Here is a 57,671-nt window from a genome sequence, read left to right on the forward strand (position 1 = left end):
AACAGTGACCAGTTATCAGTGAACAATAAACTATCCACAATCAACCAGCAACGATTAACAAAAACTGAAGTATTAAATATACCCTCATATCTCAGCGAGATTAAGTTAAGCTATTTTTTTTAAAGCTGCGATCGCATGAAGTTTAACTATTTGTTCTGGATCGGCTGCCAATTCATTTAACATCACAAAAGCCTGATCATTTTTCAATTCTCCTAAAGAAGTAGCCAGCTTTTGTTTAAGTTGATTCGACATTGTTTCTTTACTATTATTTTGCCAAAAATGTAGGAGAATTTTAACAGCTTGCGGTTTTAAACTAGGTTTAGTAATTCTCCCTAAAAGGTTAATAATTTCTACTTGAATTGATTGATTTTCTCTAAATAATGCTTGTTCTAAATACACTAAAGCTAGTTTAGTTTTACTCCAACTCAAAGCTTTAAGTAAATCCAATTTTAAATTTGTTGGTGTAACTTCAGAAATAAGTACTTGATTTAAAGCTTGAATTGCTTGATCGCTTTTCATTCTGGCTAAAGTTGAAGCGGTTTGACGACAAACTTCTAAATTAAAATCGTATAGTAAGGGACTAATGATTTCTACTAAATTCAATTCCTGACATAAATCGGCACGAAATCCCAAACTAATCACCGCTTCTTTTCTGACAGTAGCATTCAGATCTTGTAAAGCTTCGATTAAAACAGGAGGAATGCGTTGATCGTGAAAACTACCAAGAGCTTCAATTGCGATCGCCCGAATAGCTGGTTGTTGATCTTTGACTACTTGAAGTAAAGCAGGAATAGTTTCTGGATGACGAATTTGTGCTAAAGCAGTAACTACTAATAAACGATATTCTGGATGGTTTAATAAATTAGTTAAACTTTCAATGGCAGTTACTCCAATCTGAGCTAAAGCTTCTGTTGCCATCAAAGCTAATTCTTCTTCTGAATTTTGCAGCAATTTAATTAAAGCAAAAATAACTTCAGGACTGTTAAACTCAGCCAAAATTCTACAGGTAAACCAACGTATTTCTAAATCTACGTTTTCATCTTCTAAAACTTTAATCAAAGGCTTAATAACACTAGTTCCGATCACAACAAAAATTTTATTAACTTCCCAACGAAGTTGAAAATCACCGTAAAATAAAACGTTTAAAGCCAAAGCAATAAATTGATCTTCTAACTGTTTTTCTAAACAAACACCTCGATTTTGTCGTAAAAGAAGTTGTTGTAAATAATAATTAACTTGTAACCAATTTTTAGCTTCGGCTGCGAGGTAGGCATTATGAAATAATTGCTCGATTGATAAATTCTGGTTATTACTCATAGTTGTTAAATTAAACAGAAATAATACAATTTTGCTGCTGTTTTGCAGTCGCTTATGCGTTACTCGGATACGAACTTCTTTGAGCGTCGAAGACTAGCCGAGATCGGATAATTGGGGTTAAAAATCTTGGTAAACTATCGTTTGTCTGCAATTGTGACAGTAAAAATAAATTTTTATTTAACTTCTAGTGTTCACGATTATGACTATTTATTGCAAATTAATATGCATTAAACCAATCAAATTTATGTAATACCTACATTTAGATTTAAATATGTCTGAATCACAAACTATCGTCATTAAAATCGGTACATCTAGTTTAACCAAAGCAACAGGACAAATTGCCGTAGCTACTATAGCTTCTTTAGTAGAAACCCTTACCTCTTTACGTTCTGATGGTCATCGAGTTGTATTAGTTTCTTCTGGTGCAGTGGGAGTAGGATGTGCCAGATTAAACCTTAAAGAAAGACCCCGTAAAATAGCAGTTAAACAAGCTGTTGCTGCTGTTGGTCAAGGTCGTTTGATGCGTATTTATGATGATCTTTTTTCCAGTTTACAGCAACCGATTGCTCAAGTTCTTCTAACTCGTCGAGAATTAATGGAAAGAACTTCTTATGTGAATGCTTTTAATACTTTTATTGCTTTATTAGAATTAGGAGTTATTCCAATTGTTAATGAAAACGATACTGTCGCAATAGATGAATTAAAATTTGGCGATAACGATACTTTATCTGCTTTAGTTGCCAGTTTAATTGAAGCTGATTGGTTATTTATTTTAACTGATGTAGACCGCTTATATTCAGCAGATCCCCGTCTGAATCCTGATGCTCAACCGATTGAATTAGTAGGAAGTGCCGAATTTAAACAATTACAAGTAGAAGCAGGAGGCAACGGAAGTCAATGGGGAACTGGTGGTATGGCAACCAAACTCGCTGCTGCACGTATTGCTACATCTTCAGGAGTTAGAACTGTCATTACTCAGGGAAAGCAACCACAAAATATTCTTCAAATTATCCAAGGAGAACCTTTAGGAACACAATTTGAACCCCAATCAAGAGCAGATAACGCTCGCAAGCGTTGGATTAATTATGGTTTAATTCCTATGGGTAAATTGTATCTAGATCGTGGTGCTGTTAAAGCTATTTGTCAACAAGGTAAATCATTATTGCCTGCGGGAATTATCAAAATAGAAGGAGATTTTGTTGCTTCTGATGCAGTGCAACTGTGTGATGGAGAAGGTAGAGAAATTGGCAGAGGCTTAGTTAACTATAGCAGTACAGAAATAACTCAAATTAAAGGACACCATTCCGAAAAAATTGCCCAAATTTTAGGTTATGAAGGAGCAGATACTGTAGTTCATCGCAATAATTTAATCATTAAAGATTAAAAATTAATTTTTAGAACTAGATGATAAGCAGTCATGCAAAATTAAATACACTGATGAAGAAAAAACTAGGAACAGAAAATCGTCATCACTTAGCAGCTATCAAATTAATTTTGAACTATGTACAGACGCGACATATCGAGTCTCTAACTATGAACTATTTTTTTTGTGTAATTGATTCTGCCTATTTACTTATTGCCTCTCTGGTCAAGAGCGATCGCAAATATGCCTTGTCTGAGGCAAAACCGCTTTTAATCTTCTCAATCAATATGATAATTTTGGCGTAAATTTAATTCAGTCTGCTTAAGCTGACGTAATTTTTCTTCTTTTTCTTTAGTCAGAATCGAATTTTGATATTCTAAATAGATAATCTTCTGTTGAATTTTAGCGATTTTTAAAACAATTGTGGCAGTATGAACAATCATTTTTGCTATCTTAGTAATCTATCGCCCTCGACTATAATTCAACTAAAACTAAGCTGCTATGCTTTTAATTTTGGTATCGATCAAAAGATCGAATAATAAAAAAATACTTTTGCTATTTAAAAGCAGTCAATCTTAACAATTATCTTGAATAATTTGACAACATTCTACTACTGAAGCTCTTTGTTCCATCGCCGTTACCAACGCTTGATAGGCATTTTGATGTCGTTCAATAATACTTGTTGCCTGTATTTGCGCCCAACGTTGTTTTTGAGCATAGCCTATTTCTGGTAACCCTGCTAAACTTAAAGCCAAACGTAATTGTTCACAATCTTCTTGTCCGCCTTCTGCATTTCCATAAACTAACTTTTCCGCAGCAATTCCTGCCATCCACACTGTACAAAATCTGTCAAGAGTTAAACGCATCTCCTCAAAGTTAATTGGTTTGGTCGTTAACTCTTGAGTATTAAAAGCTACTCCACCTCTACCTGGTTGTCCTTGTTTTAAAGCTTCCCAAGCAGTCAAACTATAACCAGTTACAGGAATACCCAGAAAATAAGCAGTTAAAAAATGACCTGCTTCATGATGAATAACTCGTTGACGTTGCTGAGGTGTTGAAAAAACGTCTAATAATAAAGTTACTCCGCGATTATTCCAACTAAGAGTGTCTACAGTTGCTAAACCCATAATACCAAGGGTAGCCATAGCAGGAATAGTAGGGGAAATGTTGAGTATAGGCCCAAGTAAACAAGAAAGGGTCATTGTAAATACCCCGATCGCAATTATATTTAAAGCAGTTTGTTGCATCTCTATCAGTAATTATTAAAAAAGTTTGAGCTATGTAAATTAAATATATAAAATCTTAGCTAAATTTTTGTTCTTGAGTCAGAAAGATTTCAATAATCAAGTTTAAATGAAATTAAAACTGGCTCAATCAGCTACGAATAAGTCGCAATTGTGATTAAGCCAGTCGAAAAAATAGTAAAATCTTTAAGGCTTCAAAAGTTCAACTATAAGTTAAATACAACCTTAAAAAAAGAAAAACTATTCAATTATGCTCCAACAGCTTCTTTAGCTGCGTACATTACTTCAAGCGTAATTTCTGCTAACCCTCTTTCACGAGCAAATTTTTCGGTATTTCGCTTCACTTTACCGCGAACAAAACCAGGAACTTTATTTAATTCTGCTTGCGCTTCTTTATTCCAATTTAAATCAGAATCAGCAGAAATACCCTTAGTAATTACTTCTTTGGTATCATGTCCGCCAAAAATTTCTAAGAGATGATCTTCCATTCCCAGAGTAAAAGAATTGTAGACTAAATCAGCAATTTGATTCGTACCTTCGTAACCGAGGTATGGTTTATAACCAATCGGGAAGTTTTGGATATGAATTGGTGCTGCAATGACACCACAGGGGATATTCAGCCTTTTACCCACATGACGTTCCATTTGTGTACCAAAAATCGCAGCAGGTTCGAGACGTGCGATCGCGTCTCCAATTTCTCCATTATCATCACTAATTAATATTTCATCGCAGTATTCACTGACTTGTTCTCTAAACCAATCGGCATCATACTTACAATAAGTACCAGCTAAAACAACGTGAATACCCATTTCCCTCGCCAAAATTTTTGTCATTGCTGCTGCATGGGTATTATCACCAAAAACAACTGCTTTCTTACCAGTTAAATTTTGACAGTCAATCGAACGAGAAAACCAAGCTGCTTGAGAGACATAAAGAGTTTGTTCATTAATATACTCTTCATAATCTACTTCTGCGCCTTGAGCATTAATAATCTGTTGAATTTTCCGCAAACAACGAGCCGTTTCCACTACTCCCATCGGCGTAATATCTACATAGGGCATTCCAAATTCTGCCTCTAAATATTTAGCCGTCATTAAACCCAATTCCCGATAAGGAACCAAATTAAACCAAGCGCGGGGTAAATTTTTCAAATTATGAACCGAAGCACCTTCGGGAATGACTTCATTAACTTCGATCCCCAAATCAGCCATCAGACGTTTTAATTCAGTGCAATCATGCTGGTTGTGAAAACCCAGAGTAGAAATACCGATGATATTAACCGAAGGTTTAGCAGTTTTTCCTGCTGGTAACTCTTGTTTTTTACGAGCTTTATTAAGATAAAATTCTACTACCTGTTGTAAAGTGCGATCAGCTGCTTGCAATTCATTAACCCGATAATGATTAACATCGGCTAACATGACATCGCCTTGAGCATCAATTTGAGCGCGCTCTACAAAATTTTGTAAATCCTCTTGGAGAATACTAGATGTACAGGTAGGAGTAAGAATAATTAAATCAGGATGTTCTTCTCGATCTTTACGAGTAATATTATCAACAACTTTTTCTTGTGAACCTCTAGCTAAAACGTTGCGATCAACAATACTAGCTGTGACAGGAGTAAAATTACGTTCCCGTTCTAACATTGATCGCATCACATTAAAATAATCATCTCCCAAGGGTGCGTGCATGATCGCGTGAACATTTTTAAAAGAGCTAGCAATTCGTAGTGTACCAATGTGAGCGGGTCCTGCATACATCCAGTAGGCTAATTTCATCGATTTCTCCCTTATTTATCTCTGTTTCAATACAAAGGTGTTTAAAACTTTAATTACTTGTCTTTTCTTAAGGACTGCTAACCAATCGAGATTAATTCAAACTGAAGCGCATCAAATACGAAAAAACAATTACATTTCTCTCCTCCGCTCCTTTGCCCCTCTGTTCCTTCATTAAATTTGGTTATCAACTTTCAAGCCCTGGTTATGAATATAGGTCAGCCTGTTACCTCGACCACCACAATCCTGTTTAAGTGCAACAAATATTTATCTATGTTTAACTTTCCTTATCAACAGGTATATCTAAAGATTGATGCTTTTACTATGAAGAGTTTTGATTAGTCAAACAAAAAAAAACGCCCCCCATTTCTGGAGAGCGTTTTTAATTAAAGATTAACGTCGGTCTTAGCCATTGATAGCAGGAGCAGTTAACGCTACAGGAGCGATATCACCACTAGCTAAGTCTAAGGGGAAGTTGTGCGCATTACGTTCGTGCATTACTTCAAAACCGAGGTTAGCACGGTTGAGAATGTCTGCCCAAGTATTGACTACGTGTCCTTGAGAATCCATGATGGATTGGTTGAAGTTGAATCCATTGAGGTTGAATGCCATGGTGGAAATACCCATTGCAGTAAACCAGATTCCGATTACAGGCCATGCACCTAAGAAGAAGTGCAAGGAACGGCTGTTGTTGAAAGAAGCATATTGGAAAATTAATCTTCCAAAGTAACCGTGAGCAGCTACGATGTTGTATGTTTCTTCTTCTTGACCGAATTTGTAACCGTAGTTTTGAGATTCAGTTTCTGTTGTCTCACGAACCAAAGAAGAGGTTACTAAGCTTCCGTGCATGGCGGAGAATAAAGAACCACCGAATACACCTGCTACACCTAACATATGGAAGGGGTGCATTAAGATGTTGTGTTCTGCTTGGAACACGAACATGAAGTTGAATGTGCCACTGATTCCTAAAGGCATTCCATCAGAGAAAGAACCTTGTCCTAATGGATAGATTAAGAATACTGCTGTGGCAGCAGATACTGGTGCGCTGTATGCTACACAAATCCAAGGACGCATTCCTAAGCGGTAGGATAGTTCCCACTGACGACCTAGGTAAGTAAATACTCCAATTAAGAAGTGGAATACTACTAACTGGTAAGGGCCACCGTTGTATAACCACTCATCTAAGGAAGCTGCTTCCCAGATGGGGTAGAAGTGAAGACCAATTGCGTTCGAGGAAGGTACTACTGCACCAGAGATGATGTTGTTTCCGTATAGTAATGAACCTGCTACTGGTTCACGGATGCCATCGATGTCTACTGGAGGCGCAGCGATGAAAGCAATGATGAAACAAGTAGTTGCGGTTAAAAGGGTTGGGATCATCAGGACACCGAACCAACCGATGTAGATACGGTTGTTGGTGCTGGTGATCCACTGACAAAAGCGTTCCCAAGTACCTTGGGCTTGGCTTTGTTGTAGTGTAGTAGTCATGTTGTTTATGATTGCGTTGGTTTTTTATGTATGTGTTTACTTTAAAACAAATGTAACGATCTGTAAAGTAATTTAATATTTTCTTAATATATTCTTGAGATTGACGGAGCCAATACAACACTTTAAATCCAACTCAAAGGGCCTATTTGAGGTAAATAATTGTAAATTTTTATTTTTGCACTTTGTAACGCAAAAATTTTTGCTTCCAGTGCCAACCCAATTTCAGATTGAGAAAGTTAATCAATCATGCTTACACTAAAAAGAGCAGACTTTAGACAAATATTAAAATCTGGTATTGATGACAACTACTTTGGGAAAAACTGGTATTGAAGTTACTGGTTTAGGAATTGGGACTTGGGCTTGGGGAGATAAATTATTTTGGAATTATGGCAAAGATTATGGAGTAGAAGAAGTAGAAGAGGCTTTTAATACAGCCGTGCAAGCAGGGATTACTTTCTTTGATACAGCAGAAGTATATGGTTTGGGGAAGTCAGAATCTTTACTCGGCAAATTTATCAAACAAACCGAACAACCTATTCAGATTGCAACTAAATATGCTCCCTTCCCTTGGCGTTTCAATGGCGAAGCTGTATCTGAAGCACTTATCGAGAGTTTAAGGCGTTTACAATTATCACAAATTACTCTGTATCAAGTTCATTGGCCTTTTAGTTTCTTGCTTAGTCAAACAACTTTGCTTAATACATTAGCTAACGAAGTAGAAAAAGGTCGGATTCAAACAATTGGTGTGAGTAATTATTCTGCAACTCAAATGCGAGAAGCTCATGAAATCTTAGCTAAACGAGGTATCCCTTTAGCAGTTAATCAAGTACAGTATTCCTTACTGTCTCGGAAAATTGAAACTCAAGCTATTTTGTCTACCGCGCGTGAGTTGGGAGTTACAGTTTTAGCTTATAGTCCTTTAGCACAAGGATTACTAACTGGTAAATATACACCAAAAAAAGCAGTGAGCTTGGAGGGTGCGCGTCGTCTTGATCCTCGTTTTAGTTCTCAAGGTTTAGAGAAAATCGTGCCTGTATTAAATCTATTACAAAGTCTGGGCGCAAAATATCAAAAAACTTCCGCACAAATTGCTCTCAATTGGTTGATAGCTCAAAAAAATGTCATACCTATCCCTGGAGCTAAAAATGCTAAACAAGCTCTAGAAAATGCAGGCGCGTTAGGTTGGAGTCTTGAAGATGAAGAAGTACAGCAACTGGAGGAAATATCTCGTCCTTGGCTATAAAATAAGATTTTGAAGCGATTTTTTCCTGAAAATAGAAAGAATTAAAAGTGTTTAAATCCAAAAAATATTTGATCTTTTTGGAGATGCTCAAATAAGCTCAAGTCTGCTTAAAAGGTTGAAGCATAGACACGAATATTTATTTTTTATAACTAGGGGTTAACAAATTTCATACAAATTTTTGTTGTTAGTAAAAAAAATTATAGTAGTTCTTAGTTCTATAAAGTACATCTGTTCGATACTAGTTTTTATTGATAGTGGATTGTTAATGGTTCATTGTTAATAGTTAATTAAAAACTGATAACTGGTCACTGAATAGTGGTTTACCATACAATATGAGAAACGCTATAAATATATTAGTTTAACTGAGTTGTTATTAGCAAAATTAAATTATTTTAGAAAAAATGATTTTTGATATTATATTAATGAACAACTGTTTTTTTACACTCATTTTTAATTGATATAAATTATAGTTTTACTCACTTAATCAATAATCTTCAAGCTTTATTTTATTTAAATAATTAGTTACTAATTATCTACTAGAAACATTAAGATAGAGAACAGTAATATTAAAATAATCAAAATCTAATCAAAAAATGACATCAACTCTGCTGAAAACATCAACAATTAATCAACCTACTATTCATCAACTTACCAATGGCTTAACTATTATTGCCGAACAAATGCCAGTAGAAGCCGTTAATCTTAATGTTTGGCTTAATGTAGGTTCTGTCAGAGAAACTGACGAGATTAATGGCATGGCGCATTTTTTGGAACACATGGTGTTTAAAGGTACGCCTAACCTAGCAATGGGAGAATTTGAATATTTAATTGAAGAAAAAGGAGCAGTTACTAATGCTGCTACGAGTCAGGATTATACACACTATTACATTACTACTGCACCAAAAGATTTTGCCGAGTTAGCTCCATTACAACTAGATGTGGTACTTAATCCCAGTATTCCTGATGATGCTTTTGAGAGAGAAAGATTAGTCGTTTTAGAAGAAATTCGTCGTTCTGAGGATAATCCCCGTCGCCGTACTTTCTATCGGGCAATGGAAAATTGTTTTAATAATTTACCTTATCGTCGTCGTGTTTTGGGACCTGCTGAAGTAATTGAGAATTTACTTCCTCAACAAATGCGAGATTTCCATAGTACTTGGTATCAACCTAGTTCGATGACAGCAGCGGTGGTAGGTAATTTACCTACTGAGCAGTTAATTGAGATTGTGACAGAAGGATTTGAACGACAGTTTCAAGCCTCGGATCATTTATTAAATAATCAAGTAAATCCGCATTTGACTCCAGAATCTCCTTTTAATGAGATAGTTCGTCAAGAATATATTGATGAAACGCTGCAACAAGCGAGATTAGTTATGATGTGGCGTGTACCTGGAATGGTTGAGTTAGAAAAGACTTACGCTTTAGATATTTTGGCAGTAATTTTGGGACAAGGAAAAGTTTCAAGATTGTATCGAGATTTGAGAGAAGAAAGAGGTTTAGTGACTCAAATCAGTGTTAGTAATATGACTCAAACTCATCAAGGTGTATTTTATATTTCTGCTCAATTACCAACAGAAAACCTGGAAGTAGTTGAAGAAGCGATCGCGCAACATCTTAATCAATTACACACTGAACCTATTGCTACCAAGGATTTAGCTCGCATCCGTACTCAAGTAGCTAATCGATTTGTCTTTGCTAATGAACGACCAAGCGATCGCGCTGATCTTTATGGTTATTATTATTCTCAACTACAGGATCTACAACCAGCCTTAAATTATCCTCAACATATTCAAGCCATAGACGTTGCAGATCTACAGTTAGCAGCACAAGAATACCTCTCACCTAATGCTTATGGTGTAGTTGTAATTAAACCAGCTAATCAATAAGTTTTATTTATAAATGAGTCCAAAAATCCCCTGATTGATTTAATTCATCGGATTTTTGATGATAAAAATCATTAATAGTTTGAATTACTTCGGTTAAGTCTCGAAAATCTAGACCATTATCCCTAATTTGCCAATAACATTCGTCTAAACTATGCCAATCCTGACATTGAGCAAGCAACTTGAGACAGTTTTCTTGCCATTTTAACGCCTCCTTTTGCCTAGCTAATTTCAACAATAAACGTGAGGCTTCGGTTTGAAATTGAGGTGATTTTTGCTGCCAAGCTTTCTGTAACTGCGTTAAGCGATCGCCAGAATAGTATTTGGCGTGATATTTTAATTCATAACGCAACATTGCGCCCAACTGTTCAAAGAAAACCACATCTTGACAAGATTCAATCAACAATAAAGCATCTTCAAACCAAAAAGATAAACAACGATAGCTGACAAATTTACTTCCTTTACCCACCAATTTGACCCAAATCTGCTGCACCCAGTAATTAATCGCTTCAATTTCTTCAATCTTTACTCCCAAAAGTGAGGCAATTTCGGTTTTCGCGCGATCGCTTTGCCAATGATCGGGATTAATTGCCCCTCCTTCAATTAAACTGAACTCCTTCAGCATAATTTATGATCCCCCCGTTCGCTGATCTTAGGATAAGGTAAAAAATTAAAGACAACTAAATCTTAATCTAATCAAACAATATGGCAGTTCGTCAGGATACTCTTTGGCAAAAATTTTTACAACCGATTTTTAACCTTTTGATTGAGCGAGAATCTTTACAGCAGTTAGCTGACAGGATTGACTGGCAAACGAGTTGCGATCGCTTAACTAATTCTGATTTAGTTTATCCCCAGTATTATAGTTCGCAAAATTTCCATGGCATTAAAAATGGATATCTGACTTCTGGTGCAGCAGTAACTTACGACCCAGTTACTCAGTATGTTTTACCTCCTAATGAAACTTGGGTTAGACAAGAGTTGATTCAAGTCATTGCTGGACAACCACGCAGGATTTTGGATCTTGGCTGTGGTACGGGTTCAACTACAATTATGCTAAAACAAGCTTTTCCTGATGCTGAAGTGATTGGCTTAGATTTATCTCCTTATATGCTAGTGATGGCAGACTATAAAGCCAAGCAAGCAGGATTAAACATCCAATGGCAACATGGCAAAGCAGAAGCAACCCCTTTCGCCAACCAGCAATTTGATTTAGTTACCGCCTCTTTATTGTTTCACGAAACTCCTCCTGCGATTTCCCAAGCAATTTTGCAAGAATGTTTTCGTCTCTTAGTACCAGGGGGACAAGTAATTATTCTCGATGGCAATCAAAAAACTCTTCGTCATACTGAATGGTTAACTAATATTTTTGAAGAACCATATATTCAAGCTTATGCTGCTAGCAGTGTTGATGCTTGGTTGGGTGCAGCAGGTTTTGTCAACATCCGTACCGAAGAAGTTTGGTTGACAAATCAAGTTAGTTGGGGACAAAAACCAATCCCTAGCAATCATCCAATTCAATTACAATCAATAGATAATGGACAAATGCCATCACCTGCTTGGTAAGTTGGATCGATTCATGGTTAATTGTTAACTAAGTTAGACAAAATATTAACCAATAGCAATTAACCATAATTATTAATTACAAATGACTTTAAAAGCAATTTTATTTGACTTCAACGGCGTAATTATTAATGACGAAGCGATTCATCAAGAACTAATTAATCATATTCTCCTCGGTGAAAATCTACGTCCAGAAGAATCAGAATATCGAGAAATTTGTTTGGGAAGAAGCGATCGCATTTGTCTCAAAAATATTCTCGTTCATCGCGGTAGATTTGTAACAGATGAATATATTGATAAATTAGTAGCCAATAAAAGCCTAGCTTACCAAGAAAAATTAACACAATTAGAAACCTTACCTATTTATCCTGAAATAACAGAATTTCTAGCTCAAATTCAACAAAGAGGATTAATAATTGGTTTAGTTACAGGAGCATTAAAAGCAGAAGTACAATTAGTTCTACAACGTGCCAAGATAGAATCCTATTTTTCTGTCATAGTAGCTGGAGATGACATCAATCAAAGCAAACCCGAACCAGATGGCTATCTACTAGCAGTTCAATTAATTAATCAAAACAATCATAACCTCAATTTACAACCATCCGAATGTTTAGCGATCGAAGATACCTATGCTGGAATTGAAGCTGCCAAAAAAGCTGGTATCCAAGTAGTAGGAATTGCCAACACCCATCCTTTTCATATGTTGCAGCGTAAAGCTAACTGGACAGTAGATTATTTATCTGATCTCGAACTAGATCGAATTAATCAAGTTTGTTTATCTCTCTAAAGCTAACAAGGAATACAAAGGAGGATGTTAAAATACTTTTTAATTGGGGAATTAGCTCAGTTGGTAGAGTGCTGCGATCGCACCGCAGAGGTCAGGGGTTCGACCCCCCTATTCTCCATTGTTTTGTACAGTAGAATACACGGGGATTTTCACACCTAACCTCAGCTTGCTTTAGCACTCATTTACTCATTTCTTACTCACTTAACCTTCAATCTACCCTAATAGAGAGAGTAAAAAAAGAGTTTTCATCAAAAAAACTAGATCAAGCTCTCAAAGCAAGCTGGTAATTTTGACTGGTGTACCGCGTGACCATCTCTATTTTGCGCTCTACTGCTAATTTACAGGCTAAGACATCGTTACAGTGTGTTTTATCATGCGATCAAGGACAAAATCGAAGCTCATATATTGCTTTGTAAAGTTATCAAACGTTAACTTGCTTTAAAAAAGCTTTTTTTTGTAGTATTAGTTACAGAAAATATTTAATTATTAGCTTAAGCATAAGCATTTCACTAACCACTAATTACAAATTAATCTTTGTAGTTGTGATTCAGGTTAGTTGAGAGTGAAATTGTGTCTAGCTAATCTGGTTGGCATTAATAAAACTACTTTCCAGATTGAAAGAGCTTATACTCAAGTTCTTAGAAGATTTTGTTGGTTTTGATGAATTTGATTGATCGACTACAGAGTCTTTAATTGACTAATTTTGCTCAATAACGAGATGCAAGGTGTGATAGACCAAATTTTGTTTCTTTATTCATCATTTCAGCTATGGCAAAACTTGTTGTTCAACCAAAAGATTTTCAACCTCAATGGTGTTTTGTTCCTCTAAAGCAAAGCCATTATGAGAATCGTCAGCTTTATCCTCTCAATACTTGGGTGCGATTATTAGATTTACCCAATTCTTGGTGTGACGATGAAGCTTTACTCTTGTGTCAGCATTCCGATTCCGAATGGGTAGCTTGGATTCCTAATTATGGAGAAATGATTCTTCATCATAGTCAATTTTGTTTTGAGCCTCAATGGTCATCAGCTAGTTGAATTCCGCCACTAGAAAGCTTAGTAACCCACAAACTTAATTCAGGATCGCTTATACTTGCTTCTACTTGTTGTTTGACTTGTTGAGCTTTTTGTTCGGATTCACAAAGGGCAAAAACCGTAGGACCAGAACCAGACATCATTGTTCCTAAAACATCTAATTCAGCAAAAGCTATTTTTACTTGAGCTACTTGAGAATGGTGGGTTAAAACTATTTTTTCTAAGTCGTTGTACAGTAGTTTACCAATTTTTACTCCATTTTGCTCAATAATTGCTTTCACTAAGGGACTAGAATGAACTTCTGCCCTTCGTAATTTAATATCTTCTGGATCGCTAAGATAAGATTGACTATATTGTTGGCGATAGGTTTGATAAGCCCAAGCAGTAGAAACGCTGAGATTGTTATATTTAGCGAGAACAACCCATAAATTATTGAGATTTCTAATTGGGTCTAGTTTTTCTCCTCGACCAGTTGCGATCGCAGTTCCTCCAGATAGACAAAAAGGGATATCTGAACCTAATTGGGCTGCCAAATCTTGTAATTCTGGGTGAGTTAAACCGAGTTGCCACATCAAATTGAGTCCTACTAAAACGGCTGCTGCATTGGTAGAACCTCCTGCCAAACCTGCTGCTACAGGAATATTTTTTTCAATAGTAAGATCAATCCCACCATAGTTGGCATAAACGTCGGGAAAAGTATCGCAAATTAGTTTAGCAGCCCGATAAGCCAAATTAGACTTGTCTTTAGGTACTTGAGGATGATTACAGTGAAGACGAATATCTTCGGCATCGCTTGGTTTGATGTGAATTTTGTCTGCTAGTTCGATGCTTTGCAAAATCATCACTAACTCATGAAATCCATCATAGCGATCGCCAAGTATTTCTAGATAAAGATTAATTTTAGCAGGAGCAATTAAAGAATAAGAATGCATAGTTGCTGTTTAAGAGGAAAAGTAAAACCCAGAAAGATTATTTTACAACTGTGTTTAGTCTTATTTTCTTTAGAATTAAGCATTGCAAATGTTAATCTTGGGCAGAAGCGATCGCTTTACAGGTAAAGTTCTGACTCAACCGACAAATTTTATACCGTCAGTTTGCAGGCAAATTTTTATGCTGCGTGTTCTTTTAACTAATCTATCACCTCATCAACATTTTTATCAGGTGGAAAAACTGGATAGAAGACTTGAAGATCAGATTATTAATTTTTTGGTAAAGCTTATTTTTTGGTTATTTAGCTAAATTCCTGGTAATTACTGAGTTTAATCTCTCAAAAATATAAAAATATTGTCTATTGTAAATAAAATTTAGTTGTAGTGAAGACTATTTATTACTGCGGAGTCTAAAAATATTTAGCAACTATAAAATTATTGATTTATTTAAAATTGAATAACTATTTTTACTAATATACAAAGAATGAAATTCCCGATTTAATAAGATATACAAAGAAAACGTCGATTAGATTTAATCAAGTCAAACTATTATCTAAATTCTCAATTTTTACTTTGAAATAACTTAATGCTCCTTCTCTAAATTTAATTTTTTGCCTATACTGTTCCAGGTATAGGTTTTTTTTTGTTTAAAATTTTCGGAAAGTGACTTCTTTAACTATTTAGATAAGCTTAGATCAGCATAACAGTCTTAAAATTATCGTCAATGCAATATTTTCAATTTATTCCTCGCTGCTTAGACACATTTGCTTTATTTCCTGCACCTATTACCGATCCGGTGGCAGTATTTTTAGTTATTTTGACAATTATGCTGCTAGCACCTTTATTATTTGAACGACTCCGCTTACCAGGAATTGTCGGTTTAATTCTAGCAGGAGTAATAGTTGGTCCTAATGGATTAGGTTTATTAGAAAGAGACAGCAATATTATTTTATTGGGAACAGTTGGCTTACTGTTTCTCATGTTTATGGCAGGATTGGAAACTAGTCTTGACGATCTTAAAGATAACGGTGATAAAGCCCTAATTTTTGGATTAGCAACCTTTATTCTGCCAATGATCATCGGTACTTTGGCGATGCGTCCCCTAGGATACGGTTGGTTAGCAGCGATTTTAGTAGCTTCTTGTTTTGCTTCTCATACCTTACTCGCTTTACCAATTCTCAGTAAACAGGGGATTATGAAAACTCCTGTAGTAACCGCCACGTTGGGGGGTACTTTAATTACTAACGTATTAGCTTTACTTGTTTTAGCTGTAGTAGTTAAGGCACACGGAGGTAATTTAACCCTCAGTTTTTGGTTATTTATCATTCCTGCTTTGGCAATCTATACTTTTGCTACTTTGTGGGGAATCCCCAAACTTGGACGTTGGTTTTTTCTTCGTTTCGGACACAATGAAGAGGCAGAATTTATTTTTGTGTTGGCAACTCTCTTTGTTGCTTCTTATTTAGCAAGTTTGATTGAAATTGAGCCGATTATTGGCGCTTTTTTAGCAGGAATTGCTCTTACTCCTTTGATTCCTCAATTAAGTCCTTTGATGAATCGAATTCAATTTATTGGTAATACTTTGTTTGTTCCCTTCTTTTTAATTTCGGTAGGGATGCTAATTGACCCTTTAATTTTGATTAGAGAACCAAAATCAATTTTAGTTGCAGGGGTGATGATTGGTGCAGAAGTTGTTAGTAAATTTATTGCTGCTTGGGGAACAGCCAGATTTTTGGGGTTTCGTTTTCCCGATACGATGGTGATGTTTGGTTTATCAGTGGCACAAGCTGCTTCTACTCTCGCTGCCATTACGGTTGCCTACTCAATCAACTTGGTAGATCAATTAACTGTTAATGGTATTATTGCCATGATCTTAGTGACTTGTATTGCGTCGCCTTGGTTGATTGAACAATGGGGCAGAAAAGTTCAACCACCGATTAAAAAACAATCTCATCAACCTAGTAAAACTTCTTCTTTAACTCATAGAGTATTAGTACCCGTTGCTAACCCCAATACTGAAAACAACCTCCTCAATTTAGCTTTGATTTTAGCTAAAGCTTCGGGGGGTACTTTATTACCGCTTCATGTTTTGTTCGATCAACTTGAACCGATTTCTCAAAACTCAATTACTGAACAAACTCGCTTGTTAAATACTGCCGAAGACTTAGCCCATGCTGCTAATACTAAAGTAGAAACTATTGGTAGAGTAGATGATGGGATTGAAAAAGGTATTGTTCGGACTGCCATTGAGAAAAACGCCAGTTTAATTATCTGTGGTTGGAAAGGTTATTCTACCTATCAAGAAAACTTTTTTGGTAGTATCCTCGATCATGTCGCACAGCGATCGCCTGTACCCATGTTGATTACTCGTTTTACTCAACCAATTGCTTATACTACCAGGGTTTTACTCGCTACCACTAAGCAGCAAGCGATGGCTGCCGAATTTCCTCAAATGATTCAAATGGCTCGATTTTTAGCTACAGAACTCAAAGCTAATTTAGAAGTTATTTTAGTATTTGGTAAGCAACAACATGCAGTTTTAGAACCTCAAGGGTTGAACATAGATTCAGACATTACTTTAAAACAGTTGCGAGGTAATTTTATTAAAACCGTTTCCGAGCAATTAAGCAAAGATGATTTATTACTTTTAAGAGTCAGTACTGATTCCAATCCGATACTGAAAAGAAAAGCTGTAGGTGCAGTCCCCAGTGCGATCGCATCTGCTCATCCCGATTTATCAATGGTTTTGGTTCATTTTCCGATTAATTAAAACCCTAAAGTTTTGATAACTGATGTAGGTACAAGTCATGAATTGTACCTACTAATAACTAAATCAATCTGCTGCTTGAGCGATAATTTCTTGTAAGACAGGAGAAAGATTATGATTTAATTGCCCTACTCGAATTAATTCGGCATAAGTATTGGCTTCAATGTCTAATAATTGTTCTTTGAACTGTTCCATTGCTAGCGAGCGCAAGTTGGAATGTTCTTTATGCATTTTGGCAATTTTTTGTTCAATACTTTGTAATTCTCCTTTCACTAATCCTTGTTGATAACGATAAAATTCTGGTTCAATTTCTGGAACAAGATCTGTAGTTGCTAAAAAATTAATTACTCTTTTTAAAGCAATGCGACGAGCCAATAATTCTAAATATTCTTGTCTTAAAGGTTGGTCACCAATTAAATTTAATTTTGCTAATAACCACTGAGTAGTTAAACCTTGAACTAATAAAGTAAACAAAACTACTCCAAATACGGTATCAATTATTTCTTGTCTACCTGATAATAAAGCAGGAACACTTAAAGCCACAGCAATCGAAACCGAACCTCTTAAACCACCCCACCAAAGTACAGTTTGTTCCCGCCAATTAAGTTTGATTGAACTAAATAAATTACTAATACTACCCAAACCATAAATGACAATTGCTCTAGTAATTAAAACAAACGCGATCGCGACACTAATCAAATCTAAATTATTAATTAAACTAGTAAAATTAATTTGATCGCCAATCAACAAAAAGACAATTGAATTCACAAAAAAAGCTAAAAATTCCCAGAATTCAGAAACTAATAATCGAGTACGGGGATTCATGCCAATTCGAGAACCAAAATTACCTAAAATAATTCCTACTGTAACCACCCCAATTACTCCTGAACCTCCTAATTCTTCGGTAATTAAATAAGTACCATAAGCAGAAACCAAAGTTAGAGATTGTTCAACTAAAGGTAAATCAAATCTTTGAGTTAAATAAGAAATTCCAAAACCAATAATACAACCAATTCCTAACCCAAGACCCACAAAAGTAGTAAAACGAGTAATAGTTGTTGGTAAAGAAAATTCTTCCAAACCTAACGGAATTCCTACTAATAATAAAAAGGCAACTACTGCAACACCATCATTAAATAAACTTTCTCCTTCCATTAAAATTGTCAGGCGTTTGCTCGCACCTAATTCTCGAAACAAAGCTACCACAGAAACAGGATCGGTAGCTGATAAACTAGCTCCTATTAATAAAGCAGTTGAGAGTGATAAAGTTGTCAATTGACTCAAAGCAAAAGCAACTCCAATCACAGAAATAACAACTCCTAACACAGCAAACATGATCACTGGTACTAAATTTTCTTTTAAACTCTGCCAGCGAATATTCCAAGCTGCTTCAAATAATAAAGGAGGTAAAAATATTTCTAAAATTAATTCTGGTGAAAGATTTACTAAACGAATATCGACAAAAGCCAAGCCCAAACCAACAATTACTAAAAGAAGAGTGTAAGGAATTCTTCTAAACCAACTAAAAATTTTTGAAACTGTTGCAACACTTAAAGAGACAGATAAAACAATTAAAAATTGTTCAAGATTGCCTTTAATTGAAACTTCAGCCATACTAGACTCAAGAGTCATGAAAACACTCCTAAAACTAAAAAAAACAACTTAGATTTACTATCTATCTAGTCAATCCCAATTATTAAAACTCTATTTTCCAGTCAAAATTATTAATATCTTTACATATAATTGAAGAATTAACCTTCAACTATAAAACTATAAAGCGATCGTTTAAGATCTATTGCAAGCCTAAATATACTATTTATCTAAATTTTGATCGGGTATATTAAATGATTAGTATTTTATTAGTAGATGACCAAGCTCTTCTCTGTGAAGTGCTAAAAACCTGGCTAGAGGTAGAACAAGATTTTCAGGTGGTTGGAGTAGCTCATAATGGGGAACAAGCTCTTGATCAAGTCGAAGTACTTCAACCCGATATCGTTTTGATGGACATCGATATGCCAGGCATGAATGGCTTAAGTGCTACCAAAATTATTTGTGAGCGTTTTCCTCAAGTTAAAGTTATTTTCTTAAGTGCGCATGATGATGATAATTATTTAGGAAAATCTTTAAAAGCTGGTGCTAAAGGTTATTTACTCAAAAATACTACTGCTGAAGAATTAGCTCATAAAATTCGGGCGGTTTATCATAATCAAACTCCGTCTTTACCGAAGAGCGATGATAGTGTTATCGTCCTTAAAACCCAACTAGAAGAGTTAATAGAAACTTATCGTCATAAATTCCAAAAACAACTAGAAGAAGGGCAATTTTTTCTAGAAACACTTAATCAAACTAATAATTATGAGCATAAAATTCAACAACGTTTGAATGAATTAGAAAACTTATTGATAGATAAAATAGATAATTGCGATCAACGTTTAATTCAGTTAGAAATTATTAATGGCAATACTTGGGAATCATTGCGTAGTGAAGCTCTAGAGCTACAAACTCAAATGAATGAATCTAATCGCAATTTAAGTTCTCAAATGAATCAACAAATAGTTAATTTGAGAAGGGAATTAGATACTCAATTAGCGAATGCTTTAGAAGATTGGGCTCGTCAAAGGGCTGCTTTACAAGAATGGGCGGTGCAAAGAGATGAAATGCGCCCTTCGTTAGAAGAATTTGAAATTAAATATCGCACTGAATTAATGGCAGTAATTAATCCGATGAGAGCTTCTTTTCGTGATATCGACAAGCAAATGCGAATGATGCGTAATTGTATGATCGCAGCTATTTTAACTGCTGCTATGTCTCTTAGTTTGGCTAGTTGGGTATTAGTTTCTCATGGGCATGAGAATAATTCACCCGCAGCCAATACCAGTGAAGTTAATTAACAATTAATAGTAAACAGTTGATTTAAACTAATAATTGTAAAGACGTTTCTATCGATCACTGTTAATCGTCGATTGTTAATGGTTGATGGTTAGCAACTAAATAACTGTACGGGGGAACGTTCGTTAGCCCCTACTGCTAACTGCTCACTGGTAACTGAGATATGCCTCGCATCTCCCAATTAAAATTTGACCGAGGTACTTTGATTCTGCATCCTCCACCAAGAGGTAAATTATGGCTAGAATATGCTATCTGGGACGATCGCATTGAAAAGTTTCGCATCCCAGCTATTTACTATCGTCCTTTGGTAGAAGCTTTGCAAGCAGAAGAGTCAGAATTTATTGATGATGCCAAGGATTTTTATGCCTTGGAATTGAATTCTTGTGTGGAAATCGAACCTTATCCTCATCAACAAGAAGCATTACTCGCTTGGAAACAATCTCAACGACAAGGAGTAGTCGTTTTACCTACGGCGGGAGGAAAAACTTATTTGGCTCAATTGGCAATGCAAGCTACTCCGCGTACAACTTTGGTAGTAGTTCCGACTTTAGACTTGATGCATCAATGGTATGCTCAAATTGAATCTGCTTTTCCTGATGTCGAAGTAGGTTTGTTGGGTGGAGGTTCTCGCGATCGCTCTCCGATTTTAATTGCTACTTATAATAGTGCAGCCATTCACGCTGAAACTCTGGGAAATAAATATGCTTTGATTGTTTTTGATGAATGTCATCATTTACCGACAGATTTTTTTCGAGTCATTGCCGAATACGCGATCGCACCTTATCGTTTAGGTTTAACTGCTACACCCGAACGCACCGATGGTAATCATCGTTTTTTGGATACTTTAATTGGTAAGGTGGTTTATCGCAAAACAGCCAAGGAACTAGCTGGAAACACCCTAGCTTCACACAAAATCGTTCAAGTTAAAGTCAAATTATCTCAAACAGAACAGCAAAAATACGACCAAGCGATCCAAACCCGTAACGACTTTTTACGTCAAGCTAATATTTCCCTCGGCAGTTTAGAAGGTTGGCAATTATTTGTCCAAGCCAGTGCGCGATCGCCACAAGGGAGAGCAGCGATGTTAGCTCATCGAGAGGCTAAAGAAATTGCTTTGGGTACAGATGCCAAATTAAGGGTATTAGTTGATCTGATTACGAAACATTATCCTGAGAAGATTCTAATTTTTACTAACGATAATGCTACGGTATATCGTATTTCTCAAGAATTTTTGATTCCTGCCATTACCTATCAAACACCAGTTAAAGAGCGTCATGAGATTCTGAAACGTTATAAAGCAGGAGAGTTAAAAATTTTGATTGCTTCCCACGTCCTTAATGAAGGAGTAGACGTACCCGATGCTCGAATTGCCATTATTTTATCGGGAACTGGTTCGACTAGAGAATATATTCAGCGATTGGGCAGAGTATTACGAAAAGGAAATATTCAAAACAAACAAGCAATTCTTTATGAAGTAGTAACAGAAAATACTAGTGAAGAAAAAACCTCTCAACGTCGAAGAGGAGAGTCTCCCGAACAACCTACTTCATCTGCCCAACTAGAACTTTTGTCTTTTCCTTTTTCTCAACCAATCAATCCTAGCAGAAAATTTAAGGCAGCCGAACAATCCCTTCCTTGGCATCCTAATCAATCACAAGATGAGAATTAGGCTTCTTTTCTTAAGTCATAAATAACTTTATTTAAATACCAGGTTTCTAAGTGACCAGGATTTTTACTTTTTTCTAAGTTAATCAATCTTTGAGCCTGATCTTGTTGACCGTGCAACAGCATTAAAAGTTCTTGGTGTAATCTAGAACGACGCACAGCTTCACGATATTGTTGCCACCAGCTTTTGGAAGTGTTTGTATTCATGATCTATTTTCGTTGGCAAGGATCATTTTCAAAATAATTTACCGAAATGACAAATCTGTGAAAAGAGTATGTCAAGTTCGTGACTACTTGGAAAGGTTTTTTTTACAAAGTTTTAAAATCTAAAACTGCATAAATCATCTGAATACAACCTAAACAAAAAAATTAGGTGAAAAAGGGATTGTTTGGAGGATGAGTGTTCTTAAAGCAAAAAAATTATTAGCACGTTTAGAAGTAGAAGCATCTCGCTACCAAATTTTAAGCAATCTAAGATTTCAAGAACATAATCCTGTATTTGTGTTATTGCGTAAATTTCTTGTCACTAAACAACAACGAATTATTACATCTTTATTAACTATTTTAGAAAAGAGCGATGACGAACCGAACGGAATTGAGTTAGCTAGACGCATTGGTATTGTAGCTCAAGATGCGATCGTTTTAATTTTTCAGAATCAAGCTGCTGATTGGCAACAACGTCTTAGTCGAGCTATTTTTCAAGAGTTACATTCTTGTCAACATATAGTATTTGTTGGGGGTAAAAGCATTTTCCTAGGCACAACCTATATAAGCTCAGCAGTAACCGAACAAGTTCTCAAGGAACTATTACATGAATCTAATTCTGTGATTCAAGCTGCTAGTCTTTATGCTTTAAATCAATTTGATTCTCAATCAGCTAAAACTGAAGCTCATCATTTACTGAGTAATCCTTTAATTAACGAGCTTGTTCAAGAAACTGCTCTTAATATTGTCAATCAATCTCATCCCAAGACTTCTACTTTAGAACAGTTACTAAATCTTTTAAGACAAGAAAAATATCAATCTTTAACCATCGAACAGTTGATTTCATTTGTTACCGAAATCCCAACCAGCCGTCAAAATACAAAAGAAATTGCTTTGACTAGATAAGTACTACTATAGAGAAAATTAATTACTTGCCTTTTCCCTTTTTCCTGCTTTTAACTACTTAATGCATAATTATTGCTCACCTTAACGTAATACCAAGATAAACCTTTTGATTGAGATAGCAATAAGACAACTCAGTTACAATTTAGTTCATCTCAACCGAAATAATTCGTTAACAATTTAATATTTATTTTGTTTCCTTGAAAACACGTTAAGGATAGATCAATGCCAGAAATTATCATTGTCAACAGCAAACAACCCCAAAAAATTACCACTGTTTATATCACGCCTGAAAAAATGCTTAATCAGGAATGTTTAATTGGCAGAGAAGAACGGTGTTGTATTGTATTGCAAGACTCCCTAGTAAGTAGAATTCACGGCAAAATTACTTTTAAAAATGGTAACTATTACTATACCGATTTGGGTAGTCGGAATGGTTCAAGACTCAATAACGAATTGACTACAGTAAATCAAAATTATCCTTTAAACCCTTCTGATAGTCTTAATCTTGGTTCTCATCTGTTATGGATGAAATCAGTTAGTGAAATTACAACTAATCCTTCTCCTAGTCCATCTATTCCTAAAAACTATATGCCTTTGGCAACTATTGAGCCTACCTCAATTAATCGTTGGAGTAAAGGAGAACTGATTGTTCGTTGTGTACAAATTATTTCAGAAACTGATGATGTCAAAACTTTTAGGTTTGTAGCTGAACCGCCAGTTTTATTTACCTATCAACCAGGACAATTTGTAACTCTTAAACTAGAAATTGATGGTCAATCGCTTAAAAGCTCTTATTCGATTTCTTCCTCGCCTTCTCGTCCTCATACTCTCGATATCACTGTTAAACGTGTTCCTATATTTGCCGATCAACCAACAGCACCACCAGATTTAGTTAGTAATTGGTTACATGACCAGCTTGAGATCGGCAGTAAGATTAAAATTAAAGGGCCAATGGGCAAATTTAGTTGTTTTAATAATCCAGCACCCAAATTATTATTTATTTCGGCTGGTAGCGGAATCATTCCCTTGATGTCGATGGCTCGCTGGCTTTGTGATACTGTTTCCGAGGTAGATATGATCTTTTGTCATAGTACGGCTACTCCTCAGGATTTGATGTTTCGTTCTGAATTAGAATTAATGGCAACTAGATATTCTAACTTTAAACTAGCAGTTACAATTACTCGCCCTGAAACAAGTAAGGCGTGGTTGGGTTATACGGGTCGATTAAATACCTCAATGTTATCGATGATCGCTCCAGATTTTGAAGAACGCAATGTTTATGTCTGCGGATCGAATTCTTTTCTAATCTCAGTTCGGTCTTTATTAGAACAAATGGATTTTCCGATGGAAAATTATTATGAAGAAAGCTGTGACTTTGAAAGAGAGCAAAAATCTGCTCATTCTGTAGCTCAATTACCAATTTCAGGAGTTAGTACGGCTTTATCGGCAACTGAATCTTTTTTAACTTCCAAAGTTCAAAATAGTGAGGGTTGTTCTAACGAACTTAATCGCAAAAAAAGGCTAGAAGCCAGTTTTAAATCTCAAGTCCCCAGACATTCCTCTTCATCAGCTTGTCAACCTCATCATCTTCCTTCTCTTTCAATTCTGCCTACTTCTGCTAAACCAGCTACTACTGAAGTAATTCCTTTTCCTTCTCCAATCAATTCAGTTGCTGCTACTTCATCGCCAATAGTTTGGTTAGCTAAATCTGGTCAAGCAATTAGTTACGATCGCTTCGCGCCTTGCCAAGGGGGAGATCGCAATTCTTCTATTTTAGAAGCAGCACAAGCTCAAAATATTTCTCTACCTCATGGTTGTGGGATGGGTGTTTGTGGTCATTGTAAGGTTAAAAAACTATCAGGAGAAGTAGTTTACGACGAGGAAGTTGATTGTGAAGCAGGCTATGTTTTAACTTGTCTGGCTAAACCAGTCGGCAAAGTGAGATTAGATGTTTGAAGCTCAAAGTAAAAAGATTTAGACTCAACAACAATTTACCCATTGAGTTGTAATTTGCCCATCAGCCTCTTGAAAATACTCTTTTTTCCAAATTGGAGCGTTGTGTTTAAGAGTATCAATGGCATATCGACAAGCTTCAAAAGCTTCGGAACGGTGGGGACAACCTACTGCGACTAAAACACTAAGATCTCCTATCTCTAAATGTCCCACACGATGATGGATCACTATTCGATTAGTATCTTGCCATTGTTGACGAATTTGGGCTGCAATCGAGCGAAATACCGCGATCGCCATTGGTTCATAAGCCTGATATTCTAAAGATAATACTTGCTTACCACCAGTTTGATTGCGTACTGTACCACTCATTACTACAACTGCACCATTAGCCGGATCGTCTGCTAGTCGATAAACTTCTTCTAGGGATAAGGGTGCAAAAGTAATTGCAAAATTGTCTTGAGGATGAGTTTTGGTTTGATTTGGAAAGTTAAGCTGAGTAAGATTCATCTCTATTGATTTTATTTGTTAGTTGTTTGCCATTGCTTGATTAGATTGTGAATTTAGTTACAGCGATTTTCAGTGACTAGATCACATACCAGTTATTAGTTGCCTTGTACTTTGATCCTTCGTTTCACGTTTTTGACGCCGAAGCGCTTTTTACTCTTTACCTGTGGTCTACCAAACACGGAAACTTCTGTAGGTTTAAGCTCTATCTACTGTTTAAGAGGACAATATTTTTCCAAACAACTAACCAACATTCTAGAATCAAACAGAATTGGTAAAAAATGAATACTTTTTACTTCACGAAAATAAAAGAGAATCGGTACAGGTTGCCAAAAAATACGCCACGCTAACCAATCACTGTAAGGAAATCGACGCAGCAATTTTCCTGAACGACAAACATCTAAAGCAGTATCAGTAAATTGTAATCTGATTGTGGCTGTTTGCACCAATAAAAACAAGCCTAAAATAGCAATTACACCTCCGACCCAAATTTGGAAAAAGGAAATTGCAATAGCGATCGCAATTAAACCTACAGAAAGGTTATAACTTGGTCTTAGTTCAACTGTTGCTTGAGTTTCAGTAGTAGGTTGTGTATTAGTCACTTGAGATTAACCTCCTTTAGTAGCAAAACTAAGTCCTTTTTTTATTATTGTGACCGAAATTAATGGGATACAAGCCCCGTCCTTCTAGGACGGCTTTGATTTTTAATGTAATCAATCAACACTTCAATTGGCGCACCACCCACAGACACAGCAAAATTAATAGATTTAATCGGGGTAGGGCATATCCACGATTTAAAACGGACGGGGAGTGAGTGTCAGACTACTGTAGTAGCAGTTCGCGATGAATCGTCAACCCGTAAAGTAGCATGGGAACAATTAACGCTTCCTATCTAGCTTTGGAATCTCCGCCCTGAAGTGCGGAGAAGATGTCAAATTCTCTAGTTTTTACTCTACCAAAGCACTACCTGTTCCTTGGAACATTAACCACGATAAAAAGAAATTAGCAATAAAAATAGCGAGTAAAGCTGTCACTACTGCTGTGGTAGTCGATTGTCCTACACCTTTTGCTCCTCCAGTGGTAGTTAATCCCCAACTACAACCAATTATGGCAACTAAAGCTCCAAAGACAACTGATTTAATCAATGCAGTACATAAATCCCAAACCTGTAAAAAATTTTGAATTGAATCTAAAAAAACAACCTGAGAAATACCATAAAAAGTCTCAGAAATTATCAATCCGCCTATCATTCCAGTAATTAAGGATAAAAGCGTTAAAATTGGCAACATTAAGCAACATGAGATTACTCTTGGTATGACTAAATAATCGATTGGATCTGTTTTAAGAACATAAAGAGCGTCAATTTGCTCGGTAACTCGCATCGTTCCAATTTCGGCAGCAAATGCCGATCCTACCCTTCCTGCAATCACAACAGCAGTTAAAACTGGTGCTAATTCTCTAGTTAAAGCTAAAGCAAGTACGCCTCCTACTGCTTGTCCGGCACCGAAATACAGAAACTCCCTCGCAACTTGAATTGTAAACACCATTCCTACAAAAGCAGCCGTAACTAAAGCGATCGCTAGTGAGTCTGGCCCTACTACTGCCATTTGTTCTAAGGTATTCCTGCGATGAATTTTGGCTTTAAGGAGATGAATTACAACTTGCCCTGTCAGAAAAAGTGCTGCTAAGGAGCGTTGTAACCAAATGCCAATGCCATTAATAGTACTGCTGCGGTTAGTCATTGATCAATAGAAATTTTTTATTCAATTGAAAGATACTAAAATTTGCTTTGCGCGATAATCACTTTTTTAAAGTTTTTATTTTTTTTGCGCAGTTTAAAATATCTTTCTATCAATTGTTCTAGATTACCAAAAGTAGCAATCAGACCAAAACAAGTCGCCAAGACTAAACTGCTAATAATTCTTTGAAAAAGCCAAATTGAAACGTGATAGTAATCGCAATAAGATCAACCTATTGTTGCAACAACAAGTCCAATAACTACTCCCAACCCAAAACGCTTAATTAATAATTTTAAATTCATTAGCTAATTTAACTTCAACTTGGTGAGATTAGTTGTAAATCTTCTTAATTATGTAACGTAAGTAGCAGGAGTATGATTAAATTTACTTCTGCTAACCTTTTTTGTTTAAATCTTCGCGTTTTCCAAAATTAACTTAGAACGTTTAACATCTTCAGGGATTGAGATAGGATAATCGCCTGTAAAACAAGCCGAACAAAAGCTATTAGGATTTTCTCCAGTAACTTTTAACATTCCTTCCCAACTTAAATAAGCTAAAGAATCTACTCCAATTTGTTTTTCAATATCTTTAACCGATTTGGTAGCAGCAATTAATTGATCTTGAGTATCGGTGTCAATGCCATAAAAACAAGGATGAGTCACAGGTGGAGAGGAAATTCGCATATGAACTTCGGTTGCCCCTGCATCTCTTAAAGCTTTGACTATCTTACGGCTAGTTGTACCTCTGACAATCGAATCATCAACAATAATAATTCTTTTCCCTGTTAAAACATCTTTAAGGGTATTGAGTTTCATGCGAATTCCAGACTCTCGCATATGCTGAGTTGGTTGAATAAAGGTACGCCCCACATAACGATTTTTAATCAATCCTTCCCCATAAGCAACCCCAGATTTACGAGAAAAACCGATCGCAGCAGGAACTCCAGAATCGGGTACACCCATTACTAAATCTGCTTCTACATAGGATTCTACTGCTAATTGTTCGCCCAATCGCAAGCGATAACTGTATAATGTCTCATCGTGCATCAAGCTATCAGGACGAGCAAAATAAATCATTTCAAAAATACACAACTTTCTGGATGGTTTTTGCGCCCAATGAAACGAAGCTAGCCCATCTTCTGTGATCCAAACTAATTCTCCTGGCTCGACATCCCGTAAATATTCTGCCCCAATAATATCTAAACCGCAGGTTTCGGAAGCAAGTACATAACGAGTAGTTCCCTCATTGAGAGTACCAATTACTAAAGGTCGAATTCCATTGGGATCTCTGACTCCCATTAATCCTTCAGGAGTACCAATTACTAAACTATACGCCCCAGAACACAACTCAAAAGCACTAATAGCTGCTTTCAACCAATCTTTACCACTATCTACTTCATCCGCGATCGCTAAAGCAATCATTTCTGAGTCAGTAGTAGTATTAAAATTAACTCCTCGTTTGGTTAATTCTTGCCGTAGTTCAAAAGTATTAACTAAATTTCCGTTATGTGCCAAAGCAAGAGTACCTAATCTAGTCTTGGCAAGAGCAGGTTGAGCATTTACTTTGAGACTAGAACCTGTTGTAGAATAGCGGGTATGACCTACAGCTAAAGTTCCTGGTAGCTTGCGTAAAATATCGTTATTAAAGACTTGGGAAACTAAGCCCATATCTTTGTAACAATGTACTTGCTCTCCTGCAAAAGTAGCAATCCCTGCTGATTCTTGACCACGATGTTGTAAGGCATAAAGACCAAAATAAGTCAATTTAGCAACATCTTCTTCTGGTGCATACAATCCAAACACGCCACAAGCTTCTTCTGGTTTGTCTGGTAAGTGGTGAAAATCGTTTTGCTCTTGATAGCTGACGGGATTGCCTTGCTCGGAAGAAAAAGACTGATGAGGCATCATGCGATGATTGCTCCTATGTGCGGTACTAAATAGTTAAACCCGATGGAGAAAACTAGATTGACGAAGTCGAAGCAGACTCTGCCCTGGAAAGGCAGAGTACCTTCGACTGACCCAATCTTATTTTCTGCGATCGGTTTGAAAAAAAACTGAGTTATTTTAATAGCGATCGCGGAATTATTTACCACCAATCGTAAATCCTGCTGAGATATTAGCCTTGTAGCCTGCGTTCGATTGCCTGATGCCAAGCATCAATTACGTTATTAATCTTAACATTAATTAATGATAAATTATTCTTAATCGCAATCTCCAGAGACGATTCTTTTTCTGTAATAATACCGATTTTCTGCCACTTATCACCTAGATTTGTTTGCAGATAAGCTTCCCAACTTGAAATCACATTAGGATTGACAGAAACAATAATTCTGCTAGCAGCTTCGCCAAATAAAATTTCATCGAGTCTTAAAGTTTGGTCATTGTCTAAAGTAATTTTTGCGCCAAATTTATTGCTAACACAACATTCTGCCAAAGCCACAGCTAACCCTCCTTCGGCACAGTCATGGGCAGAGTTAATCCAGCCTTGACGAATTCCGTGACGGCAAGTTTCCTGTACTTGCTTTTCTAATTCAAAATCGACTACAGGAGGTTGCCCTGCAACGGTGTTGTGAATGACAGCTAAGTATTCTGAACCACCTAGGGGAGAGGGGGAGAGGGAGAGAGAGGGAGAACCTAATAAATAGATAATATCTCCCTCATTTTGCCAAGATTGTCCACAGATTTTGGTTAGATCAGATATTAAACCCACCATTCCGATTACAGGGGTAGGATAAATAGGTTGGGGATTGCCCTTAGAATCTACCGTTTCGTTATAGAGAGAAACATTACCACCAGTAACAGGAGTCGATAATTCTCGACAAGCATCAGCCAAACCACGACAAGCTTCTGCTAGTTGCCAATATCCAATCGGTTTTTCAGGACTACCAAAGTTAAGATTATCGGTAATGGCTAAAGGTTCAGCCCCAACACAACTTAAATTACGGGCAGCTTCAGCCACGGCAGCTTTTGCGCCTTCGTAAGGATTGAGATAGACATAACGGGGATTACAATCGGTTGTAGCAGCCACACCAATATTACAATCACTAGGTTTAGCATTAATTGGTCGGACTCGAATTACGGCTGCGTCTGCACCACCGGGTAACAGGATAGTATTATTTTGTACTTGATGATCGTATTGTCGATAAATCCAATGTTTGGAAGCAATGGTAGGACTATCTAATAACTGTAATAAAATTTCGTTCCAAGTTTTATATACTCCATCGACAAATAGCCCTTCATAATCACAGCCTGGTAAAGAATCTGAACTCCATTGCCAAGCTTTTTGAGCATATTCAGGAGGTTCTTTTAATAATTCTCGCTGATAAATCGGGGTATTGTCTGCTAAAGCTGTAGCAGGAATTTCGGCTGCAATTTCTCCTTGAAATAAAATTCTGACGATAGATTCTGGGATTACTTCCCCTGCAACTACTGCTTGGAGTCCCCAACGATGGAAAATATCAATTAATTCCTGTTCTCTTCCTTTTGCAGCAACAAATAACATCCTTTCTTGGGATTCAGATAGTAAATATTCATAAGGAATCATCCCTGTCTCCCGTACAGGAATTTTATCCAAATCTAATTCAATCCCTACTCCACCTTTAGCTGCCATTTCCGAAGTCGAACAGGTAATTCCTGCTGCCCCCATATCTTGGGCTGCTACTACTGCACCAGTTTTAAAGGCTTCCAAACAAGCTTCAATCAGAGATTTTTCTAGGAAAGGATCGCCCACTTGTACCGCAGGGCGGTCATCCATAGATTCATCGGTTAATTCGGCACTAGCAAAACTAGCACCTCCCATCCCATCTCTACCTGTAGTAGAACCCACGTATAGTACTGGATTACCAATACCTGATGCACCAGCTTTAACAATCTCATCTGTTTCCATCAATCCTAGTGCCATCGCATTGACTAAAGGATTGCCAGTATAGGCGGGATCGAAATAAACTTCACCACCGACGGTGGGTACGCCTACGCAATTACCATAGTGAGAAATACCTTCAACTACACCTTGAAATATGCGTCTGGTTCTGGCATCCTCCAAATTACCAAAGCGAAGAGAATTGAGAATTGCGATCGGACGCGCACCCATAGTAAAGATATCACGAAGAATACCCCCTACTCCTGTAGCTGCACCCTGAAATGGTTCGACGGCAGATGGATGATTATGAGATTCGATCTTAAAAGCAAGTCTTAAACCATTACCCAAGTCTACTACACCCGCATTTTCTCCTGGGCCAACTAAGATACGTTTACCTTCTGTGGGAAACTGTTTTAATAGCGGTCGAGAGTTTTTATAGCAACAGTGTTCTGACCACATTACACCAAACATTCCTAACTCAGCTTGATTGGGATGACGACCTAATCGATTGACAATTTCCTGGTATTCTTCTGGTTTGATACCTTCAGCAGCAATTTCTTCAGGGGAAAAAGGAGTAGAGGATATTTCAGACATAGCAACCCGTTAGACAAACAGCACAGGGTTAATTGTATCTATTCTTGTCTCTTTGAGGAATTTTTTTGTAATGACTAAAGAAGGAAAAATATTTTTGTTTTTTTTTAATCAATTTATCTCTTGCTTATAATACAAGCTGTTCAAGTTTAAATTACTTTAAAATCATTTGCGTTATCAATTTGACTGGAATCCTCAAAAAGAACAACAAAATATTCGCAAACATGGCATCAGCTTTCGTCAAGCAGCAACTATTTTTCGCGATCCAAACCAATTATCTATTTACGATCAAGCTCATAGCAAATATGAAGACCGTTGGATTACTATAGGATTAGACAATACTGGTGTTTTGCGAGTTGTCGTCCATACCTTCGAGGAAATCGATAAGTTTTCTTGTAAAATTCGGATAATTTCAGCGCGGAAAGCTACCAATAACGAAGCTAGACAATATCAAAAGGATCACTAATGAAAACAGAATATGATTTTTCTGGTGGAGAAAGAGGTAAATTTTATCAGTCTGATGCTACTTTTAGTTTTCCAATTTATCTTGAATCAGATCTTGGTGATTTTCTTAATAAATTGGCTGAAGAAAAAAATATTGATGTTCAAGTGTTAGTTAATGAATTTTTGAGAAATAATCTTGAGTTGATTAAAGCTACTGCTTTGTCAATTAATTAATGATGAGTAATATTTCTCCAGACTCTTCTATTATTAGACAATAAAAAAATCATTATTATTATTCTTCATTAAAATCAACTCTTTCATAAATATCTTGAAGCGAAATTTCAAAATTTAAAGATGTAAAAGCTAACATATCAGCTTCATTTTCATATTCAGTCAACAACCATTTATTATCTTCAGTTTTAGAAAACTGTTCGACAAAAAAACTATATTGATCGATTAAAATATATTCTTTAAAAGAAGGCAGCGATCGATAATAACGAAATTTTTTTCCTTTGTCGTAACTGCTGGTAGATGAAGATAAGACTTCAATAATGATCAAAGGATTAATGACAGTTGTTGTTCCTTTTCCTTCATAAACTGCTTTACCTTCAATAATCATGATATCGGGATAAGTATAGATATTGTAGTGAGGTATCCATAAACGAACATCACCGATAAATATTTCATAATTATTTTCTTTAAAAGCAACTCTAAAGTTAACGTATATATTACCAGCAATTTTATTATGATTAGTTGTGCCACCTGCCATCGGTATAATTTCCCCATCCCGATATTCGCTTTTATATTCAGCCTTTTCTTCTAAAATTAAATACTCTTCTATAGTGTATTTTGGGGGTTCGATTTGGGTTACCATAGCTGTCGATTTTGTAGATGTATATTCATCGTATCGATTTTGAAAAAATTGTGATTACTTATTTAGTAATTGCTATTTATCTAGTTAAAGATAAACTTGCTATAGTTGTAAATTAATCATTTGGGATAGGCAGGAGGCAAGAGAATTTTTATAAATCATTTCTGATTGCTATATTAACTCTCAACAAAACTATTTTTCTGCTAAATATTGTTTAACTTGCTTAAAAGTTTCATAAATCTCTGGTAATTTCCGATAAATAACCGAAGCTTTGCGATATAAACGATTAGAGACATGAGGAGTTCCAGAAACCATTTCTCCTGGCGGTACACTATTAGTAATTCCGCTTTGGGCGGTAGCAATGACACCATCACCGATGTGAACGTGATTAGTTATACCTACTTGTCCTCCGAGCATAACGCGATCGCCTACTGTAACACCTCCAGCTAAGGCTACTTGTCCCGCCATGACACAGTTTGAGCCAATTTTACAGCCATGACCGATATGTACCATATTATCTAGTTTAGTATTGCGTCCGATTCTGGTTTCTCCGACCGCAGGACGATCTACAGTGCTATTACAACCAATTTCTACTCCATCTTCGAGGACAACATAACCAGATTGTTCCATTTTGAACCATCCTTCAGGAGTAGGCACAAAACCAAAACCTTCACCTCCAATGACTGCACCACTATGAATCACGCAATTGGCTCCGATTTTAGTTCGTTCTTGAATGGTACAATTAGCGTGTAGGGTGGTATTTTCGCCGATTTCTACTTCGGGATAAAGTACTACATGAGGATGGATAATAGCACGATCGCTAATTTTAACTTCTTTTTGCACTACGGCATAAGCACCAATCGAAACATTTTTACCAATTACTGCACTAGGCGCAATCATTGCAGTAGGATGAATACCAGGATTAGGTTGATAGGGTTGATAAAATAAAGCGATCGCTTTAGCAAAAGCTAATCTAGGTTCTTTAGTCGCAATCCAAGCAATACCTCTTTGAGTCGCTTTCGCTTGTAAAGTTTCATCATTAGGTAAAATTAAGGCACTAGCTTCGGTTTTCTCAACCATACTGGCAAATCTTGCCCCTTCGATATAACTAAGATTACCAGTGGTTGCCAAATCTATCGCAGCTAATGAACTAATTTCGGGATTGAGATTCTGGTTACAATTAAAACTATTCAAGGCTGCTATGTCACCGAGTTGAGCGATAATTTCTTTAAATTCCATTGCTATGCCTTCGGAAAAATTATGCCTTTTTATTTTGCTCTAAAATAAACTAATAAGGTTAATTTAAACTTAAATTTAAAGATTAATTAATTTGATTTAAATTAACTAGATCGTAATTAATGATTAAAAACAAATATTATGGGCTTTTATTCTAATTTTATTTTTCCTTGGTGTCTTGACTGGTCGATGTCTAGTCCGATTATTAGTAAGTATCGAAAAGAAATTTTAGGTGATGTATCGGGCGAGGTATTAGAAATAGGCTTTGGGACAGGATTAAATTTAGCTTATTATCCAGAAAACGTTCAAAAAATCACTACTGTAGATCCTAATCTAGGCGTTAATAAATTGGCTCAAAAAAGAATTAATAATTCTGAAATATCGGTAGATAATTTGGCTTTAAGTGGCGAAAATTTACCGATGGAAGATCGAAGTTTTGATAGTGTAGTTAGTACTTGGACGTTGTGTAGTATTGCTGATATTGATCGCGCTATTTCCGAAATTTATCGGGTTTTAAAACCAGGAGGCAAATTCTTTTTTATCGAACATGGTTTAAGTGATGAAACTCCAATTCAAGTTTGGCAAAATCGTTTAAACCCAATTCAAAATATAATTGGTGATGGTTGTAATCTCAATCGGAATATCGAAGCAATTATTGCAAAAAAATTTGATAATCTAAGAGTTAAACAATTTTACGAACCAAAATACCCTAAAGTACTAGGTTATATGTATCAAGGAGTAGCAATTAAGTAAAAAGTAAAAAGTAAAAAGTAAAAAGGCAAAAGAAAGAATATTTATTTTTGTTCCCTGTTCTCTAATAATTAAAACTGGTAACTGATAACTGATGACTGATAACTGATTAAATGGAAGCAATTAAAGAACGTACCTCAAAAAATTTCAAAAAACTCAAAGCACGTCTGCGAGGATTAGTAGGAAAAGCTATCTGTGACTATGATATGATCGAAGATGGCGATCGCGTTATGGTTTGTTTGTCTGGTGGCAAAGATTCCTATACTATGTTAGATCTACTGATGAGTCTTCAGCGTAAAGCGTTAGTTGAGTTTGAGCTTTTAGCAGTCAATCTCGATCAAAAACAACCTGGTTTCCCTCCCCATATTTTGCCAAAATACTTACAATCTTTAGGTGTTCCTTATCGGATTGTTGAAGAAGATACCTATAGTATTGTGCAGCGAGTCATTCCCGAAGGTAAAACAATGTGTAGTTTATGTTCTCGTTTACGAAGAGGAATTCTTTATCGAGTAGCGAGTGAAGAAGGTGCAACCAAGATTGCTTTAGGACATCATCGGGAAGACATTGTCGAAACTTTATTTCTAAATATGTTTCATGGTGGAACACTCAAAGCTATGCCACCTAAACTTTTAACTGACGATCAAAAACATATCGTAATTCGTCCTTTGGCTTATTGTCCAGAAAAAGAGATTCAGCGTTATGCTAATGCTAGGGATTTTCCGATTATCCCTTGTAATTTGTGTGGTTCACAAGAAAATCTTCAACGCGTACAAATTAAACAGATGTTACAAAGTTGGGAAAGAGAAAACCCAGGTAGAATTGAGAGTCTGTTTCGCAGTATTCAAAATGTCGCGCCTTCTCAATTAGCAGATACGGAATTATTTGATTTTACTAATCTTAAGACTGATTCGTCTAATTTATAAAGTTTAAAGTTCTCAATTTTTAGAGATATACTCAAATCCTTGATTTTTGTTAATGGTTGATTTTATGTCCACAGCCTTTACACAGATGGAGTTATCGGTTGGTAGTGTTTTCTGGCGAGGTTAATAGTTGATACTTAATAGTTAATTGGTAACTTGCTACTTAAGCAACTTGATAACCTGAAGGATAAGAGGTTGTATTAGTCAAAAATAGAGGTAGAGAAGCTTTGCAAATCTCTTCTACGTGCCGAATATCAGTACCACAGCAACCACCAAGCACATTTAAATTTGGTAGTTTGCTTTTCAATTGTCGATATTGAACAGCAAGTTCTATCGGGTTGCCATCATCTAATTCTTCCGCTTCATCAAGTTCAGCATGACTTTTAATCGAAGCGTTTGCTCTAAGTCCCCGAATTCTCTCTAACCAAGCTTCGCTATTAGTGAAGACATTAACAAAATGGGTAGGATGAGCGCAATTAATCATGTAGTAAAGAGGTGCATTTTTTGTAGCACGATCTACTTGTTCAATTGCATCCTTCAATGATTGTCCCGTAGGCAAAAAACCATCAGTTTCCACAGTAAAAGAGATCACCACTGGTATGTCTGCATTTACCGCAGCTTTCGTAATACCAATTGCTTCTTCTACATAAGTCATAGTCATAGCTGTAACCAAATCTACTTGACTTTCGACAAATGTTTTAATCTGCGCTGAATGATAGTTTTCTGCTTCAGCTTCGTTCATCAATTCAGCAGGATTATAACCATCTCCCCTAGGTCCAATGCAACCACTAATAACCATCGGTGTGTTATCGTTTTCATATTCGTCGCGAATCTCCTCAAGTAATGCGATCGCATGGCGATTGAGAGCAGCAATTGCTGCGGTTGAATATCCCAATTTGTTTCCCCAATCCTGACTAGCTCGCCAGGTTGCACTTTCTAGAATAAAACCTACCTGATATTTTTGGGCAAGTTGAGCATAGGTACGAAAGTATTTGTGCAGTGCTTCGTATCCTAAAGCGTTATTTAATAAATCAAATGCTGCAAAGTAAGGTAAATTTAATCCTTCGTGAAAAATCAGAGTTGTTTCAATTCCACCGTCAGTAAGAAACAAATGATTAGAAAGTTGAGGTAAATTCTGGTGATATTTTCCCATGCCTATTCTCCAAAAATCTTGTCAATTAATCCTGATAATTTTTGAATTTAAAAGGCGATCGGGAATAACTAGAGATTAATCTAAAATTATGGCTAGGGTAAAAAAATTTTGCTCAAAAATTAATTTGCTTGACGGGTTTAAGGATTGGGCATCCAGCCAAACAGTTTATTGCACCACCTAAAATCACCAAAATCAACCCAACTAAAACGCCACGGTTGGTAAATTCTTGATTAGATATTCGCTTATCGAGTTGATCTACCTTTATGTCTAATGCTTTAAGATCACCTTTTACTTCTTCTAAACTTACTTTTAAATCAGAAATTTCTTTTAATATTTCTTTTTGTCCAGATTGTAAGTCTTTAAGTATTTCAGCGATATCAACTTCAATGATTGGATTAGTCATGATTGTTATCCTCTGTTTAAATTTGTTTATTCTTTCAGCACATCCTCTAGTTTTAAATCAATATTATCGGGCAAATCTGTTAGTTGAGAAACTGATTGTGATGCAACAATTTTTGCTTCTTCAAAATATCCTTCTAAATGTTTTTTTAAACTAGGAGATTCTTTTAATCTTTTTAAAATTTGATAGCGAAAATTCACAATTTCACTTTTCCAATGATTTCCGCATCTATCTTTTTCTTCTTGCCAATATTGAAGTTTTAATAAATGTTCTAAAAGTCTCACAAGCAAACTTTCAACTGCTCGTTTTTGACTTTTACCCAGATCCTCAATCTCTTCAATTAAGTTATCCCAATCTATAGAAGCGAACATTTTTTGTTTTAATAAAATCGCTGTCATTTCCAGCCAAGCAGCGTAATCTTGATTGTAATTAATCATAATAAAACTTCTGCGGAGCTAATTAATAACAAATATAAACAACCAAAGACTTATGAATCAAGAATTTGCAACAATTTTTTTCAATCTGCCATGTTCAACATCTTTCCATCCGCGCATTTCTTTTTTTAATTGTTCTCTTTCTACTGCTTCAAACAATGCCTGAAAATTACCTTCTCCGAAACCTTTAGCTTGTTTTCTCCTCTCAATTAATTCCAAAAAGAAAGTAGGTTTTTCAAAAATTGGTTCAGTAAAAATTTGCATTAATAATGAGTTTGGTTCTGTTTGATTCCAATCAATTAAAATCTGTTCATTTTTAATTTTTTCCCATTCCTGAGTTGTTAGAGGAAGAGTTCCGTCATTTTGAAAACGCTGTTGTAATTGAGTATAGTAAGTTTGAGGAATAGGTAAAAAAGATACATCTCCAAAACGCATTTGTGCTACTGTCTCGATAATATTATGCGATCGCAAGGCGATGTGTTGAATACCTGCACCTCGATGATGATCTAAAAATTCTTGAATTTGGGAGTCTGTTGAAGTGGGTTCGTTGAGATTAAGTTGCACTTTACCACTCGGATCGACTAAAGCTTGACTATACAATCCGGATCGTTTGGTTTTAATATTAAATGTTTGCTGAATCTGGAAACCAAAAATAGTTTTGTACCAAGAGGTTGCTTGTCGTAATTTTCCTACAGGGACATTTAAAACGACATGATCGATCGCAATAATTGATTTGTTTGAATTAATGATTGAATGAGGATGGGCAGAAGTAGTTACTTGACTATTCTGGTTGTTTGGTAACAAGTAACAAAATAAAGATTGAATATCTTGATGATTGAGCGAACTAGATATAGCATTTTCAATTAAAGTGTGTTCTAGAGAATTCCAACCCGTAATTTTAGCCCATTTTAAGTTTCCTTGTGGTAATTGACACTGTTGAAGAGGTTCTAATATTTTACAGCCTACGGATAAAGCTTGAGAGATAGTAGTTTCGAGATTATTAACTTGAAAAGCAATATCACTAACTCCAGGGGAATAAGAATTTAAATAATGAGCGACGGGACTAGAATCTTTGAGAGGTGAAGAAAAGACTAAAAAAACTGATTTATTAGCGATCGCTTTAGTGTAAGTATGATCATTAGTACTTGTGGTAATTTCCTGAAATCCTAGGTTACGAATAAACCAGTTGCTTGTTTGTACTGCGTCTTTAACGGAGAAATGTACATGGTCTATTTGCATAAAACTAATAATAACGTAGCTATTTATACGTAACTATTTACTTAGTAGCACAGATCAAACCAAAGCGAATCAGTCCTCTGTTATACCCTTGACTCATTAAATTAAGAGATAATGCTGCTTCAATAGTTTGCCAACCAGCCTTAATTAAACCTACAACTGCTTGAGGAGTAAAGGCTGAATCAATTACTACATCCCAAAAAGGAGCAACTGCCATTGACCAATCATCGGCGCGAAGATTTTGAAAACCACACTCAAGAGCGATCGCTCTATATTCCGAGAGAGAAATTACATAGGGTAAGCAATAAACTCGATAAATTTCCTGAAGATGTTTGACTTCCTCGGCGGTTAATTCTCCAGCCAAAGAAGTTGTCTCCCGATGACACCAAGTTGCCAAAATCAACTTTCCACCTGGTTGTAGTACGCGGTAACATTCCTGTAAAAATTTAGTCTTATCAGGCATATGTTCGCCACTTTCTAAAGACCAAACTAAATCAAAGCTATGATCGGCAAAAGGCATCTCTAAAGCATCAGCAACTTGAAACTGCACTTGATTTTCCAACCCAGCCGACTTTGTCCTCGCTGTAGCACGAGAAACTTGGACAGGAGATAAACTAATTCCCGTAGCCTTGCTACCAAATTTTTGAGCTAAATATAAAGTACTTCCCCCGATTCCACAACCAACATCAATGATATTTTGGGGTTTGTTATCTGCATCCTTAAAACCAGCCCAAAGCAATAATTCTTCGATCAGATCGATCTGTGCCTGACGACGATCCATTTTATAGTTACCAGTTCGACCATAGTAACCATGATGCATATGTTCGCCCCAAATTTCTTCCCACAAGCCACTGGAAGCATCATAAAATTCTTGAATTTGCTGTTGAAGGTTTTTGGTCATGAACTTTGTTTCTTCTTTCCCTACTTACTTAGGAATTTAACTTGTTTTAATTACTTAAGACAAATTAACCTTATTTACGAGGATAAAGCTTCATTAACTGCTGCACCTGTTCAGCATGATAAGAACTACGAGTTAAAGGACTAGAAACCACTTGTAAAAAACCAAGCGACTCTCCAAATTCTTGCCAAGCTTGAAATTGTTCAGGCGTAATAAATTCTTGTACTCCTAAATGTTTTTGAGTAGGTTGAAGATATTGTCCAATCGTCAAGATATCACAATCGACTTGACGCAAATCTTCCATAACTGTTTTTACTTCCGCATCAGTTTCCCCCAAACCTACCATAATGCCAGACTTAGTATAAAGCCAAGGAGCAAGTTCGCGCGCACGTCTTAACAACTCTAGCGATCGCTGATAATCTCCTTGGGGACGGGTACGACGATATAATCTAGGAACAGTCTCCGTATTGTGATTGAGAACTTCAGGTTGAGCTTGAATAATTATTTTGAGAGCATCCCAATTACCACACAAGTCAGGAATTAATACTTCTATGGTGGTATGAGGAGAAACTTGGCGTACTTCTGTTATACAACGGACAAATTGATTAGCACCACCATCAGGCAAGTCATCCCGATTAACCGAAGTAATGACTACATGATTTAGCCGAAGACGACGAACAGCTTCAGCTAATCGCCAGGGTTCAGTCGGATCGAGAGCTTGAGGTTTTTTCTCAAAATCTATATCGCAATAGGGACAAGCACGAGTACAAGCAGGGCCCATAATTAAAAAAGTGGCTGTTCCCGCATTAAAACATTCGCCAATATTAGGGCAAGAAGCTTCTTCGCAAACCGTATTTAATTCTAAATCTCTTAAAATTTCTTTAACGCTACCAACACGCTGCCATTGTGGTGCTTTAACTCGCAACCAATCTGGTTTTACCGTCACTCCCAATTGCTCCCTAAATAGTAAATTAGAACTTTCATTTATAGTATCAAGGATATTACTGATTCTAAATTAGACGTGATACCATAGATTGGTTACTCATTGTTAACGGGATGTAGCGCAGCTTGGTAGCGCACCGCTTTCGGGAGGCGGGGGCCGCAGGTTCAAATCCTGTCATCCCGATTTATTACAGCAACTTGCGTGATGCCAGTTTCTCTCAGCGTCCTACCTTCTCCCTCTCGCTCTTTTACTCATTTCTTACTCACTTATCCCTCAATTTACCCCAACAGAGCGAGTAAAAACAGAGGGTAAACAACAGTTCTTTATATAGTGACTATCACCAAATCTGAGAACATAAGCAGGTCATTCTGTCAAATAGAGTAAGTAGAGTACTTCAAGGGTAAAATCAGTCGTCATTTCGACTGGAACTACTGATTGATAAGTTTGGCAAATTAGCTTCTCAAAAAGTGAAATAAATTAAGTTTCACCTGCCTAAAAATCGATTTAAACTGCAAATCGTGAAAGGTTTGAAATAGTGGCTTACAAAAACTGTAGTATTTTGTATAGCGTTGTAGTATGCAGTTTTGAGATTGAACTAATCAAATTTTGCGATTTTAGGCAGGTATAGTACAAAAATACGGATATAAGTAAAGCTAATTATTCTTGCTCACATCACTCCTGTAGCAAGCGATCGTAAACAACTAGTAGGTGCTGGCAAGTAAGGTAAATTAAGTCGTTAGGACTAAAGCTACTATCCTGTTCTAGTTCTACATCTTCGAGCAAAGCGATTTCTGACTCAATAGCATCTTTAGCTTGTTCAAGTGCAATTAAATAGTTACCTATATTATCCATATAACCAACCAAAGCAGTACAGATACATCACTCCCACCGAATACGAGATTATATTAGCTCCCTTGTTCCCGTCCAGAGTTACTTCGTAAATACTACGTATCAAGCTCTTGACACTCACTTCGGTCACATAATCTCTCTTTTTTTGGCGGTGGGGGATGTTTTTATTTTCAGGACAAAGGAAAGAAAGCTACTCAAGGGTAAGTATATGGTAAAATATTGCAAGGTTTAGAGTAGCTCTTCATTTTTATTGGTACTCCTTGTTTAGCTTACGAACTCAACCATCCACCTTCTCTAATTGATGAGCTTCAAGAAGGTGTTGTGAACCCGAAGGTAGTACTACTGAGTACATTACTCGTTCAACGCTCTCCATAAAATCTAGACCGCCTATCTTTGCTATTTCATCAGGTTCAATCCATCTCTTTCTCCACTCTGGTAAAGATGAGTGTATAATCCTTACCTTATCTCCCACTTTGAAACTATCGGAGTCAACTTGACGAGTTGATTCTATCGATGTAACTACATCAGTATTCTCTTGTAACTCAGAAGTATTTATTTCATCCCTAACAGAAGAAGTGAACACGTGATGTAGACTGGGTGTAGAATCAGGTGTAGACTTACAAGTCTCTCCCTGTATAGGTTGTGTAGACTGTGTATAGTTTTGAGGTAAACTTTTTTCTAATGAGGAGCAATTTTGTTTTTCTACTAAACCTTTTTTATTTGATAAGTCTACATAGTCTACACTATCCTGATTTGGTAAGGGTTTCAACCCTACACTCCAGTCTACATCCTGTAGACCTAAGTATGCATTTTGCTCTAACTGAGTTTTAATTTTAAGACCTCGTATTTTCTGTCCTTGACTATCTCTTTTTCGTTCAATATTCCAATCTAGTTCGCTACAAAGTTTGTCTATCTCAGTAGAAAATTTAGTTACAGACACAGGATGCAAGTTATTTGTTTGACAATAACGAAGATAGTTAGGATACAGCCGATCTGTAGCACTATTGTTGTTGCCAACATAAGCTTCAGCATTCGGATCATAACTGATACATTCATCAATCCAAGCAGCAACAGAATCCCTCTGACATTTCTGCTGCCAGAGATAATTCTCTGCTTCAGAGTTACTACCTTTACCAGCATTGTTAATTAACTCAGCTACCCTTCCATCACTCATGGAAAGAGCTAAATTAATAATCATGTCTATTTCTTTTTCAAGCAAAGTTTCAATTTGGTTATTTCTTTGATGAGTAGGAATTGAACTAAGGAAAGCTATTAAACAGATTCTTCTAATAATTCCTTGAGTATCACCACTAAAAACATCACTATTACTACCAATAACTAAAGAACCATCAAATTTAGCACTAGCAGGGTCTTTATACTTTTGTTCATAGGAAATACTATCTCCACCAGTCATTGCTTTTAAGTTGCCATAATCCCCAAATTGCTTATCTTCATCTGGACAAAGAACTAATTGTTTATCAATAATTTTGGCAAGTTCATATTTGTTAGTTAATCCTTTCAAAGTAGTAGATTCATGATTGGTTTTGCCTACAATTTTTTCCAATAATCTCATCAATGTTCCTTTCCCAGAACCAGGTTGTCCTATTAAATAAATAAACTTTTGAAATTCACTAAGTTTATAGGTAAGGATGGAATTAATTACAGCTAAAAATAATTCGACTTGTTCAACCTTATTTTGTTGAACTGTTAGCACAAACCGATAAAAGTTTGGAGCGTATTTTTGGGTGCATTCAATTAAGTTTTTTGAGTCAATCTTCCAGTCACTATAGTGATGTTCTAAACAACTAGTAAAGCCATATCCAGGTTGATGTAAAGATAGTTTTCCTCTTTTTAGGTCTAAAACACCATTATTAAAATTAATATATTGTTTAGGATTAGATGTTTGCCATTCTGCTTTTAAAAGTTTGGTTTTTAGCAGTTCTATTGTTTCCTCTATAAAACGATTATTTTTATATTCAACTCCTAAAGCATCTATTTCAGCTAAGATAAGCTGCTTAAAGGCTAAATCATCTATTTTTTCCCAGTATTTACCATTCCAGAATCGCCAGACTTTTTGCTCATTATGATAAGCATATTCAACTCGATGTTTTCCTGCTAAAAAGCCTGAAACTTCTTGAGGAGTAGTGAGGAGAAATTTGTGGTCTAATTCTGTCTGATAAGGAGTAAGAGAACCAATATCTTTTTTGGAGTTAACTTGACTATTATGGTGATTATAACCATAATTAGGAGAGCAGGTTGAGCCATTGCTCAGATTAAAATTTTGATTCATATTTAAACAAAATGATTGATTTTTTGCGAGGGTGATCCACCGAGGAGTGAACGACTCTCGCTTTTTTATAGCATAATCTTCTTGAAGATAGTAAATAAAAATGATATAATAATGAGTTTTACTTAAATTATCACGGAGCATTAAAACTTGCCACCATAGCTGCACAACAAGCATTATTTAACTGACGGATACTTTAAGTTTCCTATATCATTTGGCATCAACTGAAAACTCTTTGTTAAACTTCGGGCTACGGCTAAACCTCTAAGGTTTGTATGTCGTCGTTAAGTCGTCGTGTGAATAACTTGTACTCTGTCCCGAAGGGTCTAGACTTTCCAAATATCTACAACTTACAAACAAGAAAGGAAAACACTCATACTCTTTTCTCTAGCCTCTAGAGGTTGTGGTTAAACTCGCAGCTTTTCTTTCTAGGAAAGGCTAGACCTTGTGGAAAAGATTATGTCTCTATGTAATCGTTGTAGTCAAGCTACCAAGCTAAAAACAACCAACAGAACTTCGTACCCCAAGGTCTATAAACCTTCCTTGAGAACGGAGATGTATGCTCATCCTACGCAAGGTCTAGAGTTTCCGACTAAGCGACTAAGTGGAAATCACTATAGTGTTCCTAAGAGAACCCCTAAAGATTTAGATCAACGCTTTATGACGCGATTATTTTCCGAAGGTCAATGACTTTGTACGCAGACGTTAAGAAAAAAAATGCCTGTTAGGGTAGTATACACAAATATCAGGCTCAGATTGAAGAAGCTTTTGTTGGACACCTCTCGTTTCACTGGGAGGGTGTTGTAAATTCGGTTGGGGCAAGGAATAGAGTCAAATATGTCTTGCTCTCATGAGTTTTATCTAGAGTCTGGGTGAGGGCATAGGGTAAGATATTGCAAGATATTGACCTACGCTTACATCGCCAGCTAAATCTACCCAATCTGATGCTTCGATGACCATGTACTCGTTATTATCTGTTCCCAGGATTTCCACCACCCTCAAACACTGATTCTTTCATTAACCACTTTGATTTAAATAATGCTAAATCTGCGGTTATGGGAACGTTCTCAGGAAGCTTAAAAAGTTGACTAGCTGTTCATCTGAAAGTAACTGTATAGAGCTTTTACCGTAAGCATACTCAATGTAAGCATCAGCTTTTTGAAGAGTCCATTCTATGTGCTTAAGCTTTCCGTTGATTTCAGCTATTACGCCCCAGTAGTCAATATCTGGAAGGATAGATTTTGACACTTCATTGCACTTTTTATTTCTAGCAGATCGATAAGATTAGGGTACTTCGGAGGCAGCATTGGTCTAGCTATCCTGTACTTTGTTTTGGTAGTAGTACCGATAGATGTAAATTCCCCTATGACAATCAAGTTATCCGTGTTATCGAGATCGTTTAGTGCAGGAATAACAACCTTATCCTTAGTAGTAAAAGGCTTATCTAGGTTCTGGATAGCAAACACCTCGTGTATCCTCAGCCCGTAGACAACCTGCATTGAAAATGCCCACAGCCAGCGTTTTCTAGTGCTTATATCGGCGTTAGGGTGTAATGACGCTGTTATCCCTAATACTTCGTTTCTCCACCTCAAGAACTCCTCTAGGGTGATGGTCTGTAAATCCAGGAAACTTGTCTGAGTAGTATCTATGTTTTCTAACTCCTCAAGCAAATCGTTTCTTTTGATGACTCTAGCTAGCTTCTTAAGAGCCATAACAACATACTGATAACTCCTACTCCCTTGCTCGTATTGACTAATTAGCCTTGCTATAGGTTGCCAGATGACATTCTCGTTGGTAGGTAAAAGGGAGTAAAACCTACCATATGTACTATTCCAACTTGACACATCACTAGAGTTACCTCTATCCCTCTTTCTTCTTGTTCTACTCGGTCTATTCCAGAAGTCATCCTCTACCTTTGCGATCGCATTACCAAAGGTAAGTAAGTCATTGTTTATCTTGCCTATTTGCTTGATTTCTCTGTCGTACCACTGCCAAAATTCAGTTTCACTAGTAGACTTTAGAGCTTCAGCTACCTTATTCGCCTTACTAAGAGCCTCTACCATCCCATCTAAGGTAAAGGAGCAATTACAACCATGCTGGCTTCTAGAACTTTTCCCTACCTTGAACTGTAAAGCAATAGTTTGATTTTTTCTAGCCATGCTTACGCCTCTAGGAGTTTGCTTCTGATACCTTTCAAAATCCTTGAGTAGAGATTCATACCCTATCTCGTCATTGTACTCTTTACTCACTTTTTACTCACTTTGTTTGAAATTGTTCGTGAGTAAGCGTTTAGAGTTCTTAGAGTACGTTAGTGGAAGTTAAAAAGCATGGTTCAAATCCTGTCATCCCGATTTATTACAGCAACTTGCGTGATGCCAGTTTCTCTCAGCATAGTCATTTTTAGTAATTTATTTGGATTTGTACTCGCGTACATTTGGAGTACATAATCTCTCAAACAACGGAGAGGGTGGGATTTGAACCTAGTCTTAAAAGCCTAAACCATTGATATCTCGTTAGTTTCTCAAGATTCGCTCGGCTAATCTAAAAGCTAGTGAGGGAAAAATGAGGGAAAAAAATAAAACCCCAAATGACGGTATTATCCCTGATGACGGTACTTACATAGGAAGTAAAAAAGGGAAAGCTCTAAGAGAACAAAGGCTAAAAGAAGAGTTTGACAAAACTTGGGAGAGTCAAAAGGTATTACTTAGGGATAGTCAAGTCAAGCTCTACAAGGACAAAGCTACTATCAGTCTACAGTGGCAATCTTACATTGATTATGACGGTTCTATACTTGCTATCCCAAAAAGAAGATTAAAATCACTAGGGAGTCTAGGAAGAGGCAAGTTTCCACATACTGCTGAGGCTGTTAATCGTGCTGCTGCGATCGCAAAAGAGATTGACCTAAAGATTAAAGCTAATAGTTTTGACTGGCTAGATTATCCTCAATGGCTACCTGATGAACTCAAACCTAAAAAGATAGAGCCTGAAAAGCCTAAAACTATTGAAGAGTGGATTAAGAAATATGAGGCTGATTATTGGTCAAGAAAGAGTCAGGACAAGACGACTAAGCAACGCTATAGGGACGAAAAAAATTGGGACAAGGGTATTGTAAGATACCTAAAATTCATCCCTGATTGGTCGGTTATTCCTAGCAAAGAGGTATTTGACGAGGCTTGCAAAAGTTATCCACCATCAGTTAAGCGCAATGACTGCTGCAGTGTAATCAGAACCTTTGCGCTATTCTGTGGATTAAGTGATTACAAGAATTTTCAATTCAGGATATTAAAAAAACAAGCTAAGAAGAGAACTAAAAATCCTAAGCGTCCATTATCCGAGGCTGAGATTCTAGCATGGTATGATAAGTTTCCTCAGTGGACGGGAATAAAAGGTAGTCCTAGTGAATGGCGATTGTGGCAATGGGTGTACGCTATGCAAGCTACCTATGGCTTTAGAAACCATGAGGTATTCAATATTTACAATATGAATTGCGAATATATAGACGAACATGGCAGGTATTATCGTCCGTTTACTGACCCAATAAAGAACCCTAGGGGAATTATTTATACCGAAATACGTTCACTTTTTGAGAGGCTAATTTGCCAAACTTATCAATCAGCAGTTCCAGTCGAAAAGACGACTGACTTTACCCTAAAAAAATTCTACTTACCCTACTTGAGATAATGACCAGTCTATGTTCTAGATTATGGTCATTTTTACTATATAAAGTTAGCGATACTGAAGTTGTATCGATTCTGTAAAGCTTGCTGTATTAAATCTGCAATGCGATTTTAGGCGGGTTAAATCCTTCAGGTATCATACTACCTGAAGGATTTGACAAAATTACCCAATGGCTGTATAATCCCCCAGCTTTACAGGTTAGACATGAATTTAAAGAGTTAGTGAAGAGATAAATTTACTCGCTTAGTTGAGGTAAGCTTGAGCAAAAGTGAGTAAGAAATGAGTTAAGAGAGTCGTCGTTACGAGAGGGAGTCACTGAGAGAAACCAGTTGTATTAAGGCATTAGCCTCTATGGACGTAACTGGATTCGAACCAGTGACCCCATCGATGTCAACGATGTACTCTAACCAACTGAGCTATACGTCCATGCGGTTTATTAATATATCATAAACAAACTGAATATTACAACTAATGTGACGACTCGTTCGTAAAACAGTTAAAAGTAAAAAAAATTTAGATTAAATTCGCTTCAACTAAACTCTTACAGAATAAGGTGTCTTGGATTCTGACAAATTAGTATCAGTTAATATGGCTTGATTGGTTGGGACAGTTCGATTAAAACTAACCAAGCTTGTTTTTTAATCAAGGGTAATCTTAGTAAAGCTGAATCTAACAATTCTAAACATTTTAAAACAGTATTAAAACCAGGTTTTCCTGCTAAAAAACTAGCTCCTAAAGAAGTCAAGTAAAAGTATTGAATATTTACCTGCTTAAAATGCTGTGCGAAAAAAGCCAAGTCTCGCTCTAGCAAAGGATGTTCGTCTTCAGAACGGATTGAAGGGGTGAGACGACGATAAAGGTTAATTAATATATTATGTCCTAAAGGCTCTAAAAAGATCGCTTTACCATCTGCTTTAAGCACTTTGACGATGGAGTTGATGGCAAGATTGAGGTCTAAATGATGCAAAATACCAGAACCGCAGATTAGATCGTAAGAATCTGGTTCAAATTCTAAATTTTCGGCATTCATAACCCTAAAAGATGCTTTTTCGGTAACTCCTTTAGCTTTTGCTGCTTCTTGAGCCATTTTGATAGCTACAGGAGAAATATCGATTCCTGTAACTAATTCTGCTCCTTGTTGAGCTAATTTTAGAGCGTAGCTACCCGTACCACAGCCATATTCAATTACTTTTACTCCTCTACTGTGATTCAACAACATCTTTTCTCTTTGCTGTTGAATTGATTGAGTTATTTTGTAGAATTTGCCAACTTTTTGTTGTCTGTTGCTATCTTCAGCAAAACGGCGGTCATGAAATTCTCTTTCTCGGTCTAGTCTGGTATTATTTTGCACCATATTCAGATAATTCCTCTTAATTCAGTGAAATATTTTTGGTTTTAGACAACAGTTTCTGATAAATTTGTTGCATAAGCTCTACGTTATTCTGCCACACATAGCGATCGCAAACTAGTTTTCTTCCTGCTAAACCCATTAAAATGCGGTCGCGATCGTTTTGAATTAGTTGTAAAATTGCTTTGGCTGTAGCTTGAACATTTTCTTTGGGAGCAATATAACCAGTTACTCCATCTGCTACAACTTCTGGTAAACCTCCTGCATTAGAAACAACTACAGGTAAACCACAAGCTGAAGCTTCTAAAACTGCTACTCCAAAACTTTCACTATCTAAACGACTAGCTGCGACATAGATATCCATTTGATTCAGATAATGAGGAACTTGTTCGTGTGGTACTGCACCCACAAAATTAGTGATATTTTGTATCTGTAATTGTTTTGCTAAAGATTCTAGTTCTTTTTTTTGAGAACCATCACCCACAATCATTAATCTAAGTTGATTAGCAATTTCGGGATGATAATTAATTGCCATTGTTCTAGCATGAGCAAAGGCTTTAAGTAAAATATCAATACCATATTTGGAAGTTAATCTTTTTACTGTTCCTACAGTTAAATAATTTTTATCTCTTAATGTAGATCTGGGGCTAAACTTGTCGATATCAATTCCAAAGGGTGTAATACTTAAATTGGGAAGTTCAGGACAAATAGACAGAGTTTGTTTTGCCATTACTTCACTAGTAGAACATACCCAGTCAGCTTGACGAAGATTAGCTGCTACTAACGTACGGTGTAGGAAACTGGTTGCAGGAAAATCGTAAACATCACTACCCCAAACCGATAAGATTAAGGGATGATAACCAGTTAGACGACCTAAAGTTCCATAACCACTAGCGTAATGAACGTGTAATAAATCAGGTTGAAGATTGGTTAGGATTTTTTTGAGGTGCTTGAGGTTGAAGAAATAGCCATGAGGAGCTTTGTAAGGTAATTGATGAATCTTAACTCTTTGATCGATAGGATCTTTTGGTTGATGCATAGTTAGCAAGTGTAACTCACTCACTTTCTCTACCATTGCATTTACCCAGCGTACAGTATGGATTGAATTTTGCCCTGCTAAAAAAGCCAGTTTCATGGTTAATTTGTTATTTAGTGTTTTTTATTTTCGTGAGTTCATTAATACCCGGATTTTTGTTGATGGTTAATTGTTAATTGTTAACTGGTTTACGGACAATTTATGAATAGTCTTTACCTATTTCTTTTCCCGCAGCAAGATACATTATTGACTGGGAAGGGTAAATTTTTTGCTAACGTATAACATAATAATTTGGTTCGTTAATTTTTCTCCCAAAAGTTTATATAATAACCATTTTCTGAAGGCTTGAATTACTTTATTCGATAAGACAATTGCAATTCTTGTTTTATTAATTGCATAGGCATTTAGTAATTTATATTCTTGGATAATTTCTCGCTTAAAAATACTCACTAAACTTTGGTAAGAAGTCGTGCCTCCTAGTCTAAATTTAGCGATAGTTTGATTGGTATTGATAAAAATTACACCTTGACTGTGGAATCTCATCATTAATTCTCGATCTGCACCTACTTCATATTCAGGTTTAAATCCACCAAATTGTTCATAAAGCGATCGCTGTACAAAACAAGTAGGATGATTGATCACAATTTTGGCTGTTTTAAAAGCCTGAGCGGTTAAATTTCCTTGATGCCAAGATACTTTTCCCTGTTCTTCGTTAAACTTCAGCATATTACCGTAAATAACGCAGGGATTTTGAAACTTTTGATATACTTTTACCACTTCCAAAACTGTGTCTTGAAAATATAAATCATCACTATTTAAAATGCCAATAATTTCTCCATGAGCTAAAGCAATTCCTTTATTCATAGCATCATAAAGACCGCGATCGCTTTCACTAATCCAACAGTCAATACTATCTTCGTATTGTTTAATAATCTCGATTGTTCCATCTGTAGAACCACCATCAATAATAATATATTCTATGTTTTGATAAGATTGATTTATCACTGATTCTATGGCTTGTTCTAAATATTTTTCGCCATTAAAAACTACAGTAATTATTGAAACTAAAGGATTGTACATTATTTTTGTGTCAATATTAGCTACTCTTTGATTAAATTGTTAAGGATTGATTTCAATCAAAAGCTTTTTTTCTCAAGTTTAAACTTCAAAAATTACTATTTAAATTTATAAGTTCTAAGCTATTACTTGCAATTAATAATCAACTATTAACAAAAACGAAAGTATTGAATGTATCTCATCAAGTTTATTTTTAGCAATATTTCAAGCTAAATAAAACTGCGATTAGGAAGTTCTTTAATTTTAACGTCGTTAACAAAATTATGAGATGCATTTTCTATGTATTCAAAAATACTAGAATTATATACGTTGTCATTCAAAAAATGAAATACATTGTTGCCTATACTAATATTGTATAGATAATAATTAAAATACATAATTTTGATGATAATTAAAAATGTCAAAATAAATCGCTTGAAGATGATCCATTTGTGTTCGATCAGGAAATAATAAAAAATTCCACTTAAAGGAAAAAGTAAAAAAGCTACTCGATTAGAAAACATATGAATATCTTTGCCTATATACATAACAAAGATTAATACAGGATACAAAAAATAAAGAAATTTTTCTTGAGCAGTTTTAAATTTGGTGTTTCTTAAAAAAGCAAAAATCAGTACAAAAATCAATAAGTTTTCTAGCAAAGGAACAAGAATTCCAGCTTCAGTAGTTTGTTCTCTACCATAATATGAAGTTTTAGACAGAATTATTGCACCATATTCTGCTGGTAACAATCCAGCAATGCGGTCTGCAAGGTCTACAACTATAGTGCTACTAAAAGGTAAAATTATACCAGCAGCAATGATTAAAATCATAAAAATTTTGTTTTTAAATAGACGTGCTTTATCGTAAAGCAGCAACAAAGGAAGATAAATAATATTTGCTAAATGAGTAACCAAACTAAATAAATAAATTCCCCACATTACTAATTTTTTATCAAGATTAATAACGGCAATTAAAAAAAGTAAAGTAGCGAAATATTGCCTAACTAAAAAACCCTGAAAGTTAATAAAAATAGGATTAGAAACAATAAACAATAAAAGTAAGCCGTAATTTTGTCGAGAAAATCCTTTGGCAATTACCCAAAAAGTAAGAGCATTAAATACAAAAGACCAGAAAAACACAAAAGCATAGTTAGAGCCACCAGAAATTAAATACACTGGATAGCTAATTAGCCATAAAACAAATTCAAGCTGTTGAGAACCAGAAATTTCAAAAGGATTTTGAGTTCCTAATTTACTGTAATTATTAACATAAACTGCCAGGTCAGAAATAATATCTAGAGAAGAAACAAAAATAGTAATTGTGAGAATTACTAGTAAGGAAATGACAAAATTTAGTTTGCTTTTTTCTTTTTGATTAAGATGAATAAAAAAGATGAGGGGAAAAATACCCAAAATAGGAATAAAGACCCATAAAGCCAAACCAAAAAAGAGGAAAATAGCTTTATCATTTTTATTAATTAAAATATTTTGTTTGTAGTTTCTACTTAAATTTAGTTGCATTACAATTTACTAAAATATCTTCATAAAGTTTGAGGTATGTCTGAGCTTGTCTTTCGACGGTGAATTGCTGTTCTATTTTGGCTCTAGCACAAATTGATAAACGTTGCCGACGCTCTGGGTTTTCTTCTAGTATCCAAGCAATTCCTTTTGCTAGAGCTTCAGGGTCATATGGTGTTGCTAAATAGCCATTTTGTTGATGATCGACAATATCTTGTAAACCAGTTGCGTTAAATCCTACCACAGGAGTACCACAAGCTAGGGCTTCAGAAGCAGTTTGTCCGAATGCTTCTTGAGTTGAAGGAACTACCATCACATCAGCAGCAGCATAGGCAATAGTTAAAGAAAGCTCGTCATAAAGATAACCTAAATAATGAGTTTTAAAACCTAAATCTAATTTCTGTACAGGTTGCGATGAACCAAACACAACAAGTTCGCTTCGCTCTGGCAATGTTGATAGACTCAAGTACTTTAAAGCAGTTTGTAACAGGTTAAAACCTTTGCGTGGATCTCTTGTGGCACTAATTGCACCAAATAAAATCATCTGTTTATCTTGAGGTAAATTCAACAAATCTTTAGCTAGCTGTTTATCAATAGGTCGATATTTTTTAATATTTAAACCGTTAGGAATGACTTCAATTCGTGAGTCTTTAAATAGAGAACTAGCATTAGCACACTGAGCTAACCATTTACTAGGGGTAACAATTGTTAAATCGATATTTTGCCATGCTTTAGCTTTACGTTGCCACAACCAACGAGAAAAGTCCCAATTTTGGTTACTTTTGAGGATCGGACATTGACCACAAGATTGTTTATAGCGATCGCATTGTTGGCTGTAGTGACAACCTCCAGTAAACGCCCACATATCATGTAGTGTCCAAACGATAGGACGGTTAAATTGAGCAATTTTTTCGACGGGAAAATAACCACCACCAATCCAATGTAGATGAATTAAATCAGGAGCGATCACATCTAGTCGAGTATTAATTTTACTGGGTAACCATTGTAGAGAAAAATGAACGCGATCGCGATGCCGATAAAAACGCAAAGGTAAATTATCTAGAGTGGATTGAATCTTACCCCATCCTTTGCCAAATATACTGGGTGAACCTATAACGGTATAGTCATCGCTGTTTTTATCATCAACTAGAATTTGGGAGTCAATACCTAGATTCAGCAATCCTTGATGTAATCGATAAACTGCTATTGCTGCTCCTCCACCACTATCAGATCTATTGACATGGGTTACTTTCATCTTACGTATTGTTTCAAACCCTTATAGCTTTGATTCAGCCAGTTTAGTAATGGGTAGACAGATTTTGATAGTGCTTCTACTTTTCTGATTTGCTGCCAATCGAAGGATTGATCGGTTGTTTTAAGATATACATTAGCATGACGATTTCCTGGACAAATTCCAATCGATTTGAGTCCCATTAATTTTGCGAATATTTTAAATGTATAACGTAAATGAAAAGTTCTCGGCAGATGGCATTTAATCACTGGATCGAAACAATTAACAATAATTAAATATCGACCTAATTTGACAGAATCGATCATCTGAGCAAATAGATTAAGAGGATCGACAACGTGTTCTAAGACATCGGTACTAACGAGGCAATCATAGGCGTTGCTGTTTAGCTTGTCAATGAATTGAACAGCAGGATAGGTACTTAATCGCTCAATGGCTACTTGACTGGGATAGGGTTCGTAGATATCTATACTAAGATTGGGATTATTTTCTGCAATTAATTTAGCTAGAGTTCCCATGCCTCCACCATAATCGACGACAGATTGAATTTTTTCACTATGAAGATTGATCCAGTTAGATATGCACTGACGATGCTGTTTTGATAGCTCATGCTGTTCGATAAATAAACCATTTAAAATCCAGACTGGATGATTGTAGAAAGCAGAAATTTTGTCCCAATCAAGATTTTCGTTATCACAACCAAGTCGATCCCAAACCTCATCTAGCATTTGCCACATTTGTTCTACTGATGGTGAATGATTAGGGCAGGATGATAGTAATTGCTGCATCTGTTGGATTTGCGCTTCAGTACAAACACATTTACCATTGATAATGAGTTCGTTGAGATTGATCGTCATCAGTTGATATCTAAGTTGGTGCAGGTTTTAATCTTTGGCAACACTAAAAATACTATTAATCCTAATCTAGTTTAGGAAAAATACTGGTTAAAAACCTTTTGAGTCTTATTAATTAAACGCTTGGTTAGAGGAAGAGTATAGTTATACTTTTGAGTAAAGCGATCAGCTTGAGCATCTCTAATTACAAAGGGTGGATGTTGAAGAGGAAAATCCATCTCTTCTACAGCAAGATTAGCAAAAATATTTTTAGCTTTTGTGGTGTGAGTACTTTCTGAACCAAAACCAATATTACTTACCAAGTTTACATTAGGAAGAACAGTTAAACCACTCTGAAGCCAACAAGCAAATGTCCAGCGAAATGCCCAACTATTAATTTTGTCCTCATAGACATTTTGAAAAATTTTCTGCCAGTATTTTGCTGTGTGCGGTTCTTCTATAATCGATTGCAGCCAGTTATCATCCCGAATTTGTGGCCAGAGTTTCATTTCAAGATTATAGTGTTGCCACGCTCGTCTCCAACTTGCCCAACCCCAGCAGTGATTGTAGCGAGAGAAATAGTAGCTATAGTTAGTGCGCTTACGCCCTAATTGATAGTTATCACCAGAAATTACCATGATGCGTCGGTCATCTCGATAATAATCAAGCAATTCTTCACAAAAACGAAAGAAAGTAGGGTGAGGCAGACAATCATCTTCTAAAATAATTGCCTCTTCAACCTGATTAAATACCCAATCTAAGCCACTAGAAACCCTTACTTTACAGCCCAGATTAACCTCAGAGTAATTAGTCAAAACTTGACAGTCCCAATCGACGCGATCAATGATTTTTCTAGCTGCATGACATTTTTCTACTTCACCAGGGCGATCGCTTCTAGCTCCATCAGCAACTACTAACAGTTTTGGTGGTTTTGCCTGACGGATAGTTTCAAACACTTTTTCAGTTGTATTGGGGCGATTGAAAATTAGCAAAACAACAGGAGTTTTCATCATGCCATCTCAAGGAATTGTTTGATCACGCTTAGTTTAGGCTAAAAAAAACAGCAGAAGTTGGATCAAAAAAGCGATCGCACTTTCATATTTTCTTCCTGCTTTCCTCCCTCAACTTTATTGAGGGAGGAAAGCAAGGCAGGGTGTAACTGCTCTCCTGAGCCACGCTTTTTTAACGGCAGTGGAGGAAGAGTAGAGAGGCTTTAGCCGTCCTCCTTTTTGTTTCATATGTGATATAATCTTCCTTATGGAACAAGTATTGACGATTGTTTGCAAGCTTAACCCCACTAAAGAAATTGCTCAAGAAATTGAAGCAACACTTTTTGCTTTTGCTGACGCTTGTAACTACGCCAACGAGCAAGTTAAACCAAACATAACCAGCAAAACAACCATTCAAAATATGGTTTACCAGACATTGCGCGAAAAGTTTGGTTTGAGTGCAAATCTTGCTGTTAGAGCTTGTGCCAGAGTTGGGGCTAATCGTAAAACAGCCAAGTTGAAGAACAACCACGGGGCTTACAAGGTGCGGAGATTTCCTCTGCACACAGCCTCTCCAGTTAAAAAGTTTGCTCCTACAAGTGCTGATTACGACGCTCGAATTTTTGCCTACAGAGAAAAAGACGAATCGGTTAGTCTTACTTTGCTCAGTGGCAGATACCATATCCCATTGGATATTGGGAATTACCAAAGAGGAAAGCTTAAAGGTAGAAACCCTACTTCTGCTCAACTTTGTAAACATCGTGACGGGAAATACTACATCCATATACAAGTTAAAGACGAACCACAATCGCCAATTAGCTCTAATAAGGTTATAGGGGTAGACTTTGGACGAACTGATATAGCTGTAACATCTAATAATCAGAAATGGTCTGGGAAACAAATAACTCAAGTTAGAGATAAATATTCTAAAATTCGTGCTTCTCTCCAAAAGAAGGCATCGAAAGGCACACGAAGTAGTCGGCGTAGATGCAGACGGCTTGTGAAACTGTTGTCGATGAGAGAGAAAAGATTTCAGGCATGGGTTAACCACAATATCAGCAAAACCATAATCAACCAAGCACTCAAAAGTAATGCTCTTGTTAGCATCGAAGATTTGACGGGAATTAGAGACAGAACTAATCAAAAGCCAAGATCTAAGCGAGAAAGAAGACTCAGCAATAGCTGGAGCTTTTACCAGCTTCGTTCGTTTCTGGAATACAAGGGAATTAAATACGGCGTTGAGGTCTTGGCAGTACCGCCACAATACACGAGCCAAACCTGCTATCGCTGTCTTCATATTGGTTTGCGTTCTGCAAAATCTTTCAAGTGTGTTAACAGTAATTGTTTGTGGCATGGCGATGCTGATTGGAATGGAAGCTTGATGATTCAAGCACTGGGGCTGAGTGTAAGGCAGCCTGAAGGTTCGAGGCTTTTCTGTTCTTTGGATAGGGATGACTCAGGGCTATTGAAAGCTATCGGGCTTCAGCCCGCGTAGAACCTTACTAATTAGTCTCACCAGGAGTATAAAGAACTTAGCAGAATCAATCCAACATTTTACCGAAGAGAAAAAAATGTCTGAACGAAATGTTGCCAAAGGTAGCTGCCTGTGCGGAGCAGTAAATATATCCACAACTAGTATGAATCCTCATGTAGCAGCGTGTCATTGTAGTATGTGTCGCAAGTGGGGTGGAGGAGCTTTGTTGGGAGTCGAATGTAACGATGGTGTTAGTTTCGATGGTGAAGAGAATATTGGAGTTTATCAATCTTCAGAATGGGCAGAGAGAGGATTTTGTAACAAGTGTGGCAGCCATCTATTTTATAGATTGAAACAAAATAACCAT

50 protein-coding genes, 3 tRNA genes and 1 pseudogene (1 of these 54 only partly in view) are annotated in these 57,671 nt (G+C 36.3%); 20 read left to right on the top strand and 34 right to left on the bottom strand.

Translation table 11 applies throughout. The annotated features are described in order from the left end of the window. Window positions 1–105: 105 nt before the first annotated feature. Window positions 106–1,317, bottom strand: a complete 1,212-nt coding sequence (locus STA7437_RS15335) for a HEAT repeat domain-containing protein (RefSeq protein WP_015194299.1) — start codon at window positions 1,315–1,317, stop codon at window positions 106–108. A gap of 271 nt (window positions 1,318–1,588) precedes the next feature. Here STA7437_RS15335 and proB point away from each other — a divergent pair, with 271 nt between their 5' ends. Next, window positions 1,589–2,701 (top strand): glutamate 5-kinase, encoded by a 1,113-nt coding sequence (gene proB, locus STA7437_RS15340; RefSeq protein ID WP_015194300.1) that lies wholly within the window; start codon window positions 1,589–1,591, stop codon window positions 2,699–2,701. A gap of 257 nt (window positions 2,702–2,958) precedes the next feature. Here the strand turns inward: proB and STA7437_RS26610 are convergent, their stop codons facing one another. The 4 genes from STA7437_RS26610 to psbA form a co-directional block, all read right to left on the bottom strand. Next, window positions 2,959–3,123: a hypothetical protein gene (locus STA7437_RS26610; protein ID WP_015194302.1), complete on the bottom strand. Its 165-nt coding sequence runs from the start codon at window positions 3,121–3,123 to the stop codon at window positions 2,959–2,961. Window positions 3,124–3,255: 132 nt separating this feature from the next. Further along, the gene (locus STA7437_RS15345) at window positions 3,256–3,927 is read right to left on the bottom strand and encodes a M41 family metallopeptidase (protein ID WP_015194303.1); all 672 of its coding nucleotides are present in this window, start codon (window positions 3,925–3,927) and stop codon (window positions 3,256–3,258) included. A 245-nt stretch (window positions 3,928–4,172) separates the two neighbouring features. Continuing rightward, window positions 4,173–5,699, bottom strand: coding sequence for a ferredoxin:protochlorophyllide reductase (ATP-dependent) subunit B (bchB, locus tag STA7437_RS15350; protein WP_015194304.1), 1,527 nt, complete (start codon window positions 5,697–5,699; stop codon window positions 4,173–4,175). A gap of 402 nt (window positions 5,700–6,101) precedes the next feature. Beyond that, entirely contained in the window at window positions 6,102–7,184 is a 1,083-nt protein-coding gene (gene psbA / locus STA7437_RS15355) for a photosystem II q(b) protein (RefSeq protein ID WP_015194305.1), read from the bottom strand. 298 nt (window positions 7,185–7,482) lie between these two features. Here psbA and STA7437_RS15360 point away from each other — a divergent pair, with 298 nt between their 5' ends. After that, window positions 7,483–8,427: an aldo/keto reductase gene (locus STA7437_RS15360; protein WP_015194306.1), complete on the top strand. Its 945-nt coding sequence runs from the start codon at window positions 7,483–7,485 to the stop codon at window positions 8,425–8,427. Window positions 8,428–9,020: 593 nt separating this feature from the next. Beyond that, window positions 9,021–10,313 (top strand): M16 family metallopeptidase, encoded by a 1,293-nt coding sequence (locus STA7437_RS15365; RefSeq protein ID WP_015194307.1) that lies wholly within the window; start codon window positions 9,021–9,023, stop codon window positions 10,311–10,313. A 7-nt stretch (window positions 10,314–10,320) separates the two neighbouring features. Here the strand turns inward: STA7437_RS15365 and STA7437_RS24980 are convergent, their stop codons facing one another. Then, window positions 10,321–10,935: a hypothetical protein gene (locus tag STA7437_RS24980; RefSeq protein WP_015194308.1), complete on the bottom strand. Its 615-nt coding sequence runs from the start codon at window positions 10,933–10,935 to the stop codon at window positions 10,321–10,323. An 80-nt stretch (window positions 10,936–11,015) separates the two neighbouring features. On the opposite strand from STA7437_RS24980, the gene STA7437_RS15375 reads away from it, so the two are divergent. From STA7437_RS15375 to STA7437_RS15390, 4 genes are all read left to right on the top strand, one after another. After that, window positions 11,016–11,876, top strand: a complete 861-nt coding sequence (locus STA7437_RS15375) for a class I SAM-dependent methyltransferase (protein WP_015194309.1) — start codon at window positions 11,016–11,018, stop codon at window positions 11,874–11,876. A gap of 82 nt (window positions 11,877–11,958) precedes the next feature. Then, window positions 11,959–12,660 (top strand): HAD family hydrolase, encoded by a 702-nt coding sequence (locus STA7437_RS15380; RefSeq protein ID WP_015194310.1) that lies wholly within the window; start codon window positions 11,959–11,961, stop codon window positions 12,658–12,660. Window positions 12,661–12,705: 45 nt separating this feature from the next. Beyond that, a tRNA-Ala gene (locus STA7437_RS15385) sits at window positions 12,706–12,778 on the top strand. A 650-nt stretch (window positions 12,779–13,428) separates the two neighbouring features. Then, entirely contained in the window at window positions 13,429–13,698 is a 270-nt protein-coding gene (locus STA7437_RS15390) for a hypothetical protein (RefSeq protein WP_015194311.1), read from the top strand. Here STA7437_RS15390 and ispE read toward each other — a convergent pair. Beyond that, on the bottom strand, window positions 13,677–14,627 hold the full coding sequence (ispE, locus tag STA7437_RS15395; RefSeq protein ID WP_015194312.1) for a 4-(cytidine 5'-diphospho)-2-C-methyl-D-erythritol kinase: 951 nt from the start codon (window positions 14,625–14,627) through the stop codon (window positions 13,677–13,679). The genes STA7437_RS15390 and ispE overlap by 22 nt on opposite strands. 721 nt (window positions 14,628–15,348) lie before the next feature. Between ispE and STA7437_RS15400 the strand changes: the two genes are divergently transcribed. Next, on the top strand, window positions 15,349–17,394 hold the full coding sequence (locus STA7437_RS15400; protein ID WP_015194313.1) for a cation:proton antiporter: 2,046 nt from the start codon (window positions 15,349–15,351) through the stop codon (window positions 17,392–17,394). Window positions 17,395–17,457: 63 nt separating this feature from the next. On the opposite strand, the gene STA7437_RS15405 is transcribed toward STA7437_RS15400, so the two are convergent. Further along, window positions 17,458–19,023, bottom strand: coding sequence for a cation:proton antiporter (locus STA7437_RS15405; protein ID WP_015194314.1), 1,566 nt, complete (start codon window positions 19,021–19,023; stop codon window positions 17,458–17,460). Window positions 19,024–19,235: 212 nt separating this feature from the next. On the opposite strand from STA7437_RS15405, the gene STA7437_RS24985 reads away from it, so the two are divergent. Both STA7437_RS24985 and STA7437_RS15415 read left to right on the top strand, forming a co-directional pair. Next, the gene (locus STA7437_RS24985) at window positions 19,236–20,282 is read left to right on the top strand and encodes a response regulator (protein ID WP_015194315.1); all 1,047 of its coding nucleotides are present in this window, start codon (window positions 19,236–19,238) and stop codon (window positions 20,280–20,282) included. Window positions 20,283–20,443: 161 nt separating this feature from the next. Next, window positions 20,444–21,949, top strand: a complete 1,506-nt coding sequence (locus tag STA7437_RS15415; protein ID WP_015194316.1) for a DEAD/DEAH box helicase — start codon at window positions 20,444–20,446, stop codon at window positions 21,947–21,949. Here the strand turns inward: STA7437_RS15415 and STA7437_RS15420 are convergent. Further along, on the bottom strand, window positions 21,946–22,152 hold the full coding sequence (locus tag STA7437_RS15420) for a hypothetical protein (RefSeq protein ID WP_041619480.1): 207 nt from the start codon (window positions 22,150–22,152) through the stop codon (window positions 21,946–21,948). The two genes, STA7437_RS15415 and STA7437_RS15420, sit on opposite strands and share 4 nt — an antisense overlap. A gap of 189 nt (window positions 22,153–22,341) precedes the next feature. Between STA7437_RS15420 and STA7437_RS15425 the strand changes: the two genes are divergently transcribed. Both STA7437_RS15425 and STA7437_RS15430 read left to right on the top strand, forming a co-directional pair. Further along, window positions 22,342–23,055, top strand: a complete 714-nt coding sequence (locus tag STA7437_RS15425) for a hypothetical protein (RefSeq protein ID WP_041619482.1) — start codon at window positions 22,342–22,344, stop codon at window positions 23,053–23,055. 222 nt (window positions 23,056–23,277) lie between these two features. Further along, window positions 23,278–25,011: an FHA domain-containing protein gene (locus STA7437_RS15430; protein ID WP_015194317.1), complete on the top strand. Its 1,734-nt coding sequence runs from the start codon at window positions 23,278–23,280 to the stop codon at window positions 25,009–25,011. A gap of 24 nt (window positions 25,012–25,035) precedes the next feature. Here the strand turns inward: STA7437_RS15430 and STA7437_RS15435 are convergent, their stop codons facing one another. The 6 genes and pseudogenes from STA7437_RS15435 to purL all read right to left on the bottom strand — a co-directional run bounded on the left by STA7437_RS15435 (window position 25,036) and on the right by purL (window position 31,703). Next, window positions 25,036–25,515, bottom strand: coding sequence for a molybdenum cofactor biosynthesis protein MoaE (locus tag STA7437_RS15435; RefSeq protein ID WP_015194318.1), 480 nt, complete (start codon window positions 25,513–25,515; stop codon window positions 25,036–25,038). A 206-nt stretch (window positions 25,516–25,721) separates the two neighbouring features. Further along, window positions 25,722–26,114, bottom strand: a complete 393-nt coding sequence (locus tag STA7437_RS15440; protein ID WP_015194319.1) for a DUF3119 family protein — start codon at window positions 26,112–26,114, stop codon at window positions 25,722–25,724. Window positions 26,115–26,173: 59 nt separating this feature from the next. Further along, a pseudogene (locus tag STA7437_RS27865) lies at window positions 26,174–26,269 on the bottom strand (IS200/IS605 family transposase); the annotation flags it as partial. Window positions 26,270–26,459: 190 nt separating this feature from the next. Next, window positions 26,460–27,254: an MlaE family lipid ABC transporter permease subunit gene (locus tag STA7437_RS15445; protein ID WP_015194320.1), complete on the bottom strand. Its 795-nt coding sequence runs from the start codon at window positions 27,252–27,254 to the stop codon at window positions 26,460–26,462. 404 nt (window positions 27,255–27,658) lie between these two features. Then, window positions 27,659–29,158 (bottom strand): amidophosphoribosyltransferase, encoded by a 1,500-nt coding sequence (gene purF / locus STA7437_RS15450; protein ID WP_015194321.1) that lies wholly within the window; start codon window positions 29,156–29,158, stop codon window positions 27,659–27,661. Window positions 29,159–29,366: 208 nt separating this feature from the next. After that, on the bottom strand, window positions 29,367–31,703 hold the full coding sequence (gene purL / locus STA7437_RS15455; RefSeq protein WP_015194322.1) for a phosphoribosylformylglycinamidine synthase subunit PurL: 2,337 nt from the start codon (window positions 31,701–31,703) through the stop codon (window positions 29,367–29,369). Between the two features lie 166 nt (window positions 31,704–31,869). Between purL and STA7437_RS15460 the strand changes: the two genes are divergently transcribed. Both STA7437_RS15460 and STA7437_RS15465 read left to right on the top strand, forming a co-directional pair. Continuing rightward, on the top strand, window positions 31,870–32,166 hold the full coding sequence (locus tag STA7437_RS15460) for a BrnT family toxin (protein ID WP_015194323.1): 297 nt from the start codon (window positions 31,870–31,872) through the stop codon (window positions 32,164–32,166). Next, window positions 32,166–32,378, top strand: coding sequence for a hypothetical protein (locus STA7437_RS15465; RefSeq protein WP_015194324.1), 213 nt, complete (start codon window positions 32,166–32,168; stop codon window positions 32,376–32,378). Before STA7437_RS15460 ends, STA7437_RS15465 begins: the two co-directional genes overlap by 1 nt. Before the next feature lie 58 nt (window positions 32,379–32,436). Here STA7437_RS15465 and STA7437_RS15470 read toward each other — a convergent pair whose 3' ends face one another. After that, the gene (locus STA7437_RS15470) at window positions 32,437–33,018 is read right to left on the bottom strand and encodes a Uma2 family endonuclease (RefSeq protein ID WP_015194325.1); all 582 of its coding nucleotides are present in this window, start codon (window positions 33,016–33,018) and stop codon (window positions 32,437–32,439) included. A 189-nt stretch (window positions 33,019–33,207) separates the two neighbouring features. Further along, the gene (gene lpxD / locus STA7437_RS15475) at window positions 33,208–34,254 is read right to left on the bottom strand and encodes a UDP-3-O-(3-hydroxymyristoyl)glucosamine N-acyltransferase (protein WP_015194326.1); all 1,047 of its coding nucleotides are present in this window, start codon (window positions 34,252–34,254) and stop codon (window positions 33,208–33,210) included. A gap of 138 nt (window positions 34,255–34,392) precedes the next feature. On the opposite strand from lpxD, the gene STA7437_RS15480 reads away from it, so the two are divergent. Together STA7437_RS15480 and ttcA are read left to right on the top strand one after the other, a co-directional pair. Then, window positions 34,393–35,004: a class I SAM-dependent methyltransferase gene (locus tag STA7437_RS15480; protein WP_015194327.1), complete on the top strand. Its 612-nt coding sequence runs from the start codon at window positions 34,393–34,395 to the stop codon at window positions 35,002–35,004. A 110-nt stretch (window positions 35,005–35,114) separates the two neighbouring features. Then, window positions 35,115–35,924 carry a tRNA 2-thiocytidine(32) synthetase TtcA gene (ttcA, locus tag STA7437_RS15485; protein ID WP_015194328.1) on the top strand — a complete coding sequence of 270 codons (810 nt, stop codon included), beginning with the start codon at window positions 35,115–35,117 and terminating at the stop codon, window positions 35,922–35,924. Window positions 35,925–36,084: 160 nt separating this feature from the next. Here the strand turns inward: ttcA and STA7437_RS15490 are convergent, their stop codons facing one another. From STA7437_RS15490 to lipA, 6 genes are all read right to left on the bottom strand, one after another. Then, window positions 36,085–37,074 (bottom strand): homocysteine S-methyltransferase family protein, encoded by a 990-nt coding sequence (locus STA7437_RS15490; RefSeq protein ID WP_015194329.1) that lies wholly within the window; start codon window positions 37,072–37,074, stop codon window positions 36,085–36,087. A gap of 112 nt (window positions 37,075–37,186) precedes the next feature. Further along, window positions 37,187–37,477 (bottom strand): hypothetical protein, encoded by a 291-nt coding sequence (locus STA7437_RS15495; protein WP_015194330.1) that lies wholly within the window; start codon window positions 37,475–37,477, stop codon window positions 37,187–37,189. A gap of 26 nt (window positions 37,478–37,503) precedes the next feature. Further along, window positions 37,504–37,911 carry a DUF29 domain-containing protein gene (locus tag STA7437_RS15500; RefSeq protein ID WP_015194331.1) on the bottom strand — a complete coding sequence of 136 codons (408 nt, stop codon included), beginning with the start codon at window positions 37,909–37,911 and terminating at the stop codon, window positions 37,504–37,506. Window positions 37,912–37,968: 57 nt separating this feature from the next. Next, window positions 37,969–39,147, bottom strand: coding sequence for a 4-hydroxyphenylpyruvate dioxygenase (gene hppD / locus STA7437_RS15505; protein ID WP_015194332.1), 1,179 nt, complete (start codon window positions 39,145–39,147; stop codon window positions 37,969–37,971). A gap of 37 nt (window positions 39,148–39,184) precedes the next feature. Next, window positions 39,185–40,045: a methyltransferase domain-containing protein gene (locus STA7437_RS15510; RefSeq protein ID WP_015194333.1), complete on the bottom strand. Its 861-nt coding sequence runs from the start codon at window positions 40,043–40,045 to the stop codon at window positions 39,185–39,187. Window positions 40,046–40,115: 70 nt separating this feature from the next. Continuing rightward, window positions 40,116–40,988, bottom strand: a complete 873-nt coding sequence (lipA, locus tag STA7437_RS15515; RefSeq protein WP_015194334.1) for a lipoyl synthase — start codon at window positions 40,986–40,988, stop codon at window positions 40,116–40,118. 106 nt (window positions 40,989–41,094) lie between these two features. Here lipA and STA7437_RS15520 point away from each other — a divergent pair. Continuing rightward, window positions 41,095–41,168 (top strand) — tRNA-Pro (locus tag STA7437_RS15520). A gap of 489 nt (window positions 41,169–41,657) precedes the next feature. Here STA7437_RS15520 and STA7437_RS15525 read toward each other — a convergent pair. From STA7437_RS15525 to STA7437_RS15535, 3 genes are all read right to left on the bottom strand, one after another. After that, window positions 41,658–41,837 carry a hypothetical protein gene (locus STA7437_RS15525; protein ID WP_015193636.1) on the bottom strand — a complete coding sequence of 60 codons (180 nt, stop codon included), beginning with the start codon at window positions 41,835–41,837 and terminating at the stop codon, window positions 41,658–41,660. Window positions 41,838–42,111: 274 nt separating this feature from the next. Continuing rightward, complete coding sequence (locus STA7437_RS15530; protein ID WP_171815452.1) at window positions 42,112–44,124, bottom strand: DNA primase family protein; 2,013 nt, start codon at window positions 44,122–44,124, stop codon at window positions 42,112–42,114. Between the two features lie 1,202 nt (window positions 44,125–45,326). Continuing rightward, complete coding sequence (locus STA7437_RS15535; protein WP_051036068.1) at window positions 45,327–46,370, bottom strand: hypothetical protein; 1,044 nt, start codon at window positions 46,368–46,370, stop codon at window positions 45,327–45,329. Window positions 46,371–46,683: 313 nt separating this feature from the next. Between STA7437_RS15535 and STA7437_RS15540 the strand changes: the two genes are divergently transcribed. Further along, entirely contained in the window at window positions 46,684–47,802 is a 1,119-nt protein-coding gene (locus tag STA7437_RS15540) for a hypothetical protein (RefSeq protein WP_015194336.1), read from the top strand. A gap of 349 nt (window positions 47,803–48,151) precedes the next feature. On the opposite strand, the gene STA7437_RS15545 is transcribed toward STA7437_RS15540, so the two are convergent. The 8 genes from STA7437_RS15545 to STA7437_RS15580 form a co-directional block, all read right to left on the bottom strand. Continuing rightward, window positions 48,152–48,225 (bottom strand) — tRNA-Val (locus tag STA7437_RS15545). Window positions 48,226–48,382: 157 nt separating this feature from the next. Beyond that, a complete protein-coding gene (locus STA7437_RS15550) occupies window positions 48,383–49,153 on the bottom strand; it encodes a class I SAM-dependent methyltransferase (RefSeq protein ID WP_015194337.1) in 771 nt (256 codons plus the stop codon). Window positions 49,154–49,169: 16 nt separating this feature from the next. Then, complete coding sequence (locus STA7437_RS15555; RefSeq protein ID WP_015194338.1) at window positions 49,170–50,282, bottom strand: glycosyltransferase; 1,113 nt, start codon at window positions 50,280–50,282, stop codon at window positions 49,170–49,172. A 144-nt stretch (window positions 50,283–50,426) separates the two neighbouring features. Then, window positions 50,427–51,263 carry a glycosyltransferase family 2 protein gene (locus STA7437_RS15560; RefSeq protein ID WP_015194339.1) on the bottom strand — a complete coding sequence of 279 codons (837 nt, stop codon included), beginning with the start codon at window positions 51,261–51,263 and terminating at the stop codon, window positions 50,427–50,429. A 206-nt stretch (window positions 51,264–51,469) separates the two neighbouring features. After that, window positions 51,470–52,762 (bottom strand): EpsG family protein, encoded by a 1,293-nt coding sequence (locus STA7437_RS15565; RefSeq protein WP_015194340.1) that lies wholly within the window; start codon window positions 52,760–52,762, stop codon window positions 51,470–51,472. Continuing rightward, complete coding sequence (locus STA7437_RS15570) at window positions 52,743–54,014, bottom strand: glycosyltransferase family 4 protein (protein ID WP_015194341.1); 1,272 nt, start codon at window positions 54,012–54,014, stop codon at window positions 52,743–52,745. The genes STA7437_RS15565 and STA7437_RS15570 overlap by 20 nt, the downstream gene beginning before the upstream one ends. Continuing rightward, window positions 54,011–54,865, bottom strand: a complete 855-nt coding sequence (locus STA7437_RS15575) for a methyltransferase domain-containing protein (RefSeq protein ID WP_015194342.1) — start codon at window positions 54,863–54,865, stop codon at window positions 54,011–54,013. Before STA7437_RS15575 ends, STA7437_RS15570 begins: the two co-directional genes overlap by 4 nt. A gap of 71 nt (window positions 54,866–54,936) precedes the next feature. Next, window positions 54,937–55,851, bottom strand: a complete 915-nt coding sequence (locus STA7437_RS15580) for a glycosyltransferase family protein (RefSeq protein WP_015194343.1) — start codon at window positions 55,849–55,851, stop codon at window positions 54,937–54,939. Window positions 55,852–56,098: 247 nt separating this feature from the next. On the opposite strand from STA7437_RS15580, the gene STA7437_RS15585 reads away from it, so the two are divergent. Both STA7437_RS15585 and STA7437_RS15590 read left to right on the top strand, forming a co-directional pair. Further along, window positions 56,099–57,325, top strand: coding sequence for an RNA-guided endonuclease InsQ/TnpB family protein (locus STA7437_RS15585; RefSeq protein ID WP_015194344.1), 1,227 nt, complete (start codon window positions 56,099–56,101; stop codon window positions 57,323–57,325). A gap of 76 nt (window positions 57,326–57,401) precedes the next feature. Then, window positions 57,402–57,671 carry the 5' portion of a GFA family protein gene (locus STA7437_RS15590; RefSeq protein WP_015194345.1) on the top strand. 162 nt of this gene lie beyond the right edge of the window, so the window shows 270 of its 432 coding nt (coding positions 1–270); the start codon lies at window positions 57,402–57,404; its stop codon lies off the right edge, out of view.

The organism is Stanieria cyanosphaera PCC 7437, assembly GCF_000317575.1.
Lineage (GTDB): Bacteria > Cyanobacteriota > Cyanobacteriia > Cyanobacteriales > Xenococcaceae > Stanieria > Stanieria cyanosphaera.

What these genes read in the sequence shown, in the direction of transcription:
- STA7437_RS15335 (WP_015194299.1), bottom strand. Translation starts at nt 1,317, where the DNA reads ATGAGTAATAACCAGAATTTATCAATCGAGCAATTATTTCATAATGCC.
- proB (WP_015194300.1), top strand. Translation starts at nt 1,589, where the DNA reads ATGTCTGAATCACAAACTATCGTCATTAAAATCGGTACATCTAGTTTA.
- STA7437_RS26610 (WP_015194302.1), bottom strand. Translation starts at nt 3,123, where the DNA reads ATGATTGTTCATACTGCCACAATTGTTTTAAAAATCGCTAAAATTCAA.
- STA7437_RS15345 (WP_015194303.1), bottom strand. Translation starts at nt 3,927, where the DNA reads ATGCAACAAACTGCTTTAAATATAATTGCGATCGGGGTATTTACAATG.
- bchB (WP_015194304.1), bottom strand. Translation starts at nt 5,699, where the DNA reads ATGAAATTAGCCTACTGGATGTATGCAGGACCCGCTCACATTGGTACA.
- psbA (WP_015194305.1), bottom strand. Translation starts at nt 7,184, where the DNA reads ATGACTACTACACTACAACAAAGCCAAGCCCAAGGTACTTGGGAACGC.
- STA7437_RS15360 (WP_015194306.1), top strand. Translation starts at nt 7,483, where the DNA reads ATGACAACTACTTTGGGAAAAACTGGTATTGAAGTTACTGGTTTAGGA.
- STA7437_RS15365 (WP_015194307.1), top strand. Translation starts at nt 9,021, where the DNA reads ATGACATCAACTCTGCTGAAAACATCAACAATTAATCAACCTACTATT.
- STA7437_RS24980 (WP_015194308.1), bottom strand. Translation starts at nt 10,935, where the DNA reads ATGCTGAAGGAGTTCAGTTTAATTGAAGGAGGGGCAATTAATCCCGAT.
- STA7437_RS15375 (WP_015194309.1), top strand. Translation starts at nt 11,016, where the DNA reads ATGGCAGTTCGTCAGGATACTCTTTGGCAAAAATTTTTACAACCGATT.
- STA7437_RS15380 (WP_015194310.1), top strand. Translation starts at nt 11,959, where the DNA reads ATGACTTTAAAAGCAATTTTATTTGACTTCAACGGCGTAATTATTAAT.
- STA7437_RS15390 (WP_015194311.1), top strand. Translation starts at nt 13,429, where the DNA reads ATGGCAAAACTTGTTGTTCAACCAAAAGATTTTCAACCTCAATGGTGT.
- ispE (WP_015194312.1), bottom strand. Translation starts at nt 14,627, where the DNA reads ATGCATTCTTATTCTTTAATTGCTCCTGCTAAAATTAATCTTTATCTA.
- STA7437_RS15400 (WP_015194313.1), top strand. Translation starts at nt 15,349, where the DNA reads ATGCAATATTTTCAATTTATTCCTCGCTGCTTAGACACATTTGCTTTA.
- STA7437_RS15405 (WP_015194314.1), bottom strand. Translation starts at nt 19,023, where the DNA reads ATGACTCTTGAGTCTAGTATGGCTGAAGTTTCAATTAAAGGCAATCTT.
- STA7437_RS24985 (WP_015194315.1), top strand. Translation starts at nt 19,236, where the DNA reads ATGATTAGTATTTTATTAGTAGATGACCAAGCTCTTCTCTGTGAAGTG.
- STA7437_RS15415 (WP_015194316.1), top strand. Translation starts at nt 20,444, where the DNA reads ATGCCTCGCATCTCCCAATTAAAATTTGACCGAGGTACTTTGATTCTG.
- STA7437_RS15420 (WP_041619480.1), bottom strand. Translation starts at nt 22,152, where the DNA reads ATGAATACAAACACTTCCAAAAGCTGGTGGCAACAATATCGTGAAGCT.
- STA7437_RS15425 (WP_041619482.1), top strand. Translation starts at nt 22,342, where the DNA reads ATGAGTGTTCTTAAAGCAAAAAAATTATTAGCACGTTTAGAAGTAGAA.
- STA7437_RS15430 (WP_015194317.1), top strand. Translation starts at nt 23,278, where the DNA reads ATGCCAGAAATTATCATTGTCAACAGCAAACAACCCCAAAAAATTACC.
- STA7437_RS15435 (WP_015194318.1), bottom strand. Translation starts at nt 25,515, where the DNA reads ATGAATCTTACTCAGCTTAACTTTCCAAATCAAACCAAAACTCATCCT.
- STA7437_RS15445 (WP_015194320.1), bottom strand. Translation starts at nt 27,254, where the DNA reads ATGACTAACCGCAGCAGTACTATTAATGGCATTGGCATTTGGTTACAA.
- purF (WP_015194321.1), bottom strand. Translation starts at nt 29,158, where the DNA reads ATGATGCCTCATCAGTCTTTTTCTTCCGAGCAAGGCAATCCCGTCAGC.
- purL (WP_015194322.1), bottom strand. Translation starts at nt 31,703, where the DNA reads ATGTCTGAAATATCCTCTACTCCTTTTTCCCCTGAAGAAATTGCTGCT.
- STA7437_RS15465 (WP_015194324.1), top strand. Translation starts at nt 32,166, where the DNA reads ATGAAAACAGAATATGATTTTTCTGGTGGAGAAAGAGGTAAATTTTAT.
- STA7437_RS15470 (WP_015194325.1), bottom strand. Translation starts at nt 33,018, where the DNA reads ATGGTAACCCAAATCGAACCCCCAAAATACACTATAGAAGAGTATTTA.
- lpxD (WP_015194326.1), bottom strand. Translation starts at nt 34,254, where the DNA reads ATGGAATTTAAAGAAATTATCGCTCAACTCGGTGACATAGCAGCCTTG.
- STA7437_RS15480 (WP_015194327.1), top strand. Translation starts at nt 34,393, where the DNA reads ATGGGCTTTTATTCTAATTTTATTTTTCCTTGGTGTCTTGACTGGTCG.
- ttcA (WP_015194328.1), top strand. Translation starts at nt 35,115, where the DNA reads ATGGAAGCAATTAAAGAACGTACCTCAAAAAATTTCAAAAAACTCAAA.
- STA7437_RS15490 (WP_015194329.1), bottom strand. Translation starts at nt 37,074, where the DNA reads ATGGGAAAATATCACCAGAATTTACCTCAACTTTCTAATCATTTGTTT.
- STA7437_RS15495 (WP_015194330.1), bottom strand. Translation starts at nt 37,477, where the DNA reads ATGACTAATCCAATCATTGAAGTTGATATCGCTGAAATACTTAAAGAC.
- STA7437_RS15500 (WP_015194331.1), bottom strand. Translation starts at nt 37,911, where the DNA reads ATGATTAATTACAATCAAGATTACGCTGCTTGGCTGGAAATGACAGCG.
- hppD (WP_015194332.1), bottom strand. Translation starts at nt 39,147, where the DNA reads ATGCAAATAGACCATGTACATTTCTCCGTTAAAGACGCAGTACAAACA.
- STA7437_RS15510 (WP_015194333.1), bottom strand. Translation starts at nt 40,045, where the DNA reads ATGACCAAAAACCTTCAACAGCAAATTCAAGAATTTTATGATGCTTCC.
- STA7437_RS15525 (WP_015193636.1), bottom strand. Translation starts at nt 41,837, where the DNA reads ATGGATAATATAGGTAACTATTTAATTGCACTTGAACAAGCTAAAGAT.
- STA7437_RS15530 (WP_171815452.1), bottom strand. Translation starts at nt 44,124, where the DNA reads ATGAATCAAAATTTTAATCTGAGCAATGGCTCAACCTGCTCTCCTAAT.
- STA7437_RS15540 (WP_015194336.1), top strand. Translation starts at nt 46,684, where the DNA reads ATGAGGGAAAAAAATAAAACCCCAAATGACGGTATTATCCCTGATGAC.
- STA7437_RS15550 (WP_015194337.1), bottom strand. Translation starts at nt 49,153, where the DNA reads ATGGTGCAAAATAATACCAGACTAGACCGAGAAAGAGAATTTCATGAC.
- STA7437_RS15555 (WP_015194338.1), bottom strand. Translation starts at nt 50,282, where the DNA reads ATGAAACTGGCTTTTTTAGCAGGGCAAAATTCAATCCATACTGTACGC.
- STA7437_RS15560 (WP_015194339.1), bottom strand. Translation starts at nt 51,263, where the DNA reads ATGTACAATCCTTTAGTTTCAATAATTACTGTAGTTTTTAATGGCGAA.
- STA7437_RS15565 (WP_015194340.1), bottom strand. Translation starts at nt 52,762, where the DNA reads ATGCAACTAAATTTAAGTAGAAACTACAAACAAAATATTTTAATTAAT.
- STA7437_RS15570 (WP_015194341.1), bottom strand. Translation starts at nt 54,014, where the DNA reads ATGAAAGTAACCCATGTCAATAGATCTGATAGTGGTGGAGGAGCAGCA.
- STA7437_RS15575 (WP_015194342.1), bottom strand. Translation starts at nt 54,865, where the DNA reads ATGACGATCAATCTCAACGAACTCATTATCAATGGTAAATGTGTTTGT.
- STA7437_RS15580 (WP_015194343.1), bottom strand. Translation starts at nt 55,851, where the DNA reads ATGAAAACTCCTGTTGTTTTGCTAATTTTCAATCGCCCCAATACAACT.
- STA7437_RS15585 (WP_015194344.1), top strand. Translation starts at nt 56,099, where the DNA reads ATGGAACAAGTATTGACGATTGTTTGCAAGCTTAACCCCACTAAAGAA.